The sequence below is a fragment of the Winogradskya humida genome (genome assembly GCF_016862215.1).
GTDB classification, from domain to species: domain Bacteria; phylum Actinomycetota; class Actinomycetes; order Mycobacteriales; family Micromonosporaceae; genus Actinoplanes; species Actinoplanes humidus.
The window spans coordinates 111338-167621 of record NZ_BOMN01000023.1 but is presented as its reverse complement, the minus strand read 5'-3'; the positions used below and the strand labels follow the sequence as shown (position 1 = coordinate 167621).

The following is a 56284-nucleotide window of genomic DNA, read 5'->3' as shown; positions in this document are numbered from 1 at the left end:
CGACGTGCACGACAGCAGCCAGTGGACCGACCTGGGAGCATACGACGCCGCCGGCACCCGCCTGCCCGACGGCCACATCGAGCTCTCCACGTACTGAGAGACGACGATGCGCCGACTCCTACCCGTACCCTTGCTGCTCCTGCTGGCCGTCGCGGCCTGCGGCGCCACCCCTGCGGTGAGCCCCAGCGCGCAGGCGTCCCCGGCCGCATCGCCGACCCGGCTGCTGCCCACCTTCCCGGAGCTGACCGGCGACCTCACCACCACCGCCAAGCTGCTCTCCTTCGACCCGGCCAACAAGGCCGCCGTCGTCGAGCCGATCATCTTCCAGACCGGCCCCGACTACTGCAAGGCGCTGCACATCTCCCCCGTCGAGGCCCGCTGCTCGCAGGAGGTCGTCATCGACGCCAGCAACACCCGCGTCACCCTCCCGATGGCCACCAAACTCGACATGCGCGACATCGGCGACGGCAGCTGCGCCGGCACCATGACCGGCGGCAGCACCTGCAAGTCCACCACCGGCTACATGGCCCGCCTCGCCGGCGACGACGCCGCGGTCAGCATCACCCTGCAGGCCGGCACCCTCGTCAGAATCGCCGAGCTCTACCAGCCCTGACACAGCCACAGCGTCGCCCTGCACCCCCGAACCATTAATCTGCGTCACAGGCCGTTATCCGGAAAGGCTCAGTGAGCTATCCCCACATCGGTGTGCGTGCGGTAAATCAGCGTCACATTCCTAGGAAAGCGCTGACCTGGTCTCACTGGATGTTTAGTTCTGGTTAGTGGGGATAACGCCGGTTTGCCACCATCAGAATTGGGCTCACTTAAAGATCGGATCATCCAGATAACCGGCTTTTCGCCCTGATCCTCCAAGATGAAATGAGGGCATCTGGTCCCTCGATCGGGTTTGATTCACCTTCGCGGTAAGAACGACACACTTTCCGTGCGCGGCACTGCTTCTTACCGACGGTAAATGCACCAAGATGAGCGAACGCGCCACCTATCCAAGTGACCTCTCCGACGCCCGCTGGGCGTTGATCGAGGACCGGTTGACTGCGTGGCGTCAAGCCCGCACCGAGGCCGGCGTCGGGGGCCGAGTCGCCGAGCATGATCTCCGGGAGATCTTCAATGCGATCCTCTACGTCAACCGCACCGGCATCGCCTGGCGCTACTTGCCGCACGACCTCCCGCCATGGCAGAGCGTCTACGGATACTTCAAACTATGGAGCGAAGACGGCATCTTCACCGACCTCAATTACAGCCTAAACGGCTTGGTACGTAACAAGACCGGCCGCCGCCTCGAACCCAAAGCATCCATCATGGACAGTCAGAGCGTGAAGACCTCCACCAATGTCCCGCTCGACACCCAGGGCATCGACGCCGGCAAGAAAAACATCGGCCGTAAACGCGGCATCATCACTGACACCATCGGCCTGCTGCTCGCCGTCATCGTCACCGCCGCCAGCGCCAGTGACAACCTGATCGGTATCGATCTACTCAACCAGGCCACCGCAATCCACCCCACCCTGACCAAAGCATGGGTCGATACCGGCTTCCGCCAGAAAGTGGTCGAGCACGGCGCCGCACTCGGCGTCGACGTCGAAATCGTCAGCAAGGATCCCCAGGTCAAAGGCTTCACGATCATCAAACGTAGATGGGTCGTCGAACGCACGCTCGGCTGGCTCATGCACCACCGCCGCCTGGTCCGCGACTATGAAACCCTGCCCACCACCTCAGAAAACATGATCCGCATAGCCATGATTGACAACCTCACCCGCCGAGCCGCCGACGAAACCACCCCAACCTGGCGAGACCCCCAAATCACATAACTCACAAAATACGTGAATCAGACGTCCCCTCATGGGGGCGTACCCCGATACGGAGTGTTCCTGTCGCGGGCCCTGACCCGGGGAGTCTCGCGGGGGCCATGGGGATCGTCTCATGAGCAGGTGACGCCGTATTTGATTCGCCATCGGCTGGTGAACCGGGCCCAGTCGAACAGGTCACCGGCGGCACGCCTGCGATCACGCTCATATGCGGCGTCGGCCTGCACCCGGCTGGCATTCGCGTCACGGAACAACGCACGTGCAGCCTCGATCCACAGGAGCCTGCCGTCCGGCGTCCGCGCCTCGGGAGAGTCACGCCGCAGCCGGGCGGTGTGGCCGAGGGCTTTCCCGAAAGCCCGCCGGACCCGATGCTCACGCCGGAATACTTCGGTCGCCGGAGAGTATTTCCGGCGCCGCGTCGGGTTACGCATCCACGCCAATTCAATAGTCGTAAAAATCTCCAGCTGAGCGAAGTGCATTCCTTGATTCTTCCCAGGGAAACCCATGATCGGAAGTGCTGGGCGTGCCATTACGGGGTTGAGAGGGATCACACGGATACGATTGACAAATAGCGACCATTTCGGCATTCGCCAGGCGGTGGAGGCAGCCGGAAGGCGACGATTGTCAGGGTGGCGGGCAGGCCGGGGCGGGTGATGTCGTGCACCCGGAAAGTAACTGAAAGAACGCGTGCCCTTACGCGGAGTGGCTCAAAACCGTGGCCGGACCGCCTGAGGGAAACCCGCCCTCAATGCCTCAGGCTCGGCCTTCGACGGCCGGCTCACTGCAGGCTGTGACCAACCCTCAACCCATCGAGTTGCACCTTTTCTCGACTCAGTTCCCCAGCGCAACCCCGTCACGGCCGTGTTGTGAGGTGGGTCACGTCAGCCTCGTGTCAGGTTGGTGTCTGGGGGGTGTCAGGGCGGGGTGTTTGCATGGGTTCATCGGGTTTGCCGATCCTGGTGGAGGAGACCTATGAGCGACAGCGTGGTGCCGGAGTATCCGATGCAGCGGGAGGCGAAGTGTCCCTTCGCGCCGGCGGCGGGCGTGCGGACGATGACGCGGGAAGATCCGGTCGGGAAGGTGCGGATCTGGGACGGCAGTGAGCCGTGGTTCATCACCCGGCATGCCGATCAGCGGGCGCTGCTGAACGATCCGCGGCTGAGCATCGAGGAGACGCGGCCCGGGTTTCCGCACATGACCCGGGGGCGGGCGGAGGCGGCGAAGCACACGCCGCCGCTGATCACGAACACCGATGCCCCGGAGCACACGCGGTTGCGGCGTACGGTCAACGCGCCGTTCATGGTGAAGCGGGTGGAGGCGCTGCGGCCGCGGATCCAGGAGGTTTTCGACGGGCTGATCGATGACATGCTGGCCGGGCCGAAGCCCGCGGATCTGGTGCAGGCGATCGGGCTCGCGGTGCCGACGATCGTGATCACCGAGCTGCTCGGGGTGCCGTACGCGGATCATAAGTTCTTCCAGACCAACAGCAGCAGGACCATCAGTCATGAGTCGACGCCCGAGGAGGCCGCGGCGGCGGGTGGGGCGCTTGCCGCGTACCTCGGTGAGTTGTTGCAGCAGAAGATGGCCGAGCCGGCCGGGGATGTGCTCTCGGAGATGGGGGCACGGGTCAGGGCCGGGGAGATGACGGCCAGCGAGGCTGTCCACATGGGTGTGGCGATCCTCATCGCCGGGCATGAGACGAGTGCCAGCATGATTTCGCTGGGCACGCTGGCGCTGCTGCGGAACCCCGATCAGTTGGCCCTGCTGCGGGAGAGCGACGACCCGAAGCTGGTGGCGAACGCGGTGGAGGAGCTGCTGCGGTATCTGACCATTGTGCACACCGGGATCAGGCGGATCGCGAGTGAGGACATCGAGCTTCGTGGCAGGACGATCCGGGCCGGGGACGGGATCATCTTCGACCTGTCCGGCGCCGACTGGGACGCCGAGGAGTTCCCCGAGCCGGAGAAGCTCGATCTCACGAGGACCGCGCGGCAGCATCACGCGTTCGGATACGGCGTGCACCAGTGTCTCGGGCAGTCGCTGGCCCGGGTCGAACTGCAGATCGCGTACGGGACGCTCTACAAGCGGATCCCGACACTCGCCCTCGCCGTCCCGTTCGAGGACGTCGAGTTCGCCATGGAGGGCGTCGCGTACGGCCTCAAGTCTCTCCCCGTCACCTGGTAAGGAGCCCGCATGAGCATGCGAATCGAACTGGACGAGCCCAAGTGCGTCGCCGCTGGGCAGTGCGTGGTGGTCGCCCCCGACGTGTTCGACCAGCGCGATGAGGACGGCGTGGCGATCGTGCTCGACGCCGAGCCCGGACCGGAGCAGGAGGACGCGGCGCGGGAGGCGGCGGCGGTGTGCCCGGCGGCCGCCATCAAGCTGGTGGAGCGGTGAAGGAGGCGGTCGTCGTGGGTGCGTCGGCTGCGGGTCTCGCCGCCGCCGAAACCCTCAGGAGAGAGGGGTACGCCGGGAAGCTCACCCTGATCGGTGAGGAGCTCGCCGCACCGTACGACCGCCCGCCGCTCTCCAAGCAGATCCTCGCCTCACAGTGGGAGTCGGACCGGCTCCTTCTGCGTACGGAGATCGAGCTCGCGGCCCTTGATCTGGATCTGCGCCTGGGGGTTGCCGCGACCGGTCTGGACCTGGCCGGGCGCACGGTGGCGCTGGCGGACGGCACGCGGGTGCCCTACGACGGGCTGATCATCGCGACCGGGGTGCGCCCGCGGCGGCTTCCCGGGCAGGGAGCACATGTCATGCGTACGGTCGATGATGCTCTGGCCCTGCGGAAACGGCTCGGACCCGGCCGCCGGCTCGTGGTGGTCGGCGCCGGGTTCCTGGGGGCGGAGTCGGCGGCGGTCGCGCGCGGGCTGGGCTGCGACGTCGTCCTGCTTGAGCCCGCGCCCGTGCCGCTGGCGCACGCGGTCGGCACGCGGGTCGGCCAGGTGTTCGCGGAGGTGCATCGCGAGCACGGCGTCGATCTGCGGACCGGTGTCGCGGTCTCGGCGGTGACCGATTCCGGGGTACGCCTGGCCGACGGCACGCTCGTGGAAGCCGACGAGGTGCTGGTCGCGGTCGGCTCGATCCCCAACACCGAGTGGCTCGAGGACAGCGGCCTGACCGTGGCCGACGGGCTGGTCTGCGACGAGTTCAGCGCGGCGGCACCGGACGTCTACGCCGCCGGGGACGTCGCGCGCTGGCACAACCCCCGCTTCGGCGAGACCATGCGCGTCGAGCACCGCACCAACGCGGCGGAGCAGGGCATGGCGGCCGCCCGGAACCTGCTGCACCCCGGCGAGGGCAAGCCGTTCGACCCCCTCCCGTACTTCTGGTCCGACCAGTACGACATGAAGATCCAGGCGTACGGCTACCTGCGCGGCCACGACAGCGTGGAGATCGTCGACGGCGCGCTCGCGGACCGGCGTTTCGTGGCCGCGTACCGCAAGGCGGGCCGGCTCGTCGGCGTCCTGGCCGTAGGCATGCCCCCCAAGGCGATCCGCGCCTGGCGGGTCGCTCTGACCAAGGAGGAACGGTGACCGGAACCGACGTCGTGGTCGTCACGGGCGCGGGCGGCATGGGCCTGGCCGTGGCCCGGCGTCTCGGCAGCGGCCGCACGGTGATCCTGGCGGACGCCTCCGCGCCGGCCCTGGAGCAGGCCGTGGAATCGTTGCAGGGTGCGGGATACGCGGCGACCGGCCAGCTGACCGATGTCTCGGACGCCGCGGCGGTGGCCAAACTCGCCGCTGTGGCGGCTGACGCGGGACGGCTCACGGCGATCGTGCACACCGCCGGGGTGTCGGCCGCGACCGGCACCGCGAAGGCGATCATCGAGGTCGACCTGGTCGGCACCGCGCACGTCATCGACGCGTTCGGCGAGGTCGCCGTCCCGGGCACCGCCATGGTCTGCGTGTCCAGCATGGCCGGGCACTACGCGACGGTCGCCCCCGGCGACGAACGGGCGCTCGCGCTGGCGCCCGCCGCGGAGCTCCGGACCCTCGACGTGGTCCGGGCCGTCGGCGACGATCCGCTCGCCGCCTACCTGCTGGCCAAACGGGGCAATCACGTACGCGTGCAGGCCGCGGCCCTGGCGTGGAACCTGCGGGGCGCCCGGATCAACACGATCAGCCCCGGGGTGATCTCCACGGCGATGGCCGCTGCGGAGGCGAAGACGGCTTCGGGCGTACACATGATGGCCATGGTGGAAGCCTGCGGCGCGGGCCGCACCGGGACCCCGGCCGAGATCGCGGCCGCCGCGGCGTATCTCACCGGACCGGAGTCGCTCTACGTCACGGGCACCGACCTGCTCGTCGACGGCGGCCAGGCCGCCTGGATCCGCTGGCACCGCGAAGCCGCGTAACGGCACATCCCGGATGCCTCGCGCGTGGAGGGCGAGGCATCCGGGCTACAACGAATAGCCGAAACCGCGGCGGGTCTGGATCATCGCCGGGCCCCCGGCGTCGACCTTCTGGCGCAGGCGGGAGACGAGTCGTTCGATGGCGTTCGCGTCGCGGGACTCGCCCCAGACCTGCCAGGCGAGCTGCTCCTTGGTCAGCACCTGACCGGCGTTGATCAGCAGGTAGCGCAGGAGCCTGTACTCGGCGGCCGTCAGGTCGAGCGGCCGCTCCCCCCGCCACGCCCGGCAGACCGCGTCGTCCAGCAGCAGGTCGCCGTGACAGAGCGGCCCGACGCGCCGGCTGGGTGCGTGGTCACGCAGCAATACCTGGGTACGCGCGAGAAGCTCGGTGATCCGGCACGGCTTGGTCACGTAGTCCTCGACCCGCGAACCGAGCTCCGGCACCAGCCGGTCGAGCTGGTCGCACGTGGTCAGGCACAGGATCGGGGGGCGGTCCTCCGGCGTGAGCCGCAGCCGGGAGCCGAGATCCTCCACGTCGGGCACGGTGTCGTCGACGATGATCAGGTCGAAGCGCTGGGCGCGGTTCATCGCGAGCGCCTCGGCGCCGGTCCCGGTCGCCGCCACCCCGTAACCGGCCAGCCCCAGCGGCGTGACGAGGGACTCGAGCAGGTCGGGATCGGGCGCGACCACGAGCAGCCGGTGACGGTGCCGCTCGATGGGACTGTCATGCATACGTAGACCATCCGTCTCGTGGTGATTTCGGCCGGGGTGCTCGCGTTCAGCGTCGTCCCCGGCCTCCGCCAAGTCATCGTCCCCACGCAGTATCTCCTGTTTTAAGTCAGCCGATTGAAGTGGATCAACCTTTTACGTCGCCTTTGCGTGCTTCAAGGACAAAATGGGTTGCCTCAGAGGGTGTACGGCGGCAAGAGTTCCGCGGGTGACCACGGAACCGGACGTCGTCGGGCCTGTCCCCCAGCGCATCGAGGTCGGCGTCGCGCAGGTCCGCCGCCTGGTCACCACGCAGTTCCCGCAGTGGTCGGAGCTTGCCGTCCGGCCCGTACCGGCCGCGGGATGGGACAACCGCACGTTCCGCCTCGGGGAGTCCATGCTGGTCCGGCTGCCCAGCGCCGCCGAATACGCGCACGCCGTCGCCAAGGAACAACGGTGGCTGCCCGCCCTCGCCCCGCACCTGCCGCTCCCCGTGCCCGTCCCGCTCGGCCTCGGCGAGCCCGGCGAGGACTACCCGTGGCCGTGGTCGGTCTACCGCTGGATCGACGGCGAGCCGGCGAGCCGGGCCCCGATCGCCGACCTGGACGCCTTCGCCGACACGCTGGCCGGCTTCCTCCTGGCGTTGCAGCGGGCAGACCCGGCCGGAGGACCCGGACCGGGCCTGCACAACTGGTTCCGCGGCGGACCACTGCGAAACTACGACCCCCTGATGACCCGCGCCCTCGCGACGCTGGACGACACCGCTCTGCGCGACGACATCACCCGCGTATGGCGGGCGGCCCTGGCGGCAGGCTGGGCCGGGCGGCCGGTGTGGTTCCACGGCGACATCGCGCCCGGCAACCTGCTGACCACCGACGGCAGGCTCAGCGCGGTCATCGACTTCGGCACGTGCGGCGTCGGCGACCCCTCCTGCGACCTGGCGATCGCATGGACGCTGCTCACCGGGCCCAGCCGTGCCATCCTGCGCGACCGCTTGGCCGCGGACCCGGCGATGTGGCTGCGCGGCGCCGGCTGGGCGTTGTGGAAAGCCGTAGTCCTCCACACCGGCGGCGAGCCGGACGCGAAGCGCGTCATTGACCAGATCATCGAGGAGTTCGCCCACGCCCCTCTGCGGTAGATACAGCGAATCGCCGGTTAATGGACGGGGTCGCGGAGGTTGACAGCGAGCAATATGTTGTGGCCGTGAAAATACGGTACGTGCTCCACAACGCATACGGGACCGGGGGCACGATCCGCACGGTCGTGAATCAGGCGAACGCGATGTGCGAGAAGCACGAGGTCGAGGTGGTCAGCGTCTACCGGTCCCGGGAGGCGCCCGTTTTCGCGCTCGATCCCCGGGTGCGGCTGGTCACGCTGACCGAGTTGCGGGAGGACGGGTCGCGGTGGACCGATCCGGCCGGGACGAATTCGCGGTTCTGGCGTAAGACGCGGCGGTTCCGGACGCCGTTGGCGCACCGGCACGATTTCCGGTACAAGCGCTGGGATCCGCTGGTCGAGGCGGCCGTTATCCGGTACTTCCGGGCGCAGCGCGACGGGGTGCTCGTGACCACCCGGCCCGCGCTGAACATGTTGTCCGCGTGGTTCGCGCCGCGGCGGGTGGTGCGGGTCGGGCAGGACCATCTGAATCTGGGCAGCTACAAACCGGGGTTGCGGGCGGCGATCCTGAAGGCGTATCAGCGGCTCGACGTGGTGAGTGTGCTGACGCGGGCCGACCTCGGGGAGTGGGAGGCGGCGCTGCCGGGCGTACGGATCGTGCGGGTGGCGAACGGCGTTCCGCCACGTCTCGGCGTACCCGATGGATCTGATCGGTCACCCACAGTGCTGGCAGCGGGACGACTGAACGGGCAGAAGGGTTTTGACCTGCTGATCGAGGCGTTCGGGCGGGTGCACGCGGAGCATCCCGGGTGGCGGCTGGACATCTTCGGCGAGGGCAAACTGCGGGCCACACTGACCGCGCAGATCGAGGAGGCCGGTCTGGCCGGGACCGTACGCCTGCGTGGCCTGACCCGGAACCTCGACGCCGAGCTGGACAAGGCGTCGGTCTTCGCGCTGAGCTCGCGGCGGGAGGGGCTGCCGATGGTGCTGCTGGAGGCGATGGCGGCCGGGCTGCCGGCGGTCGCGTTCGACTGTCCGACCGGGCCGCGCGAGGTCGTCGAGGACGGGGTCAACGGTCTGCTCGTGCCCGCCGAGGACGTCGAAGCCCTGGCCACGGGGCTGTCCAAGCTGATCGGCGACGCCGCGCTGCGGGAGACGATGGGCCACGCCGCGGTGACGACCGGCGGCCGTTACGCCATGCCGGAGATCGCCGCGCAGTGGGAGTCGATCTTCGCCGAACTTGCGGGCACCCGGTACCCTCCGCCGCGACCGTCATAACGTTCGATCCCGGGGAACCGATGCGCCCACGCGAACACAATTTCTTTACCAATGCCGGAATGCTCACGATCTGTGGGCTGCTGTCGGGGGTCGTCGTGGCGGCGGCGGCCTTCCCGGCGGTGGCGATGTCCGGATTGGCGGCCAAGGCCGGCGGTGAGTCCTTCGCGGCCCTGCCCAGCGAGCTGAAGGAGACCGACGCCCCGCAGTTCAGCCGGATGGTGGCGGCCGACGGGAAGACCGAGATCGCCGTCTTCTACGACGAGTTCCGCAACGTGGTCCCGGTGAAGGACATCTCGCCGAACATGCTGAACGCGATCGTCTCGGCCGAGGACCACAAGTTCTACGACCACAACGGCGTCGACCTCAAGGGGGTCGCGCGGGCGTTCGTCAGCAACAACAGCGACTCCAGCGAGGGCCAGCAGGGTGCCTCCACGCTGACCATGCAGTACGTGCGCATGTCGCTGTCGTACTCCGCGCCGAACTGGCAGGCCGTCGTCGATGCCACGGCGGACACCCCGAAGCGCAAGATCAATGAGATCAAGTACGCGATGCAGGTCGAGAAGGAGATGTCGAAGGAGGAGATCCTGCAGGGCTACCTGAACAAGGCGCCCTTCGGCAACGGCGCGTACGGCGTCGCCGCCGCCGCGCAGGTCTACTTCCAGAAGAGCCCCAAGAACCTCACCGTCCCCGAGGCCGCGCTGCTCGCCGGGATGGTGAAGGCCACGGACGGCTTCGACCCGACCGACCCCACCAAGTACCCGAAGGCCGTGGGCCGGCGTGACTGGGTTCTCAAGAACATGCTCGACCTGCACTACATCACGCAGAAGCAGTACGACGACGGCATCAAGACCAAGGTCCCGCACACGACGAAGCGCACCGGCAACGGCTGTGCCGCGACGAAGAACAACAGCTGGGGCTTCTTCTGCGACTACTTCTACCGCTGGTGGATGAGCCGCGAGGAGTTCGGCAAGACGACGTACGACCGGGAGCGCAGGCTCAAGACCGGCGGCTACACGATCCGGGCGACGATGGACGTCAAGGCGACGGCCGCCGCGAAGGACAACATCAAGGACATGATCGGCAACAAGGACCGGGACGCGCTGCTGCTCGCCGCGGTCCAGCCCGGCACCGGCCAGGTCAAGGCGCTCGCCGCCAACCGCAACTTCAAGCTCGACGACGGCAAGAACCCGCTCTCGTCGGACCCGAAGAAGAAGGCCGCGAAGGTCAAGTCCACCTATCCGAACACCACCAACCCGCTGCTCAGCGGTGGCGGTGACATCAACGGATACCAGGCCGGCTCGGTGTTCAAGATGTTCACCATGGTCGCGGCGCTCGAGGCCGGCTACCCGCTGGCGTACCCGATCAACACCGAGTACCGCTACAAGTCACCCACCTACCTCGACTCCGGCGCACCCGCCGAATGCAACGGGCACTACTGCCCGGCGAACGCGTCGCAGAGCGAGAAGGGCCCGTACAACATGTGGACGGGCTTCGGCAGCTCGGTCAACACGTACTTCGTGCCCCTGGAGGAACGGGTCGGCGCGGAGAAGGTCGTGAAGATCGCCCAGAAGTTCGGCGTCAAGTTCCGCGAGCCCAACGACAACGACCTGGCCACCAAGTACGCACACGACTGGGGCTCGTTCACGCTGGGCGTCTCGGCGTCGACGCCGCTCGACATGGCCAACGCGTACGCCACGCTGGCCGCCGACGGCATGTACTGCGAGCCGACCCCGGTCCAGCAGATCACCGAGCACGACGGCACGAAGATCGACGTCGGCAAGAAACACTGCACCCGGGCCACCTCCGCCGACGTCGCCCGCGCGACCATCGACGCCGCCCGCTGCCCCGTCGGCGACCAGGCCCAGCTCGGCTCGTGCGGCGGTCACACCACCGCCGGTGACGCGCACGGCATCGTCAAGCACCCCATCTTCGGCAAGACCGGCACCACCGACGGCGACAAGACCGCGTCACTGATCATCGGCACCAACTCGATGGTCGTCGCCGGCTACCTGGTCAACCCGGACTACCAGAACCACCCCTACAAGATGCGCCACGACGTCGTGAACCCCGCGGTCGAGGACACGCTGCGCGACATCATGAAGGGCAAGGACAAGGTCGAGTTCAAGAAGCCCAAGGGCACGAAGATCTCCAAGGGCGAACAGGTCTCGATCCCCGGCGTGAAATGCTCCAGCGTCGACGCGGCCAAGAGCCGGGTCGAGGACGCCGGCTTCACCGCCACGGTCGGCACCGAGATCGCCTCCGACTGCCCCAAGGGCCAGGCCGCGGGCACGGAACCCTCGGGCCAGACCGTCAAGGGCGGCTTCGTCGCCATCCAGGTCAGCAGCGGCCCCGCCCCGAGCGGTGCCGGCCCCTCGGGCGCACCGACCGGCCCGGGCGGCACACCCGGCGGCGGCGGACCCGGTGGCGGACCGGGTCGGTAGCACCACTGCATTGACACCCCAGGCGGCCGGAGCGGAAACGCTCCGGCCGCCGCTCTATGTCAGGGGTAATGGTGCACAACTGAACGGCGTGACACGCGCCACTTGAACGCCGTTCAACTTGAACGTAGTTCAATTCTGGTGCGAAACTTCCCACATGCAACTCAGACGTGCGGATGTCGTAGCTGGGGCACTGATCCTGCTCGATGCCGAGGGCCTCGATGCGCTGACGATGCGCAAGCTGGCCGCCCAGCTCGGCGTGCAGGCGGGCGGGCTCTACTGGCACTTCAAGAACAAGTCGGCGCTGCTCGGGGCGATGGCTGACGAGATCGTGGCGCCGCTTGCCGCCGAGCCGGCCCCCGGGTCGTGGGACGCGCAGCTGACGGAGTTCGGCCACCGTTACCGGCAGGCGTTGCTCTCGCATCGCGATGGCGCCCGGGTGGTGGCCGGGACGTATGTCACCGAGCCCAACACCGTGCGCGGCGGCGAGATGATCATGCGGATCCTGATCGACGCCGGGTTCCCGGTCGAGCGGGCCGGTTGGGCGATCTTCGCGGCGGGCTATTACGTGCTCGGCCACTGCATCGAGGAGCAGGCCCAGCTCACCGAGGGCGACTGGGCCGAGCGCGGGGCCGGACTGCCCGACTCGGCGCTGAAAGAGGCCTTCGAGACGACGATCAGAGCCAGACCCGAGGAGCGCTTTGCGTACGGGATGGAGCTCCTGCTCGACGGCATGCGCGCCCGGCTCGGGGAGGCCCGGCCGTGATCCCCAAGGTCAGGCGGCCACAGCAGCGCCGGATGCTCGCCCTCGAGGTCCGCGACAACGTGCGGATCAGCCCCAGCTTCGCCCGGATCACGCTCGGCGGGCCGGCGCTCGACGGTTTCGAGCACACCGGGCGCGACCAGGCCGGGCGGCTGTTCTTCCCCCGCGAGGGCCAGGACGAGCTGCGAATGCCCACCCTGCAGAACGACGGCTGGATCGCCGAGCTGCTGATCATGCCGAAGTCGCGCCGGCCATGGGTGCGCACGTACACGATCCGTGATTACCGGGCCGCCGAGCAGGAGGTGGACATCGAGTTCGCGCTGCACGGCGACGCGGGGCCAGCCTCGGCGTGGGCGAGCCGCGCGAAGCCCGGTGATCCGGCCGGATTCTTCGACGAGGGCTACACGTATCTGCCGCCGGGGCCCGGGGGCCGGCAGGTGCTCGTGGGCGATGAGAGTGCGCTGCCCGCGATCCTTTCGATCCTCGAGGGCGCGCCGGAGAGTCTCGAAGCCGAGGTTTTCCTGGAGGTGCCCGACTCCGGGGACATCAGGGAGGTCGAGTGCGCTCCGGGCGTACACCTCCATTGGTTTGCCAGGAACGGAGCCGCGACGGTCCCCGGTGAGCTCGCCCTCGACGGGGTCCGGAAGGCCGAGCTGCCGCAGGGCGCGTTCTACACCTGGGCCGCGGGCGAGGCGAAGCTCGCCACCGGCGTGCGCCGCCACCTCGTCGCCGACCGCGGCATTCCCAAGTCAGACATCGCGTTCATGGGCTACTGGCGGCACGGCCGCTCGAGCCCCGGCTGACCCCTTTGTTTCTGGGCACGTCAGGGCGTTTGAAAGAAGCCGGCAGCCAGGAGGAGAGCATCGTGACCAGAGTGCTGAGCACCGAGGCGGAGCTGCGAGAGATCGTGAAGACGCCGCTGAAGATGATCGCCGAGAAGGGCATCGACCACATCGACGAGCAGTCCCGGCGGTTCATCGAGCTGAGCCCGTTCTTCCTGCTCGCGACGGCGGCGCTGGACGGCACGTGCGACGTCTCGCCGCGGGGCGACCCGGCCGGCAGCGTCCTCGTGCTCGACCGGCACACCCTGGCGTTCGCCGACCGCAAGGGCAACCGGCGCCTCGACAGCTTCCGCAACATCCTCCAGGTGCCCCATGCGGGACTGCTGTTCCTCGTGCCGGGCTCCGGTGACACGGTGCGGGTCAACGGCAGTGCGCGGCTCGTCACCGACGCGCCCTACCTGTCGCGCATGGCCGTGCAGGGTGCGGTTCCGGAGCTGGCGGTGGAGGTCCGCGTCGAGGAGCTGTTCCTGCACTGCAGCCGCGCCTTCTCCCGATCGTCACTGTGGGTGACCAATAGCTGGCCGAAGCGTGAGGACGTGCCGAGCGCCGGGAAGCTTGCCCGCAGCCAGAGCGGCATTCCCGTGCCCGCCCGGCTGATCGACGCCGCCCTGCGCCGCGCCCCCGAGAATCTTTACTGAGAGTAGCCGGGGTCTCAGCCCGGTTCCCTTGATTCGTCAAGCACCCTGCCGACAGTCCAGTCGGTAGCGGCGCGGTTGCGGATTCCGGGCCCGGTGACTGAGGGGCAAAACCATGGCAGGCAGCGGCAATGCGGTAACCCGGTGGTTCGACGACCGACCGGTCGCTGCCAAGGTGTTCACCGCTGTGGGCGTGGTCGGTGTCGCCGCCGTGACCGGGGGTGTCCTCGCCGTCGCCGGGCTCTCCTCGGTCTACCACCGCGGCGCCGGCCTCGAGAGCGGCAACATGCGGCCCTCACTGCTGCTGGCCGGGCTGCGCGCCGACGCGCTCACCGCCCGCATCGACATCCGCGAGGTCGCGCTCTCCGACGACAAGACCAGCGCCGAGGCCAAGCTCAAGACCGCCGACGAGGCCGTCGACAGCGCGATCGCGACGTACCGGCCCCAGGCCGCCGACCCCGCGGCGGTCGACACCTTCACGACGCTGTGGAAACAATACAAGTCTGTTCGCGACGGTACGCAGCTCACCGCCGCGCGCGCCGGGGACTACACCGAGTTCGAGAAGATCGCCACCGCGCAGGCCAACCCGATCATGACGCAGGCGATGGCCGCGCTGGACAAGGCCTCCGACGCCGAGGTCGCCGACGCCTCCGCGACCGTCGCGCAGGCCGAGAATGAGTACGCTGCGACGCGTACCCGGCTGATCCTGGTCCTGGGTCTCGGCGTGCTGGCCGGTCTGCTCGTCGGCCTCTACACGGTCCGCCGGATCACCACGTCGCTGCGCCGCGTCAGCACCGTCCTGGAAGGCCTGGCCGACGGCGACCTCACCCGCACGGCCGGCGTGGACAGCCGCGACGAGATCGGCCGGATGGCCGCGGCACTGGACAGGGCCACCGAGGGCGTACGCGAAACCGTCGCCGCCGTGGCCAGCACCGCCGCGACCGTGGCCGGCTCGGCGCAGGAACTCGCCGACACCAGCACGACCATCGCCGCGACCGCGGAGAGCACCTCCGCCCGCTCGCAGACCGTCGCGGACGCCGCCGGCGAGATCTCCGCCAACGTCCACAGCGTGGTCGCCGGCGCCGAGGAGATGTCCGCCTCGATCCGCGAGATCGCCCAGTCCGCCGCCCAGGCCGCCGAGGTCGCCTCCGCCGCCGTCGACGCCGCGCACGTCGCCTCCGGCACGGTCGGCCAGCTCGACACGTCCAGCACCGAGATCGGCAACGTGCTCAAACTGATCACGTCGATCGCCGCACAGACCAACCTGCTCGCCCTGAACGCCACCATCGAGGCCGCCCGCGCCGGCGACGCGGGCAAGGGCTTCGCCGTGGTCGCCAGCGAGGTCAAGGACCTGGCCCAGGAAACCGCCAAGGCCACCGAGGACATCGCCGCCCGCGTCGACGCCATCCAGGCCGACGCCCGCGCCGCCGCCGGCTCCATCGGCGAGATCACCGCCGTCATCGCGAAGATCAACGACTTCCAGACCACCATCGCCGCCGCCGTCGAGGAACAGACCGCGACCACCGGCGAGATCAGCCGCAACGTGGCCTACGCCGCCACCGGCACGGACCAGATCGCCGGCACCATCTCCGGCGTCGCCGAGGCCTCAGCCGCCACCAGCGCAGGCATGGAACGCGCCCGCGGCGCCACCGCCGACCTCGCCACGGCAGCCTCCGGCCTGCAGACGTTGGTGAGCCGCTTCCGGTACTGAGCCGCAACGCCTGCCATCGTCGGCTCCGGTACCGGGCGGTAACCGCTTGCCATCGCCGGTGGAGATCGATGGGAGTACAGTGCCTCCCGGCGTGCCGTCCAGTGGAGGGGGCCCACGATGACCATGCCATTGCGGACGGGTGATCTGACCCGGCTCGGTGAATACGAACTGGTGGGCCGGCTGGGGGCGGGCGGCATGGGGACGGTCTACCTGGGCCGGGCCCGCGACGGGCGTCCCGTCGCCATCAAGGTCATCCGGGCGGATCTCGCCTGGGACGACGAGCTGCGCGGCCGTTTCCGCAGCGAGGTCAACCGGGTCCGCCAGGTGCCCGCGTTCTCCACCGCGGCCGTCCTCGACGCCGACCCCGACCACGACCCGCCCTACCTCGTCGTCGAGTACGTCGACGGCCCCAGCCTCGCGGAGGTCCTCCGCAAGGACGGCCCCCTGAGCCAGGACGCGACCCAGAGCATGGCGATCGGCATCACCGCCGCCCTCATCGCCATCCACGGCGCCGGCGTCATCCACCGCGACCTCAAACCGGGCAACGTCCTGTTCGCCATGGGCGGCGTCAAGGTCATCGACTTCGGCATCGCCCGCCCGCTCGAGGTCACCAGCCAGCACACCCGCACGGACCAGATGGTCGGCACGGTCGCCTACATGGCCCCCGAGCGCTTCGACTCCGACAACGGCCGAGCGGTCGGCACCGCCTCGGACATCTTCGCGTGGGGCGTCGTCGTCGCGTTCGCCGCCACCGGCCGCACCCCGTTCTCCGGCGAATCCGCACCGGCCACCGCGATGCGCATCCTCACCCAGGAGCCGGACCTGACCGGCTTGCGGGAACCATTGCGGGGACTGGTCGCCTGGTCCCTCTCCAAACGCCCCGAGGACCGCCCCACCGCCCGGGAACTATTGGACGCCCTCCTCGGCTCCACCCCCACCCCCTCACCGCCCTCCCACGCACCCTTACCCGGTGCGCAGTCACTCGGTGCGCCCCCGGCCTCGCCGGCTGCAGCGACTGACTCCTGGCCGCAGCACCGGCCGCTCAACACGCCACCGCCTCATCCGACATATCCGAATTACGCGGCTTATCCGGCACCGCACCAGCGGACGGGCCACCAGCTCCCACCGCCGCAACCAGCCAGCAGGCCCGCACCGCAGCAGGGCTTACCCCAGCAGGGCGGCAGGCCCGCGCCACATAACGCCGCGCCACAGCAGGGCGTGCCACAGCAGCGGGGATGGCCAGGGCCGCAGGCGTTGGCGACACCGCCGCACGGGCAGCCCCGCCCGAGCGGTTATCCCGCACCACCCGCCCGCCCCCAGCGTCACCGCTCGCGCGCGTTCGTGGCGCTGATGGTGGCGACCGGCCTGCTCGGCACCGCCCTCACCGCGATCGTGCTGGACGAGGTCGACTCGCAGGTGAACGATGTGGACTTCTCCGCCGGGGAGGACTCCGCCACCGATTCCTACTACGACGAGTACGGCGGGACCACGTCCGCCGCTCCGGCCGCCGCGAAGCTCAAGACGACCACGCCGGCGGCGATGTTCGAGCTGGTGTCGCGGCTGTTGCCGGACCGGGAGATGACCCATCTGCGTACGGATGGCAGCAAGGGCCGGATGTTCGTGCAGTTCTATCTGGACGGCGGGGACGGGCCGGGCATGATGTCGCTGTCCATCGCGGCGAAGGATGCGGGTACGAAGCCGGTCCGGGACGGCAGGCCCACCGTGACGGTGGAGCGGCTGAAGGGCAACTGCGTGCAGGACATGCTGGTCGGGGCGGCCTGGGCGGATGACACGCTGGTGCAGGTGGGCAATGCGACCTGCCTGGCGTCGGGCGAGAAGGCGCCGGCCCCGCTGACCCTCGCCGAGGCGAAGTCGCTGGCCGCCGATCCGCGGTGGGGCGCGAGGATGGACGCGGACCTGGTGGACGCCGGTGCCGAGAACTACCCGTCCTTCACCCAGTAGACCTGGACGCTCGCTGAAGAAGTACGGACCCTGAACCGTAGATGGTCCAGCCCCACGCTTCTAACGTCGAGGTATGACAACGGCAATTCCCTTTACCGCCCGCAGCACCGCCGCCGAGGTTCTCGCCGGGATCGACCTGACCGGGCGCCGGATGATCGTCACCGGTGGCGCATCGGGCATCGGCGAGCAGACCGTCCGGGCCCTGGCCGGTGCGGGCGCCGAGATCGTCGTGGCGACCCGTAACCCGGGCAGCGCGGCGGAGCTGACAGCCGAGTTCACAAACGTGAGCGCCGCCACGCTCGACCTGGCCGATCTGCGCTCGGTCCGCGCGTTCGTGGCGGGCTGGCACGGGCATCTCGACGCGCTGATCGCCAACGCCGGGATCATGGCCGTGCGGGAGCGCACACTCAGCGTCCAGGGCTGGGAGCTGCAGCTGGCCACCAACTATCTCGGGCACTTCGCGCTGATCGACGGCCTGCACGCGGCACTCACGCCGGGCGGGCGGGTCGTGGTGGTCAGCTCCGGGGCGCACAAGTTCGCCGGGTTCGACTTCGACGATCCACAGTTCGAGCACCGGGCGTACGATCCGTTCCTCGCGTACGGGCAGGCGAAACGGGCCGAGGTGCTGCTCGCCGTGGGCGTGGCCCGGCGCTGGGCGGCCGACGGCATCACCGCCAACGCGGTCGCGCCCGGGTTCGTCCACACCAACCTGCAGCGGCACCTGGACGCCGACACGATGCGCTCGTTCGGGGCGATGGACGACGCCGGCGAGCTGGTCACGCCCGACTACTACAAGACCGCCGCGCAGGGCGCCTCGACCTCGGTGCTGCTCGCCGCGTCGCCGTTGATCGAGGGCCTGACCGGGCGCTACTTCGAGGACAACCAGGAAGCGCCGGTCGTAGCGGACGAGGACCAGCAGCCGGGCAGCGTCGCCGCCTCCGCGCTGGACCCGGAGATCGCGGACCGGCTGTGGGAGCTGGCCCTGCCGATGCTCAGCACGAAAGACGTCACCAGTTGATCTTTCCGGGCCAGGTGACGTCGGCGAGCCGCTTCTGCCCGTCGAAGTTGGGGTGGAAGTAGTCGAACTTGCTGACCAGGTTCAGGGAGAAGTCGACCCGGTTGGCGCTGCCGCCGTCCCAGCGGCAGCGTTTGCCGTACGCGGCGCAGGCCTTCTCGAGCTGGGTGTTGTAGGCGGCGACCCGGTCCTTGACCTTGTGCCGGCGGTCGTCGTCGGCGTCGGCGGTGGACGTCGGGCGGGCCAGCATCGACGGGCAGATGCCCCGGCCCCAGACCCGGACGGCGTTCGCGTCCTTGTGGCCGAGCTCCCAGAGCCGGTAGATGTCCGGGATGCTGACCACGAGGACGCGGGACTTCGGCAGCCCCTTCTTGAGCCGGTCGAGCCCGTCGTCCACCTGGGAGCGGAACGTCTTCACCGAGGTCATGCCGGACACGTCGCCGGCGCAGGCATCGTTGGCGCCGATCAGGATGGTCACGTATTCCGAGCCGGCGTCGACGGCGGACGCGGCCTGCGCCTTGAGGTCGGCCGCATCGGCGCCGGGGACGGCGAAGTCGCGCGCCTTCCCCTTCATCTTGGAGTTCTTGGCGAGGATCCGCCCGTAGTGACTGTCGACCCCGTCCGCTCCCCCGGTCGACCAGGAGTTGCGGCTGCACGCCACGTAGACGGCGCAGCTGCCGTACCCGGCGGTGATCGAGTCGCCGAGCGCGGCCATCGAGGACGGATAACCGGGCTTGGGCTTCGCCGTACCCGTCGAGGTGGGCCTGGGGGTGGCCCCGGCCCCTTCCTCGCAGGCGAGCGCGAAGACGCAGAGAACAGCCAGGACTGCGACGTGCCAGCGACGAAGCACCGGACCTCCATGATCACAAAATGTCATGACACAAGCACCCTATGACATCCGATGCCTCAAGAGTCAGGAAGGTGACGGGAACGCCGTCGGCCCGGCGCTCTGCACGAACCGGCTCCCGTTCCAGCGATACGTCCGTTCCTGCTTCACGTCGTAGTACTTCTGGGTCACGGTGACGACGACCCTGCCCCCACTGATGGTCACGTCGTTGATGACCTGGCCGACCGGCCCCACCCAGCCCATCCCGGCCACCTTGCCGGTACGGCCGTTGAGTACCAGCAACTGACCGGACGCGTCGTCACCCGGGCCGGATGTGCAGCTGCCCCAGACGACCGCCTCCACCCGGCCGTCCCCGTCGACGTCCCCGTAGGCCGGGGAGCCGCCGCCGTACGAAGGGTGCACGAAGGTGTCCGACCCGGCGGCGCCGTCCACGACCTCGAGTTCACCGGACGGGCAATCGTCGTCGTCATGGCGCGCGGGGAACCGGATGGTGGTGTTCTCGACGTCCACCTTGCGCATGGACAGCGGCGCCGGGGCCGGTGACGTCGACGACGACCTCGGCACGTCGGGCGGCCCGGAACCACCCGGCTGCCCGCTGCCGGACGAGGACCCCGACGGCGTACCCGTGGCGGACGGTGAGCCGGGATTCGGGGACGCGGAGGGTGACGGCGTGACGGGCGCCAGGGTGACGGACGGCGACGGCATGACCGGCGGGTTCGGCGCGGGACCGAGCCCGTCGGAGCGCAGGCGCAACCCCACCCCGACACCCGCTACGGCGATCACGACGGCAGCCGCGGCGGCGACCACGACCACCCGGCGACGGGTCGCGGCGCGGGCCCGGGCCACGATCACCTCGGGCGGCAGGGGCTTGAACGACTCGTGCGCGGATTCCCGGTAAGAATCGAAGTTGCTCATGAGGGCACCTCCCAACGCGGCCCGAGATCCTCGGCCAGCCTCGCCCGGCCCCGGTGCAGCCAGGCAGCCACCGTGCCGGTCGGAACGCCGAGCTCGTGCGCGATGTCCGCCACGGGCACATCGGCGATGTGGTGCATGACGATGACCCGCCGCTGCCGCTCCGGCAGTTTACGCAGCGCCGCGACCAGCAGCACGTGGTCCGGGTTCATACCGGGGACAACTCCGGGCGGCGGCTGGCGTCGCATCACCTTGGCGGCGGTCGTCATCCGGCGCAGCCGGCTGGTAGCGAGGTTCCAGGCCACCCGGCGGACCCAGCTGACCGGATCCTCGTACGCACTGACGTCCCCCCACCGCTGCCACGCCCGCACGAACGCCTCCTGCGTCACGTCCTCGGCGTCGCCGCGATCGCCCAGGTACGCGTACACCTGTGCGGTGATCCTGCCGTACCAGGCAAGGTAGAAGGCGTCGAACTCGCCCCGCCCGCCGGCCACTGCCCGCAGGCGTACGGCAGGGCCCGGTTCCGGTCGCACCCGGCGCCACCCCCTCGTGAAATTTGCAGCTCCGGAAACCGACACGCGCCACTGCGGCGGGGGCATGCAGTTTGTGTCTCAGGTCACCTTCGAGGTACTTCATGCATGGGGGGTGCAATTTCACCCGAACGTCGGAGGCGCCGCGCCCATCGAGTGACCACTATGGATCGATGCCGGGACGCCACCGCACCACCTTCCGCCACTCCGGCACCATTGCCGGCGTGACCGCGCTGGCGCTGACCGTCGCGGGCGCCGGTGCCTGGCTCGGCTACCAGCGCATGTCCGATCAGGACTGTAGCGGCCAGGTCCCGCTCAGCGTCGCGGCGGCCCCCGAGGTCGCGCCCGCGGTGCGGGACGCCGCCCAGCGCTGGATGGATGCCGGTGCGGCGGTCGCCGGTCGCTGCGTGGCGGTCTCCGTCACCGCCGCCGAGCCCGCCGACGCCGCGACCACCGTGGCCCGCCAGCACCAGGTGAACCTCACCGGGCTCAGCGCCGGCCGCAGCGGGAGCCTGCCGGACGTCTGGATCCCCGACTCGTCGATGTGGTTGCTGCGGATCTCCTCGGAGGCTCCCGGGTTCCGGCCCACCGACGCCGCCCCGATCGCGACCAGCCCGGTGGTGCTGGCCGTGCCGCAGCCGGTCGCCGAGACGCTCGGGTGGCCGGCGGCGAAGCTCGGCTGGAAGGATCTGCTGGCCGCGCTCGGCCGCAAGGGTGCCGCGGAGCTGCGTCCCGGGATCATCGACCCCAACCGCGACGCGGCCTCGCTGGCCGGGCTGCTGGCCCTCGGCGGTGCCGCGGGCGACGGCGCGGCGGGCGTACAGGCCAAGGTCGGTGCCCTGCGCTCGCTGGCCGCCAACAGCTCCAAGATCCGCGACGACCTGCTGCAGAAGTTCCCGCGCACCGCCGCCGACGTGGGGACCGGGCTCAGCGCGGCACCGCTCGCCGAGGGCGAGGTCGTGCGGTACAACGCGGCCCGGCCCGCCGTCCCGCTGGCGGCGCTCTACCTCTCCCCCGCTCCGGCGCCGCTGAACTATCCGTTCGCCGTGATGCCCGGCGCCGCGCCCGAGACCACCTCGGCCGCCGCCGGGCTGCACGGGGCGCTGCGGGACCAGGCTTTCCTCTCCGCGCTCGGGGCGGCCGGGCTGCGCGAACCCGGTGGCCGGACGGCAACGGGGTTCACCGCTCCGGCCGGCGCGCCCGCCGCCCCGACGCCTGCCGTCACCGCCGCACCCGGAAACGACGCCGTGGCCAGGGCCGCCGGGCCGATCAATCAGCTGCTCGACAGCTGGTCCGCGATCACGCTGCCCGGCCGGGTGCTGGCGGTCTTCGACGTCTCCGGCTCGATGTCGGAGAAGGTCGCCACCGCGGGCGGCCTGACCCGCGCGGAGATCACCCGCCGTGCGGCGACCCAGGGCCTGGCACTGTTCGACGACCGCTGGGCCGTCGGCAACTGGATCTTCTCCACCGAGCTGCGGGGCAAGCAGCCCTGGCGCGAGCTGGTGCCGATCACCCCGCTGAGCTCGGGCCGGGACCGGCTGACCGCCGCGATCGACAAGATCAGACCCAAGGAGAACGGCGACACCGGGTTGTACGACACCGCGCTGGCTGCGTACCAGAATGTGCAGAAGTCCTGGGAGCCGGGCGTGGTCAATTCGGTCATCCTGTTCACCGACGGGGTCAACCGCAACCCCGGCGGCCTCACCCGCACCGCCCTGCTCGACCGGCTCACCCGGCTGCGCGACCCGAAACGACCGGTCCGCATGGTGATCATCGGGATCGGCACCGACGTCGACCGCGGCGAACTGACCGCCATCGCCAAGGCCACGAGCTCGGGCGGCGTCTACCTGGCGGAGGACCCCGCGAAGATAGGTCAGATCTTTTTGCAGGCCATCGGTACGCGCTCCGGGGCTTAACAACCCCAAGACTCTCATACACGGTAAGCACGCGCCGAAGTACTTAGCGTGATGACCCGGGTTTCAGCGCTGCGAGCGTGGCTACCGGCGGGCGGCGGTCTTCGAGACGAGGACTGGGCCCGCCGCCACCGCCTGCTCACGCTCCTGCTCGCCGCCTGCGTGGCGGCACTGACCGGCTTCGGTACCTTCCAGCACGGTCTCGACCGGGCCTGGTTGATCACCGTGATGCTGATCCTGCCGTGCGTGGTGCTCGCCGTGCTGCTGCCGGGGCGGCGGCTGCCGTCGGTGTTCATCGCGCTCGGGTACACCGTCGTCTGCGGCGGCTTCGTCTCCATGGCGCACGGCCTGACCGAAGCGCACTTCACGTTCTTCATCGCCGTCGCCGCGCTCGCGCTCTACCGCGACTGGGCGCCGTTCGGCATGTTCCTCATCGCGACGACGCTGCACCACGCGGTCTTCGGCGTGATCGTCAGCGACCGCACCTACGACCACCACAGCGCGATGGCCCACCCGTGGCTGTGGGCGTTCCTGCACGGCAGCGCGGTGCTGCTCGCCGCCACGTTCCAGGTCGTCCAGTGGAAGCTCACCGAGCGCGAGGAGCAGCGCGCCCAGGAGAACCTCGACGACAGCCAGGCCCAGCTCAGCATCGCGTTCGACGAGACACCCGTACCGAGCGCCATGATCGCCCCGGACGGCCGGCTCCTGCGCACCAACGCGGCGTACCGGCACTGGCTCGGGCTGCCCGACGAACTGCCGCCGGGCTTCACCGTGCAGGACCTGCCGATCACCGTGATCGGCGCCGGACCGGGCGACGTCTTCGCCCGGCTGACCAGCACCCGTGAGCCGATGACCGTGACCACGCGGTACCGGCGCGAGGACGACGGCTCACTGATGTGGGTCGAGGTGCACAGCACCACCCTCACCGACCGCAACGGCACCATCCGGGCGATCTTCGTGCACTGCATCGACGTCACCGTCACCCGCGAGCACGAGGCCGCGCTGCAGCACCAGGTGCAGCACGACCAGCTGACCGGGCTGCTGTCGCGCTCCGGTTTCGAGCAGGACATGGTCGCCATGCTGACCGGGCGCCCCATCCCGGCCAGCGTGCTCTACCTCGACGTGGACCGGTTCAAGTCGATCAACGACGGTTCCGGGCACGCGACCGGCGACGAGGTGCTGCGGGCACTGGCCGGGCGCATGATGCAGCTCGTCCCGCGGGGCTCGCTGGTCGCCCGGCTCGGCGGCGACGAGTTCGTGCTCGCGCTGCCCGTGGCGTCCGACGCTGCCCGCGAGGTGGGCCAGTCGCTGATCGCGGCGCTGGCCGAGCCCATGGACATCTCCGGCATCCGGATCCAGCTCACGGTCAGCATCGGCCTGGCACCGGCCCGGACGCCCGCCGACGCCTCGGACTCGGTCCTGGCCGCCGACACCGCCATGTACGCGGCCAAGCGCGCCGGCGGCAACCGACTCGAACTGTTCAGCGAGCAGATGCGCGTCACGGTGCAGGAACGCATCACCGCCGAGGCCCGGCTCCGCGCCGCCCTCGACGGCGACCGCGACCTCACCCTGCCGGTCTGGTTCCAGCCGATCGTCGACGGCGCCACCGGCAGCATCATCGGCGCCGAGGCCCTGGTGCGGATGTGCACACCGCAGGGCCAGATCCTCGCCCCGGGCCACTTCATCGGCGCGGCCGAGGAGACCGGCCTGATCGTGCCGCTCGGAGAGCACGTGCTCATCTCCGCGCTGCGCCACCTGCTCGCCTGGCAGAACGACCTCGGCTACATTTCGGTGAACGTCAGCCCCCGCCAGCTGTCCGAGCCGGGATTCGCCCCCATGCTCGCCGGCCTGCTGGCCCGGGTCCCGCATCTCGACCCGTCGCGGCTGGTCCTGGAGATCACCGAGACCGCAGTGCTGGCCACCTCGGGCGACCTCGAGACCCGGCTGCGCGCGATCAAGGCACTGGGCGTCCGGATCGCGCTCGACGACTTCGGCACCGGCTACAGCTCGCTCACCTGGCTGCAGTCGGTCCCGGCGGACGTCGTCAAACTGGACCGCTCGTTCGTGGCCGGCCTCGCCACGGACCCGCGCAAGTCGTCGATCATCTCCGCGGTGCTGTGGCTCGCCCAGTCGCTGGGCATGACCGCGGTGGCCGAGGGCGTCGAGGACGTGGACGACTGGCAGGCACTGCGCGCGGCCGGCTGCCCGGCGCTGCAGGGCTACTACTTCAGCCGCCCGCTGCCCGCGATGGAGTTCGACGCGATGCTGCGGCGCGGGGCGGACCTCGTGCCGGCGTAACAACAAGGCTCCCGCACCGGTTGTTGGGGCATGGCTGTTCTGCTCACCCCCCAGCAACGCAAACCCGGAGAAACCAGGCCGCGGTCCGCTCCCGGGCGGATCGCGATCCTCGACGGGCTCCGGCTGGTCGCGGCGCTCATAGTGGTCGCCTACCACTACATCGGGTACGACCGGGGCGCCGTCAAACCCTGGGGTGCCGCCGCCGACCGCGCATTCCCGGCACTGGCCACCCCGGCGTCGTACGGCTGGCTCGGGGTGGAACTGTTCTTCCTGATCAGCGGTTTCGTGATCTGCATGAGCGCCTGGGACCGCGACCCCGGCCACTTCCTGCGCTCACGGGTGGTGCGCCTGTTCCCGGCCTACTGGGCGGCGGCGCTGCTGACCTTCGCCGTGCTCACGCTGTGGCCACTGGTACGCGGACCGGTCGGCCCCAGCGACCTGATGGTCAACCTGACGATGCTGCAGGAACCGCTCGGGGTGCGCTCGGTCGATGCCGTCTACTGGACGCTGTGGGTCGAGGCCCGCTTCTACCTGCTCTTCGCGATCCTGGTCTGGCGAGGTCTGACCGTACGCCGTGCCGCGCTGTTCGGCGCCGGATGGCTCGCCGCCGCCGCACTGGCCACGCAGGCAGGCCTCCCGGCGCTGGACATGATCGTGATGCCGGACTACGCGCCGTACTTCGTGGCCGGGATCGCCCTGTTCCTGATCCACCGCTTCGGCTCCCACGCGGGCCTGTGGGGCCTGGTCGCGGTGGCATTCCTGCTCGCCCAGCACCACGTCCTGCGCCAGACCCACCACGTCGCCGCCGACGTCCTCGGCCGCCCGCTCTCCCCCTGGCCGGCCTTCGCCCTGCTCACCGCGATCTTCGCCGCGATGTCCCTGGTAGCGACAGGCCGCCTCGACCAGGTGCGCTGGCGCTGGCTCACCACCGCCGGAGCACTGACCTACCCGCTGTACCTGCTGCACGAGTACATCGGCTGGACCCTGATCGCCGCCCTGCACGCCCACCTGGGCCGCTACCCGACGCTCGCGCTGGTGGTGACGCTGATGCTGGGCGTGGCATGGCTGCTGCACCGATACGTGGAACGCCCCGCGAGCCGGCTGCTGCGAAAATGGCTGAGCGCTCCGCTGCCCGGGCCGCTAACTTTGGCGCATGGATTCGCTCGGGGCGCGGATGAAAGAATACGAGCGCATCAGCCGGACGGTGCTGCCACGCCGGGCGTACACGTTGATCCGGGCCGACGGCCGTAACTTCGGCACCTACCTGCGCGACAGCGAGAAGCCGTTCGACGCGGCCTTCGTGACCGACATGGATCACGTCACGCGCACACTGTGCGAGGAGGTCGCGGGCACAGTCTTCGCGTACACCCAATCCGACGAGATCAGCCTGCTCCTCACCGACTTCGCCGGGCACGGCACCCAGCCCTGGTTCGGCGGCCAGGTCCAGAAGATCGTCTCCACCGTCGCAGCCGTAGCAACCGCCACCCTCTGCTCGCGCCGCCCCGCCCGCCCGGCAACCTTCGACGCCCGAGTCTTCACCATCGCCGACCCCCGCGAGGTCGCCAACTACTTCCTGTGGCGCCAGCGCGACGCCGTCCGCAACTCGATCTCCATGGCCGCCCAGGCCCACTTCCCCCACAAACGCCTCCACGGCGTGAACTCCGGCCGCATGCAGGAGCTCCTCTGGCAGGAGAAAGGCATAAACTGGAACGACTACCCCGCCGGCATCAAACGCGGCCGGGTAGCGATCCGCGAATCCGGCGAGCAGCCCGTCACCTTCACCCACAAACGCACCGGCGAGACCACCTCCACAACCGCGACGCGAACCTGGTGGCAGGTCCGCGACGCCCCGCACTTCGACCTCGCCCCCACCGCCTTCCTCGCCCAGACCATCCCCCGCCTCCCCACCCTCACCGACCCCTGACCCCGCCCGCCCGCTCCCCGGCCGCTCCCCGCCCGCCCGCCGCTCGCGTGACCCAACCTCGGCCGGGAGCATGTCTCTCTTTGCCGGAAATGATTGCCCCGTGCTTGACAGGCCGCACCGCACAAAGTTGCGGTTTACCGAGCCTCGACGCAACATCGCACCACACAAGGCAAGGCATATGTCTTACGCTGAAAAATAACTTCCCGCATTTGACAGTCGATGCCGCATAAAGTGCCACCATTGCAAGCTCCAGCGCAATATCGAACCATCGCCCGGTCGTGATACACGCCCAGCCAATCCGGGCAGCGAACCCACATCCGCCCGCGACCACGCATCCCGAACCTGACCCAGGCAACGCGGCAACGCCCGAAGCTTTAGCAACTGCGCTTCGGCATCCGCACTCGGCATCAACGTGAGAAGCGCAACCACCTTTTCATGCCGCCCACTCCCTACTGCGCCGAGAAATGATTGCGCCATGCTTGACAGCCGACACCGCATAAAGTTGCGAGGTTCAGGTTTCCGGCGCAACATCGAGCCACCGGCCGAAACACATTATCTTCCGGCCAGAAATGATTACCCGCACTTGACAAATAATGCCGCATAAAGTTGCGGGATCTCCGGCTTCAACGCAATATCGAACCTCACGCCACAACGCAATCAGCACGGCCCTCGCGACGCTGGCCCCTTGACACTGGCCCCTTGCGGAAGCGGCCCTCGCCGCATCGGCCCTCGATGGAAGTGGGTCCCACTGGGAGCCGGCCACCCCAAAGAGCCGCCACCGCGCAGAATCGCCACCGCAGAGAGCCGCCATCGCACAGAGCGGCCACCCCGCGCAGCCGTCACCATAGGCAGCCGTCACCGCACGCAGCCGTCACCGCGGAGAGCGGGCTCCGGCTCGGGGTGGGGTCAGATTGCGGCGCGGTCGTGTTTGACGCGGTACATGGCGGCGTCGGCTTCTCGGAGGAGGCGGTCGGGGTTGTTGGCGGGGCCGGTGGCGATGCCGATGCTGGCGCCGATGCGGAGGCTGGGGGTGCCCTCGATCTCGACGGGGGCCAGGAGGGCCAGGGAGATGTCGGCGGCCAGGTTGCCGGCTTCCCGGGGACCGGCGCCGGGGAGGAGGAGGGCGAACTCGTCGCCGCCCAGGCGGACGGCGAGGCCGGTGGGGCCCAGGCCGGTCCGAAGGCGTTGGGCTACGGCGATGAGGAGTTCGTCGCCTACGTGGTGGCCGTGGGCGTCGTTGATCTGTTTGAAGCCGTCGAGGTCGGCGACCAGGACGCTGACCTGGGTGGTGCCCGCGGCGGCGAGGTGCTCGGCGAGGAGGGCGCGGTTGGCCAGGCCGGTGAGGCCGTCGTGGGTGGCCTCGTGGCGGAGTTGGTCCTGGAGTTCGCGGGCCTCGGTCACGTCGCGGGCGTTGAAGACCACGCCGCGGACGCTGGGGTTGCCGGTCAGGTCGGCGCCGACGAGGTCGAGCCAGCGGTAGGTGCCGTCGGCGTGCAGGAGGCGTACCTGGGCTGCCGCGTCCGTGCCGGGGGTCGCGGCGAGGACCGCGGTCAGTTCCTGGAACAGGACGAGGTCGTCCGGGTGCACGTACGTCGCCACCTGCAGGCCTATGGGCTCGTCGCTGCCGAAGATGCGGGCTGCTGCCGGGCTTGCGTACGAGATGATGTCGCCGGGACCGACGACCAGGGTGACGTCGGAGGCGTGCTGGACCAGGGAGCGGAACCATTCTTTCTGTTCGTGCAGGTCGGCGAGGCTGCGGTCGAGGCTGGTCAGGAGGCGGTCGTTGTCGGTGAAGGCGACGAGCTGGCGGCCCAGCACGAGGGCGGTGATGGCCACGACGCCGACCGTGACGCCCCAGATGCGCAGGTCGGTCCTGGGCAGCGCGACGACGAGCAGCACCTCGGTGGCGATGACCGCGATGTACGGCGTCCGGCTGTAACGCCCCCGCCGCTCACCGCCACGCGTCGCGGAGCGGCGGCGCAGCTGGAGCTCCTGGAGCCGCAGGCTGACCGGGATGAGGATGCAGGACAGCACCTGCACCACGAACGTGATCCGGCCGCCGGAGAAGACGAGGCTCAGCGACGTGCCCAGCGCGGTGGCCGTGATGCCGACGGCGGCGATGACGCCGGCGCTCAGCGTGAACGGGGCCGGGTCGCTGAACACGAGTTTGAGGACGCCGAAGACGACGACCAGCATGACGGCGGCGCTGGCGGCGGCGACGTAGCGGTCCGTCGCGTGGGCGCCGCTGAGCTGGGGCGCGAGCGAGAAGTACCAGAGGAAGATCGCAACGCCGGCCAGCACCGTGATCGCGTCCAGCCAGAGCCGCAGCCGCTGCCGGCCGGTGGCGCCCAGCGGGTGGCAGAGCATGGTCACCGCCATGATCGTCATCGCGACCACGACCATGACGGTCTGCAGCACCGAAATGTCCGCACGCCGGGGATCGAGCACGACCAGAACCGTCTGGTACGCGTCCCCGGCGGTGCAGCACACCATCGCCACCTGCAGGGCGCGCCAGAACCGGCGGGCGTGCCGCTGCCCCGTCGCGAGACGGGCCAGGCGCCCTCCGGACCAGACCAGCGCGACGTCGAGCGCGGTCTGCACGGCCCAGGACGAGGAGCGCGGGGCGAACCCGGCGAGCAGCCAGGGCACGCTGAGTACGGCGAGCGCGGCGTACGCGAGCAGCAAGGGGTCCCGCCTGAAGCCCGGCTTCCCCATGCTTCTCCCGTCCCGTGTGGTGATCGGCTCTTGCATCGGCCGTATGGGCGGAAACCTGAGCGATCTAGGATCGCCGGATGAGTGACCTCGAATTCGGTCTTGACACTTTCGGTGACGTCACCGTGGACACGGACGGCAACGTGCTGCCGTACGCCCAGGTGATCCGCAACGTGGTCGAGCAGGCAGTGCTCGCCGACGAGGTGGGCGTGGACGTGTTCGGTCTCGGCGAGCACCACCGTGACGACTACGCGGTGTCAGCGCCGGAGATCGTCCTCGCCGCGATCGCGAGCCGGACCCGGGCGATCCGGCTGACCACGGCGGTGACGGTGCTCAGCTCGGACGACCCGGTGCGCGTCTACGAGCGGTTCGCCACCCTGGCCGCGGTGTCCGGCGGGCGCGCCGAGATCACCCTGGGCCGGGGCTCGTTCACCGAGTCGTTCCCGCTGTTCGGCTATGACCTGGCCGACTACGAGCAGCTGTTCTCGGAGAAGGCCGACCTGATGGCCGAGCTGCTCACCGAGAAGCCCGTGACGTGGAGCGGCTCCGTGCGCCCGCCGCTGGAGAACCAGGAGGTCTACCCGAAGACCGAGGCGGGCCGCGTCCCGGCCTGGGTCGGTGTCGGTGGAAGCCCCGAGTCGGTGGTCCGCGCGGCGCAGTACGGCTTCCCGATGGTGCTGGCGATCATCGGCGGCGACCCGGCCCGCTTCGCGCCGTACGTGGATCTCTATCACCGCGCGCTGGACCAGTTCGACCGCGAGAAGCTGCCGGTGGCCGTGCACGCGCCGGGCTTCATCGCGGCGACCGATGAGGAGGCGGCCGAGACCCTGTGGCCGCACGCCCAGAAGTCGATCACCCGGATCGGCGCGGAGCGGGGCTGGCCGCCGCTGACCCGGGAGCGGTTCGAGGACGACATCGCCGAGGGCGCCTGGCACGTCGGTTCCCCGGAGACGGTGGCGGCCAAGATCGCCCGTACGGTCAGGGCGCTCGGCATCCAGCGCTTCGACCTGAAGTACTCGGCGGGCACCCTGCCGCACGAGGCGATGATGACGGCGATCCACCTCTACGGCACCGAGGTCATCCCCCGGGTCCGCGAGCTCCTCAGCGAGGACGACGACGAGGCCGAAGCCGAAGCCGCCAGCTAGATCTCGCCCACGGCGGCGACCACGGCCATGCCGTGCGGATCGCCGTCGCCGCCGTCCGGCCATTCGTGCACCCAGACCAGGCCGGGCGGCACGATCTCGGCGTCGCCGAAGAAGCTGAGGATCTGATCACGGGTACGCCCGTGCGCCGCGGACACGTCGGTGCGCCGGTAGAGCGCGGTGACCTCGGCCTCCTTCGCGTCGGCCGCGGTTTCCGAGACGCCGTGCGAGATCACGATGTAGGACCCGGCGGGCAGCGCCGACCGCAGGCTCTGCACCGCCCGGTAGGCGTCGTCCTCGGGCACGAAGTGCAGCATCGCCACGAACATCAGCCCGATGGGCTGGTCGAGGTCGATCAGCCGGCGGACCGTGGGGTGGTTGAGCACCGCGTCGGGGAAGCGCATGTCCGCCTGGATCGCCGCGGCCCACGGGTTGTCCTTGAGGATGTCGGTGCTGTGCGCCACCGCCACCGGGTCGATGTCGACGTAGACGACGCGGGCGTCGGGGACGCGTCGCTGGGCGATCTCGTGGACGTTGCCGACGGTCGGGATGCCGCTGCCGATGTCGAGGAACTGATGCACGCCGCGGTCGAGGAGGTAGTGCACGACCCGGCTGAGGAACGCGCGGTTGGCGCGGGCCATGTCGCCCGCGAGCGGGAAGATCGTCAGCAGTCCCTGGGCCGCCTCGCGGTCGGCGGCGAAATTATGGTTGCCACCGAGCAGCGCGTCGTAGATGCGCGCGCTGCTGGGCCGGCTGGAGAAATCTGAGTCGGCGTTCGCCATGCCCAGAAATCCTACTCCACTGTGGACGCCCGGCAGGGGTTCCGTCACGATGCCACCAATCCGTTCGCCCGCAGTGGCACGGCGCGGGCCCGCAGCAGTGCCGGCACCTGGTGCGGTGTCGCGGGCACGCCGTAGTGCAGCCCCTGGGCGCCGTCGCAGCCCGTGCCCCTCAGAGTCGCCGCGGCCGGCTGGTCATCGATGCCGTGCACGGTCAGGGTGAGACCCAGCGCGTGGGCGGTGCGGGCCATCCCGGCGAGCAGCTCCCGGTCCGAGTCGGCTCCGGAGGCGCCCGTCCGCAGCAGCGCCGCGGGGGTGCGCAGCCCGTGCACCGGGAGGTCCCGCAGGTACGCCAGGCTCGTGAACCCGGTGCCGAAGTCGTCCAGGACGATCCGCACACCCAGCTCGGCGAGCGCGGTCAGTACGGTGAGGCTGTGCTCGCCCGCCGGCACCGCGTCGAGCCCGGACAGGTGCAGGTGCAGCCGCCCGGGTGCCAGGCCACTGGTGGTCAGCGCGTCGTGCACCACCTCCACCACATCGGGGTAGCCGATCTGGTGCACCGGCACGTCCAGCCCGACGAACGGGCCCTTCGTGGCGCCGTCCCACTCCATCGCCTGCCGGCAGGCCTGCTGGAGCAGCCCGGCGGCGAGCCGGGTGGTGGTGTCGCGGTCACCGGTGAGCTGCCCGATCCGGGTGAGGTCGAGGGTGCCCAGGTGCGGGTGGCGCCAGGTCATTCTGGTGTGCAGCCCGGCGACCCGGCCGGTGCCGAGCCGGACGACCGGCTGGTAGGTGGGCGGCCCGGTGACCAGGCCGGCGACCCCGGCGGTGGCGCGCGGGCCGGTGCCGGCCGGGCGCGCGTCGTAGACGGCCCAGCCGCTGGTGCCGGAGCGGGCCTGGCGCAGGGCGATCTCGGCGTCGACCAGGACGCGGGCGGGCTCCAGGTCGCCGGTGGCCGCGTCGACGGCGCCGACGTGCGCCTGCAGCGGGGCGGTCAGGCCCGTGTCGGGCAGCGACGTGGGCTCGGCGAGCACACCGGCGATCCGCTCGGCGAGGTCGGCCAGGTGGACCAGGCCACCGCTGTCCTGCACGAACACCGTGAACGTGTGGCTGCCGTGCCGGGCCAGCAGATAGTCGGGGTGGGTGGCGGCCAGCCGGAGCCGCCGGGCGACCTCGCCGAGCACGTGGTCGCCGGCCTCCGCGCCGAACTGCTCGCAGATCGCCGGGTAGGCGCCGATCTCGATGAGGCAGAGCCCGGCGTGCCGCTGCGGGTCGTCGCCGTTGGCGGACTGGCGCAGCCGCTGCACGAGCCGGGTCTTGCTCGCCAGCCCGGTCACCGGGTCGAAGTACGCGAGCCTGCGGTAGCGGGCCTCGCTGTGCTGCAGGGCGACCTGGAAGTCGTGGGCGGCACGCTGGGTGGCCCGGTGCAGCGACTCCTGCTGGGCGAGCGTGCGGGCCTGCATGGCGGCGGCGAACCCGGCGGCGAACGCCCCGGCGACCTGGCGGGCCGGGACCCGCAGGACCTCCCCTTCGCTGAGGTGGTCGAGGACGACGCTCATCGTGGCGGGCAGCGCCTCGTGCCGGCCGATGCCCAGCGCGACGACCTCCACCCCGACGCGGTAGGCGGTGTCGTAGTCGGGCGGGATGGCGGTGGCGGCTTCGTGCAGGCAGCGGGCGTACACGTCGAGGGTCTGGGCCGCGACCGGCTCCGCGACCGGGAGGTAGACACCGGCCGCGGTGGCGGCCGCCAGCCAGGTCTCCCCCACCGTGCCGCGGGCACCGGTCGCGACCGGCATCGGGGCGAGGTCCACGGGGTACGGCGTGGACTGCGGGCCGGACAGCGCGCGCCGGGAGCTGAGCACCGTCCGGGCGGCCTGGTCCAGGGCGGCGTCGGTGTACTGCACGGCGGTGGAGAACGCGGCGGCCACTATCCCGTCGGCGCGGCGGCGGGCGTCCTCGATGACCCGGTCCGCGGCGCTGTCGTCGCGCGGAACGTCCTCGGGGACCGGCGGGTAGCCGCACTCGCCGAGAATCTGGTTCATGGCGGCGATCATCATCGCGTGGGTGAGCACCTCGGGGTCCTCGTGCGGGCCGCTCTGCGCCATCAGTTCTCCCCTGACTCCAGGTTCGCTGACTCCGGGTTCGCGCCCGTCCGCGGGGAGCGCTGCTCGGGTATCGCCCGCCAGAGTGCGACGGCCTGCTTGCGGCCGAGCTTGAGTGCGGTGCGTACCGCCTCCGGCGACTTGCCGACCTGGGCCGCGATCTCGGAGGGCGTCAGGCCCTGGGCGGAGAGCTCGAGGGCCTCGCGGCGCGCCGGCGGCAGCTGCGCCAGCACCCCGGAGAACCATTCCTCCAGTTCGTACGCCTGCAGCTCCGGATCGTCCGCCCGCCCCTCGTCCAGCTCGGCGACGTCGGGCACGAGCACCTCGAGGTCGCCGTGGGCGCTGGCGCGGCGTTGCTTGAGCCAGTGGGAACGGGCCGCGGTGCGTACCCAGGCGACCGGGTGGGTGAGGTCCCGCCAGCGCCGCAGCGCCTCACGGATGGCCTCGGAGACCGCGTCCTGCGCCTCCCACCGGTCGGCGCCCTCACGCATGAGGTTACGCACGAGACCTTCCCAGTAGCGCCGGAAGAACTCCTCGATCTCCGCGGCGGGCGGTGGATCGACTATGGGCGCCTTGTCCTCGCCCACCTTGTGCGCGTCGTGCGCGTCGACCACCGAATTGCCTCCGTTCGCCGTTGAACTCCCACCTAGTTAGGTCCCGGGGAGCCCTCCGGCGTGACAGCGGCGGTCAAGATTCTTTTCGGTCAGTGCGACATGCGCCTACGGTAGGTGACGATCAAGGATGCCACCTGCGGCCGCTCCCGCCTGGGAGAACTGTCTGTCCGAGATGGACTGTACGCCGGCAGGATCGGACACGGGGTGTGTTCGGCGCCACGACGGGCGACCCCGGCGCACCGGGCCGGGTACCCCGCGGGGAGGAGCCGGGGCGCCACCGGAGCCGGGGTCTGGCAAGATCGGCTATCGAAGGACGTCAACGGTGGCATCGAGGCGAGGAGGCGTAGTGGCGGGCACGCTCTACGCGGTCAGCGACCTGCACGTCGCGTACGAGGAGAACCGCAAGCTGCTCGACCGGCTGCAACCGACCTCCCCCGACGACTGGCTGATCGTCGCCGGTGACGTCGCCGAGGTGTTCGGCCAGGTCGAGATGACATTGCGGACCCTGCGGTCGCGGTTCGCCGAGGTGATCTGGGCGCCCGGCAACCACGAGCTGTGGACCCACGCGCGTGACCCGGTGCAGGTGCGCGGCGTCGAGCGCTACGAGCGCCTCGTCGCCATGTGCCGCCACCTGGGGGTGCTCACCCCCGAGGACGACTATCCGGTGTGGCGTGGCGACGGCGGGCCCGCGGTGGTGGCGCCGTTGTTCCTGCTCTACGACTACACGTGGCGGGCACCGGGGACGGTCACGAAGGAGGAGTCACTGGCGTACGCGTACAACACCGGCGTCGTCTGCACCGACGAGGGCCTGCTGCACCCGGACCCGTACCCGGACCGTGAGTCCTGGTGCCGGGACCGCGTCGCCATTACCGAGAAGCGGCTGGCCGCGATCGACCCGGAGCTGCCGACCGTCCTCGTGAGCCACTGGCCGCTGCACCGCCACCCCACCGAGGTCCTCTGGTACCCGGAGTTCGCCCAGTGGTGCGGCACGGAGCTGACCGACGACTGGCACAAGCGGTTCCGCGCCGCGACCGCCGTCTACGGTCACCTGCACATCCCCCGCACCACCTGGCAGGACGGCGTGCGCTTCCAGGAGGTGTCGCTGGGCTACCCGCGGGAGTGGAGCAAGCGCGACCGCCCGCCGACGCTGCTGCACAAGGTCTTCGGGTGACGACGGCCCCCACCTGGAACCCCGGGTCGGGCAGGGTCTTCGTGCTCACCCTGACCGGCCTGCTCACGGCCCTGGCGCTGGGCACCGGCCTCGCCGGGCGCGATGATCCGCACCTCGAGGCGACGGCCGGGGCGATGACCGATGCGGTCGTGGTCGCCCACGACAACAACGACGCCGTGCTGAAGGTCTCGGACCCGGTGAACGACGTGCGGTGCCGGGTGACGGGGACCGAGTTCGCCGGGGATCTGCCCGAGGTGGGCGCGGTCATCCCGGTGATCCCCGCCGGCGTCGGCTCCTGCGACCTGCCGGTGCTGGTCGGCGCGCTGCCGCGGACCAGCCTGGTGGTCACCGGTCTGGTCGGAGCCGCAGGTCTGCTGGTTTATGGGGGACGCCGGTGGTATGTCGCGCGCCGGCGGCGGGCTCAGGAGGCGACGCTGGTCGCGTACCTGTCGCGGAACGTCGCCCGATAGGCCTGCGGCGTCGTGCCGAGCCGCTGCCCGAAGTGGTGGCGCAGCGTCGCCGCACCGCCGAAGCCCGCCCGCACCGCGACGAGGTCGACGCCCAGGTCGGACTCCTCCAGCAGGCGCCGGGCGAGCAGCACCCGCTGACCGGTCAGCCAGTCGTGCGGGGTCGCGCCGGTCTCGGCCCGGAACTTGCGGGCGAACGTCCGCGGTGCCATGTGCACCCACGCGGCCATGGTTTCCACGGTGTGCGGCCGGTCCAGGCTCGCCATCACGTCGGTGAGCAGCGGCTGCAGCGTCTCGCACTCCACGGACTGCACCGGCGTCTCGATGTACTGCGCCTGACCGCCGTCGCGGTGCGGTGGCATCACCATCCGCCGGGCGATCCGGCGGGCCACCTCGGCGCCCTGCTCCTCGCGGATCAGGTGCAGCCCCGCGTCGACGGCGGCGGCGGTGCCCGCACTGGTCAGGATGTTGCCGTCGGCGACGTAGAGCACGTCGGGGTCGACCTCGGCCGCCGGGTGCAGCGCGGCGAGCCGGTCGGCGTGACGCCAATGGGTGGTGCAGCGGCGCCCGTCCAGCAACCCGGCCGCGCCGAGCGTGAACGCTCCGGTGCAGACACTCATCACCCACGCACCACGGGCGGCGGCCCGGCGCAGCACCTCGACGATCTCCGGCGGCGGGTTCTCCTCGTCGCAGCTGGGCACGAGCGCGACCAGATCGGCCTCGTCGACCGGCGTCAGGTCATGCTCGGGGGAGATCGAAAACCCGGCATGGGTACGCACGGGGCGCCCGCCGACGCTGCAGACCGAGAAATCGTACGCGGGGAGCCCCTCGTCGGTCCGGTCGAAGCCGAACAGCTCGCAGAGCACCCCGAGCTCGAACACGGCGACGTCGGGCTGCGCGATCACGGCGACTTTCGCAAGCATGCGGCCAGCGTAACCAGGGTTGGCAGGAATTTGAAGATGTATGGCATATCTGCCACTGTCCCCGCCGTCGCGCGCGCTCCAGACTGGAGAGGAACAACCCGGTGGCCACCGGCACCCGCACCACCCCGCCGGACAAAGGTTGTGACCGTCATGGGACTACTCGTCCTGCTCTTCTTCCTGCTCATCGCCGCCGCCTCCGCCGCCGGGCTGACCGCGGACTCCCGCGACAGCGCCGACTGGAAACCGACCGCGGAGGGCCTGCGCATCCCGATCCGCCGATGATCTCGGACAGCGAAGCGGCGCGCTCCCCCGCCAGGGACCGCGCCGCTCACCCACTACCCGTTACTTCTTGGCGGTAGCGCCTTCCTCGGCCTTGTCAGCACCGGCCTTGTCAGCACCGGCCTTGTCAGCACCGGCCTCATCCGCGGCGCCCGCCTCATCAGCAGCACCGGCCTCGTCGGCACCGGCCTCATCCGCGGCGCCGGCCTCGTCGGCAGCACCAGCGTCGTCAGCAGCTCCGGCGTCACCGGCCGCGGCAGCGGCGGCGGCCTTGGCGTCGGCCAGCGTGAGACACGCGGTCAGCAGGCCCTCACGACCGGCGGTCACCGCGGCGTCGAGATCCTCGGCAGCAGCGCCACCCTCCTCAGCGGCACCGGCGTCGCCAGCAGCACCGGCATCCGCAGCGCCCTCTTCCTCGGCGGCCGCTTCCATCTTCTTCGCGTACTTCTTCGCGATAGCCTTCTTGATCTTCTTGGAGAGCGGCTCGTGCTTCGCCTTCTCCGCGGGCGCCTCGGCCTTGCCGGCCGCGCCCGCCTCGTCAGCAGCACCGGCCTCATCCGCGGCACCGGCCTCGTCGGCCGCACCGGCCTCGTCAGCGGCGCCGGCGTCGTCCGCGGCACCCGCCTCGGCGTCGGCGGCGGCCTGGTCGATCGCGAACTGGTCACACGCCGTTTCCAGCGCGGCAGCCGACGCAGCGGCGGCCTCGGCGGCGCCCACCGCCTGTTCCGGCTGCAATTCCTCGCCGTCGCAGACAACCGCGCCCGCGTTGATTTCCAACTTCTCACAGCCGGCGATGTCAAAGTTCTGACCATCGACGACCACGATCTCCGCGGCCTTCGTCTCCTCGCTCGCGGAAGCCAGCTGCAAGCCGGTCACACCACCCGCTACCAGCACCGCGGCAAACAGACCCGCCCCGATAGCCTTGCGGTTGACGCCGATACCCCGTCGCTTGCGGTAGCTCATCACCACTCCTGTTCGCCGGACCTCAATGTCGGTGTACGGGGGCTGATACGAGACCCGGGGGTCGATGGGTTCACTTCCCGCGCACATTCGGAGGGTTCAATTCCTAAGGGATTAATTTGAATCTTTTCGGCGCGGGCGGCGTCGATGGCCGGGACGGGCGAGCCCGGTGGATCGCGACACAGGACCGGCCGGGCAGGATTAGAGCGGGCCTCCGCAGGTCACATCTGGGTCATGGCGACGAAAAAGACCGTGTTCGTGCTGTTCGGCGCGACCGGTGACCTGGCGAAGCGCATGGTGCTGCCCGCGTTCTACACGCTCGCGATCGAGGGCCTGCTCCCCGAGGACTGGGCGCTGGTCGGCAACGGCCGGGGCGACGTGGCCCACGAGGACTTCCGCAAGCACGTGCACGACGCGCTCAGCGAGTTCGGGCCGGCGCCGGGCAAGGGCCCGTGGAAGCAGTTCGAGAAGCGGCTCTACTTCGCCGGCGGCGGATTCGACACCGACTCCCCCGGCAGCCTGCTCGACGTCATCGGCGACACGCGCGAGAAGCTCGGCGAGGACGCCCAGCTCGTGCACTACTTCGCCGTCCCGCCGTCACACTTCGGCGAGCTGACGAAGGCGCTCAGCGAGCACGGGCTCGCCAAGGGCAGCCGGGTCGTCTTCGAGAAGCCGTTCGGCACCTCGCCCGCCGACTTCCGCGCCCTCGACCGCACCGTCCACTCGGTGCTCGACGAGTCGCAGGTCTACCGGATCGACCACTTCCTGGGCAAGGAGGCGACGCAGAACCTGCACGTGCTGCGGTTCGCCAACGAGCTCTTCGCGGCGATGTGGAACAACAAGCACATCGAGAGCGTCCAGATCGACGTGCCCGAGGACCTCGGCATCGACGACCGCGCCCTGTTCTACGACGCCACCGGCGCGACGCTCGACATGCTCGTCACGCACCTGTTCCAGGTCGCGGCCGAGGTCGCGATGGAACCCCCGGCCAGCCTGGACGCCGAGGGGCTGCAGAGCGCCCGGGAGAAGGTGATCAAGGCGTTCCGGCCGCTGGACCCCGCCGAGGTGGTGCTCGGGCAGTTCGAGGGCTACCAGGACGTCGAGGGCATCAAGTCCCGCTCGCGCACCGACACGTACGTCGCGGCCCGGCTCTGGATCGACAACGCGCGCTGGCGGGGCGTGCCTTTCCTGCTGCGCACCGGCAAGCGGATGGCGGCCAGCGAGCAGCGGGTCAGCATCGTCCTGCGCACGCCGGAAGGCCCGTTCGCCGACCTGCCCGCCCAGGCGAACGTGCTGACGTTCTCGCTCTCCGGCAACGGCGAGTTCGGATTGTCCCTGCTCGCCAAGAAGCCCGGCGTCGCGCTGACCGTCGACCCGGCCACGGTCACCCTGCCGCTGGCGCAGCTCCCCGACGCCGAGCCGCTGCCGCCGTACGCCCGATTGATCAATGACGTCCTGCTGGGTGACCGGTCCCTGTTCACCCGCCCGGACGGCCTCTCGGCCGCCTGGAAGGCGGTCACCCCCCTGCTGGAGAACCGCCCGCGCCTGCAGAAGTACGCCCAGAGCAGCTGGGGCCCGTCCGCCGCCGCCAAGCTGGCGTCCCCGCACGGGTGGTTGTTGGGGCAGTAGGCGGAGATTGACACGTGACTTCCTGACCGCCGGGCGCGCCGCCGGTCGCCGGCTGATCTATGTGGCCGACCGCGCGCCCCGCGGCTGGGACTTCGAGCCCGAGCTGGCGATGCCCGCCGAGCAGTACCCGCCGGAGGGCATCACCGACCCGGCCGACGCTACGAGGCCGCACTCACCCCCGGTACGCCCGGCCGGCGGCCACAGCGCGGACAGTCCCACGTTCGCCGAGCCCAGGGCGTACCTCTCGGAAGCACACCCGTTGCTGCCGGACCCGCTGCAGACCGGCCCGCCCGCCGCGCAGCTCGCGGACCATCCCCCGCGCAGGCCCGGCGGATGGTCCGCGAGCTCGACCCAGGCCTGCAGGGCGAGGACCTGACCGACCTGCTGGTCGCGGTGAGCGAGACCGTCACCAACGCGATGAAGCACGGCCGTCCGCCGGTCCGGGTACGAGCCTGGACAGCACCCGGCCGCATGGTGGTGACCGTCACCGATGCCAGGGACGGCCCCGCGGACCCGCTGATCGGTCTGATGCCCGCCGGCTCCGACGAGGTCGGCGGTCGCGGCCTGTGGATCGCCCACCAGGCGTGCGCGCACGTCAGCACCGCCCGCGACGCCGAGGGCTGGACCATCCGCATGATCGCCGGCTCCCCCGCGGGATGATCGGCGCGGGGGTCGCCTCGCTATCATGAATACATGGTTACGCTCGATGCCCCGGTGAGTTTCGGGCACGGCTGTGTGGCCTTCGACGACCCGGCGGAGTTCGAGGTCGCGGCACGTGACTTCCTGGCCGCGGGGCGGGCCGCCGGGCACCGGGTGCGTTACGTCGCCGACCGGGCGCCGCGGGGCTGGGATTTCGAGCCGGAGCTGGCACACCCCGCCACTCAATATCCACCGGACGGCATCACCGACCCGGCCGCCACGGTCGCCACCTGGGCCGCCGAGGTGGAGCGGGCCCTGGCCGGCGGCCACACCGGGCTCAGCATCGCCGCCGACACCACCTGGCTGGTGCGCGACCCGCTGCTGCGTGCGGGATACGCGCGCTACGAGCACCTCATCGACCGCTACATGCGCGGACACCCGCTCAGCGGCCTGTGCGGCTTCGACCGGCGCATCCTCGGCGACGCCGTCATCGCCGGCCTGACCTGCGTGCACCCCGACTCCGACGCCCCGTTCCGGCTGTACGCCGACTCGACCGGATCGTCGAGCGCCGGCCTCGACGGGGAGCTCGACGACTCGACCCGCGAAGAGCTCAAGCAGGCCCTCGCCCATGCCGATCTGATCCCGGTGAACGGCGAGGTCGTCCTGCAGGCGGCCGGGCTCGCGTTCGTCGATCACCGTTCGCTCATGCAGCTCGACTCGTGGGCGCGCCGCCGTGGTGCCACCGCGGTCCTGCGCACCCGCCGTGGCACCGCTGCCCGCCTGGCGGCACTGCTCGACCTGACCGCACTACGGGTGGAGACCATTCGATGAGGACAGGGGCGGCAGCCGGGCACCGCGGCTATTACCACGAGGCCTTTCAGTACGCCTCCGACGACGAGTTCCTCAGCGTCGCCGTGCCGTTCCTGCTCGACGGCGTCGCCGCCGGCGAGCCCTCCATCGTGGTCCTCGGCACACCGTCCGGCGACCTGCTCCGCGGCGCCCTCCCGAAGAGGTGCGGTGTCGGCTACCTCGCCGGCGGTGCGACCTACGACCGGCCGGTCACGGCGATCCGCGACTACCGGGCGATGCTCGCGGCCTGCGTCGCCGACGGCGCCGAGCAGATCCGGATCGTCGGGGAGGTCCCGTCCGGCGGCACCGGCGACACCTGGCGCGCCTGGGCACGGTACGAGTCAGCGATCAACGTCGCGTTCGACGACTACCCGCTCTGGAGCCTCTGCACGTACGACGAGCGCCGCACCTCCGCGCAGGTCCGCTCGGACGTCGCCCGCACCCACCCCCGCTTCGCCCGGCACGGCGGCGGCAGCACCACCAGCACCGCGTTCGCCGACCCCAGCGCGTACCTCTCCGAGCACCACCCGCTCGTGCCGGACCCGCTGCAGGCCGCCCCGCCGCACGCGGAGTTCCACGATCCCTCCCCGGCGCAGGCCCGCGCCGCGGTGCGCGATCTCGGCGCCGACCTGACACCCGACGACCTGGACGACCTGCTGGTCGGCGTGAGCGAGGCGGTCACGAACGCCATGCGCTACGGCCGTTCCCCCGTCCGGCTCCGGGCCTGGAGCACCCCCGGCCGCCTGGTGGTGACGGTCACCGACGCCGGCGACGGCCCCAAGGACCCGTTCGCCGGGCTCCTCCCCGCCGCCCCGGGCCAGCTCGGCGGCCGCGGCCTCTGGATCACCCATCAGGCGTGCGCCCAGGTCAGCACCGCCCGCGACGCCGAGGGCTGGACCATCCGCATGATTGCCGGCCGCACCGCGGAATAACAACGCCCGCCGGGCGTTTACCTCCACGGATCCTTCAGGAGGTCGGAAAATGAAGACTGGTATCCACCCCACGTACGGCTACGTCGTCTACCGCGACCGCAGCGCCGGCTACAGCTTCCTCACCCGCTCGACCGCGACGAGCGAGAAGACCATCGAGTGGCAGGACGGCAACACCTACCCGGTCCTCGACGTCGACATCTCCTCGGGCAGCCACCCGTTCTGGACAGGCAAGCAGCGCCTCCTCGACACGGCCGGCCGCGTCGAGAAGTTCCGCCAGAAGTACGCCCGCGCCCAGCAGCGCTGACCGTCACCCCCGACGCCCCGGCCTTCCTCGGCCGGGGCGTCTCGTCATTCCCGATTCTCTCCGGCCCGGGCGTCTCGTCATTCCCGCGTGATCTCGACCTTCACCGGCCCGAGCCGCAACGTCCCGTCGTCGAGCGGCACACACCGGATCCCACCCTTGCCCCGCAACGCCTTGAACGCCCCCGGCCCGATCGTCTCCTCCATCCACGCACACGGATTGGCCCGCCGCCGCACCGACAACCGCACCGCCCCGTCCCCGGAATCCAGACTGAGCACGGCCCCCACCAACTCGTCGACCTCGATCCCGGCGACCAGAATGTTGCGCCGCGTCTGCCGCAGGTCAGCCCCGGCCGGCAGCCCCTCCCGCGCGATCACCGTCACACTCGCGTCCTTGTGCGCCTGCTTCCCGAAATACCGGTCCCCCACCACCCCGAGCCCGGCCCGCAGCACGATCGCCTCAACAAGCTCACCCTCCGGAGCCGGCGCGGGCCCATCCTTGGGCCGCCCCTCATACCGGTGTACGCCCGAAGCCAGCAGCTGCACAATCTCCGCCATCCCCCCAGCCTACGGACCCCGCCGCACCGCCCGGCCCACGCCGCTGAGGCACGGTCCGCCGCCCGGGAAGTCACGCCCAGAGCCATCGTTACGGTCCGTCACCCATGGCAGAATGCATATGTCACGGGCTGAGGCATGATTGCCCCACGCTTGACCGCCGGCCCGACCAAAAGTTGCGCTATCCGAGCCCTGGCCGCAATATCTGGCGCCTTTTCGCCCTCCGCAGACCGCCCGCGGCTGACGCCAGGGATGACGACCACGTGGCGTCACCGAACGGACCCGACCGAACTCCGCGAACAGATCCGTTCGGCCCTGAGCCAGGACCCACAGGCCTCGGCCGTCATCACCGCCCCGGCAACAGAGCACCGGACGCAGAGCCCGTACCCCGCGGATCACGGTCCGGCGGCCGGCCACCGCAGGCCGACCGCCGCAGGCCGACCGCCGCAGGCCGATGCGACGCAGGCCGATGCGACGCTGGGCCGGGGCCGGAGGTCCGTCGCTGGTCAGCCGCGGCGAGGCCAGCGGCGTGAGCCCAGGTGGTCTCGTCTTTCTCAGCCTGGTCAGTAAAAGGGTGCGCGGGGCCTGGTTGAGCCGGTAACGCACGGTCTTGCGAGAAGGCGGCTCGCGGTGATCAGCATGAACCGGGCGCCCCAGACAGCGCGTTCTTTTCCGGCTCTGAGAGACGGACCCAGCCCCAGCCCCAGCCGATCACAAACGAGCCGGCACCGCTGGTCTCACCGTCGGTGCGGGGTGGTGAAGGGGGTGGAGGCGTCGGCGGAGGTGGTGCCGGGGCGGGCGATGTGCGGGAGGATCGCGGTGACGGCGTCGATCAGGCGGGCGGTGGTGGCCGGGCCGGCGTCGAGCGTGGGTGGTACGGCTTCCTTCGGAGCGGACAGGTCGAGGGTGCCGAGGCGGCGGGTGGCGTCGCGAAGGGTAGTTGGCCCGCGACGCCGTTGTCCGTTGCCAGCCGCACGACGAGCGCCAGCGCTTCCTGCTCGTCCAGGTCCGCCATGGGCTCAGACTACGTGGACGGTTACAGCCCTGAGCGTACGGTGAATGCGGTTGGCTGGGTGCTGAGCTGCAGGCGGGAGCGGCGTACGGAGAGGTAGCGGTCGGGGTAGTTGCTGGAGTGCAGCAGGACCGTGCCCGCCTGACGGCCGCTGGTCGCGCAGAAGGTCGCGTCGGCGGTGTAGAGCGACGTGCCCTGGCGGCGGTCGAGCCAGATCTCGCCGTTGCGGTGGCGCAGGTAGTAGCCGGGGTAGTTGGTCGATTCGAACGACACGCAAGCGCTGTCGGCGAGACCGGCGCGCACGGTGAACGTCGAGTCGGCGCGCTCGAGCGATGAGCTGGTGCTGCCGATCCGGTCGACGCGGGCGCGGTAGTCGCGGTGGCGGACGCGGTAGCCCGACATTCCGGACGGTTCGAGGCCGATGCGCGTACCGATGGAGAATGGTCCTGCGGGCGGCGCGACCGTAGGGGCTTTTGTCGGCTTTGTAGACGGAGCGGACGCCGACGGGGCGAGTGAGGACGGCGACGCCGAGGGTGATGCCGACTTCGACGCGGAAGGCGAGGGGGACGCCGACGCCGACGGCGAAGGTGACGCTGAGTGGGAGGCCGAGGGGGAGGCCGACGGGACCGTGAGCGGCAGGGCCGGGACGGTCGGCACCGTGGGCAGCGTGACGAACCGCGGCCCGCTCGCCGTACCGGGCCGCGACGATTGCCACGCGACCGTGCCCGTGACGAGCAGGACGGCGAGCGCCGAGCAGGCGACCACGGTGCCGCGGCGGCTGCGGGAGAGACCGGGGCGAACCGGGAGATCCGTGACCTGCTGCGGGATCGTGGCGCTCGCCGAGGCGAGGAACGACTCCATCATCGGCGGGTAGCCGGGCGGGGTCTGGGGCGCGGGCGGCACCCAGCCACCCACTCGCAGCTCGGTGGTCTGCGAGGGATCCTCTTTGGACATGCACATCCGTTCCGTGGCGGCGGAAACGCACCGCGTCCCGACCCCTCGCGAGGAGGGGACGGGACGGGAGCGACGCCAGGAAATGATCGTGGCATATGCCCGGAAAGGCAAGCCCGGGTTTGGAAGGGGCCCGAGACGCGGGGATGGAAGCCGCGCCCCGGGCCCTGCTCATCAACCGTTCGGGAACAACCGGCCGTACTCCGCGTAACCGGTGGCTACGTCGACCTGTGCCCAGAAGCGGTGGTAGTTGAAGGTCGGGGCGGCGCCACCGGCCAGGTACGACTGGACCTTGGGCCAGTCCGGGTCGTTCTTGTAGAAGGAACGGATGTCGAGGAACGAGACCCCGGGCTTGATCGCGTCGCCGTTGGGCATCGTGCCGGTCCAGCCCGGCGGGATGTAGATGCCCTGACCGGTGGAGGCGTTGTAGACGTCGTCCATCCGGTTGTAGTCGGCGCGGGTCTCGGTGACCGAGACGCCCTTGCTGTCCTTGTACGACCAGATCGCGTCGAGCAGTCCCTTCGCGGCCGTCTTCGCCCGGGTGTCACCGGACTTCGCGGCGTAGTAGGTGAGCAGCTTCGCGTACGACCCGGCCACACCGAGGTCCTGGCCCTTGCTGGTCACCGTGACGCGCAGGCTGCTGTTCGCCGACGGGCTCGACGGGTTCCACGTGTCCGGCTTGCCCGACCACGCCAGGTCCGATGGGATCGCGAAGCTCGTGGCGGAGATGGTGGAGTTGTCCAGCGCCCACGGCACCCACTTGTCGAGCACCGCCTTCGCCTTGGCGTCGCCGGAGAGGTAGTAGTACTCGGCGAGGCGTTCGAGCGACCACGTCTGCATGCCGAACCAGCGGTTCGACGGCGGGTCCTCGTAGACCGGGGCCTCGACGTACGACAGCCCGTAGAACGTCGGGGTGCCCGCGGGGGGTGCCTCGTACGCGCCGTTCCAGCTGTTGGTCGCGCCGCCGGCGATGCCACCGTCGGCCGACTGCAGCCACTGGTAGAACTCGACCTGGCGGGAAAGGCTGGCAGCCCAGTCCGCCTTGGCGGTGGACGACTTCGGCGTCAGCGCGCTCGAGGTCGACAGCACGTACGCCGCCATCGGGTTCTGGTAGCCGAAGTGGCTCGTGCTGGAGCCGATCCGCCACGCCCAGCCGGCCGCCGTGTCGGTGGCGCCGCCCCACGCGTAGTACCAGGACATCAGGTTGTTGGAGCTGCTCTTGCCGGTGCCGGGAGCACAGCCGGTCGAGGTGCAGCCCGGGTTCTTGAAGTACTTGTCGTAGAACGAGTAGCGCAGGTAGTCACCCATCTTCGCGGCGTTGGCCACGGCGGCGGAGATCTGCGAGCCCTTGCCCTGCTCGGTGGCCCAGGTGTACGCCCAGTACGCCGCCTGCACCGCGCGCGAGTCCGCGTCCGGGGCGTTGGTGTACTTCCACTGCTTGGCGTACGACGTGTCCTTGGTGAACAGGTCGAGGTAACCGTTGGGGCCACCGGCCGCGAACGTGTCGCACGACGGCTGCGGCACGGTCTCGAACGTCGACTCCTGCGGGCCCCGCTGGAACGTGTTGATGTACGCGACCCGGGTCGTCTTGTCACCGCAGTGCCCGAAGCCGTAGACGTTGTCGACGTCGAGCAGCCAGTGCATGCCGTACACGTCGGGGGTGCCGTACGTGGTCTTCAGCTCGTTGGCGAGCGGGTCCGTCCCGACGCTGACGCTGGGCTCCAGCTGCGACGGGTACTGCGACGGCAGCGGGTGCTCGGCGGCGTACGTTGCGGGCTTCGACGGGTCGTACTTGTCGTTGGTGGGCTGGTCGGCGTGCGACGGGATGATGTACTTCTCCATCGTCTGCCACGCCGAGCTGAACGGCGCCCACTCCTGCGTCACGCGGCCGTGCTCGGCCTCGAGCCACAGCCAGTAGCTGAACGCCTCGGACGTCGTCTCGTGTCCCTGGTCGGGCGCCTCGTCGATCAGCGTCTCGATCGAGTGGTACGGCACGCCCTCGGGGCTGAAGTAGCCGTTCGCCGGGTTCTTGATGTCGTTGTAGAGCTGGGTGAACCGGGCGTCGGCGCTACCCTCCGCGACCACGCTGGCGAGCACTGTCGCGGCGGTCAGGCCGGTGCCGGTCGCGGAGAACGTGGCGTTCGTGTTCACCGCGGCGGCGGCCGTCGCGGTGACGGTCACGGTCTGCGGAGTGTTCCAGTTCGCCGTGGTGAAGGTCAGCGACGCGGGTGCGGCGGAGACGGTGGTGACCCCGGCGGTACGCGCGACGGCGACGGTCGTGCTCGCCGTCGGCGCCTTGGACAGCGACACCTTGAACGTCGCCGTTTTACCTGGCGAAACGGTGACGCTTGTGGAGTCCGTGACGACGGCCGGGTTCGCGGAGGCGTCGACGAAGACCGGGACGTCGGCCGTTGTGCTGCGCACTCCCGCGGAGTCGAAGGCCACCGCCTGGACGTGGTACGCGGCGGCCTGGGCGGGGACGCTGGCCCACGTGTACGCGTACGGCGCGGACGTGTCGGACCCGAGCAGCAGCCCGTCGTGGTAGAACTCGACCTTGCTCACCGTACGCCCGGTGCCGGCCGTCGCGGTGGCGGTGATCGGGATCGAGGCCGGCGCGGTGTAGCGGGTGTTCGCGGCGGGGCTGCTGATCGCCACGGTCGGCGCGGCCACAGCCCCGTTACACGCGGTGCCGTTGAGCGTGAACGCGGTCGGTAACGGGTTCGCGGACGTGAACGTGGCGTTGAAGCCGGTGCTCACGCTCGCGCCGGTGCCGAGCCCGCCGTTCCACGCGACGTTGTTCACCGTGACGTGGGTGCCGGTCTGCGCGTACGTGCCGCTCCAGCCCTGGGTGACCTTCTGCCCGGCGTCGGGGAAGTCGTACTCGAGTTTCCAGCTGGTGACCGGGTCACCGGTGTTGGTGATGGCGATGTCGCCGGTGAAGCCGCCGGTCCACTGGCTCTGGACCTTGTAGACCACGCTGCAGGCGGCGGCGGCCTGCGCGGGCGGCGGGGCGGCGACGAGGACCAGCCCGGCGCCGAGCAACGCGGCGCCGAGGGCCCTGCCTGTTCTGTGTCGCATAGGGGCTTCTCTCTCTGCAGGGACGGGCTGCGGGATCGAAAGCTGTGACCGTGGAAGCGCTCCCATGAATGTCGGCGTCGTTCATCTGCTTGTCAAGAGAACGAAACAAACAAATCGATTGGCGCCTATGTTGACAGCGGCGGCAGAGGTGAGTACCCATAGAGACAGCCACCGTCGTGGGAGCGCTTCTTCGCGATGGAGGAGTCCCCCATGCCCTTTCTAGCCACGGTCCTCGCGGCCGTCCTCAGCCTGTCGCCTTTACAGGCCCCGACGCTCGCCTCCCTCGCCACGGCCAGGGGCATCGACATCGGCGTCGCGCTCGCCCCCGCCCGGCTCAGCGAGACCGCCTACAAGACCATCGTGGACAACGAGTTCAATCTCGTCGTCCCCGAGAACGCCATGAAATGGGACGCCACCGAGCCCACGCAGAACCAGTTCCGCTGGACCGACGGCGACGCCGTGGCCACGTACGCGCAGAGCACCGGCAAGGAGCTCTACGGTCACACCCTCGTATGGCACAACCAGCTCCCGTCCTGGGTCTCCGCCCTCGACGCGACCGCACTGCGCGCCGCCATGCTCAACCACATCACCACCGTCGCCACCCACTTCAAGGGTCAGGTGTCGTCGTGGGACGTGGTCAACGAGGCGTTCTCCGACAGCGGCGGGGTCAGAAGGTCGACGCCGTTCCAGGACAAGCTCGGCGACGGCTACATCGCCGAGGCGTTCCAGGCCGCCCGCGCGGCGGACCCCGGCGCGAAACTGTGCATCAACGACTACAACATCGAGAACATCGGCGCGAAAAGTACCGCTGTCTACAACCTGGTACGCGATTTCAAAGCTCAGGGCGTACCCATCGATTGTGTAGGTTTTCAGGCCCATCTGATCCTCGGCCAGGTCCCCGGCGACCTGAAGGCCAACCTCCAGCGCTTCGCCGACCTCGGCGTCGACGTGCGCATCACCGAACTCGACATCCGCATGGCCACCCCGTCGGACGCGGCCAAACTCGCCCAGCAGGCAGCCGACTACCGCTCGGTGGTGACGGCCTGCCTGGCCGTGACCCGCTGCCAGGGCGTGACCACCTGGGGCGTCACGGACAAGTATTCCTGGATCCCCGACGTCTTCCCCGGCCAGGGCGCGGCCCTGCTCTGGGACGAGAACTACCAGCCCAAACCGGCCTACCAGGCGGTCGCCGAAGCCCTGGGCGGCGTGGCCCCGGCCGCGCCCTGCAAGGCTGCCTACTCGGTGTCCAGCCAATGGAACACCGGCTTCACGGGCACCGTCACCCTCACCAACACCGGCACCACCGCCTGGTCCGGCTGGCAACTCGCCTTCGCCTACACCGCCGGCCAGACGATCACCCAGTCCTGGAACTCCGTCCTGGTCCAGCCCGGCCCCCAGGCCACACTGACCAACGCCTCCTGGAACGGCGCGGTCGCCCCGGGCGGCACGGTCTCCCTCGGCTTCAACGCCTCCTGGTCGGGCACCAACCCCGCCCCCACGGCCTTCACCGTCAACGCGACGGCCTGCACTACGGTCTGACCGTGCTCGCCTACACCTACGTGGGACCCGCGGACCTCCCGCGGGTTCCCCCGGCCACTTCACCACCGAGTTCATCTTCCGTCACTGCGCCACCTGTGGCGAGCTCACCGTGGTGAAGGACGACGACTACTACTGCTACAACTGCGAAACCCCACTGCCCGCCTGAACCACGTATTACCGTCGGGGAATGAGCCTGACGCAGCTGATCTACTGCAGCAGGAAGAACACGGACCTGCGCCCCGAAGCGATCTTCGGCATCCGCGACCAGGCCCGGGCCAACAACGCACGCCAGGACCTCACCGGCGTCCTGCTCTTCAACCGCGACTGCTTCATGCAATGCCTGGAAGGCGACCGCGAACAGGTCACCGAAACCTTCGCCGCCATCTCCCAGGACGCCCGTCACGACCACGTGGCACTGGTCGCCGTCCAGGACATCCCCCAGCGAAGCTTCCCCGACTGGACCATGGGCCTGCTCGACGCCAACTCCCCCAGCCTCCGGGCAGCCCTCGACGACATCCTCCCCAGCACCGAATTCACGCCGGAGACCCTCCCCGCCGACACAGCGGTCACGGTGATGAACCGCATGCGCACCCTGCACTTCGCCTACTGAGACGCCCGCCGGCAGAGATCGGCGGCGCCGACCAGCACGATGCCCGGACATCCGGCTCGTTCGACGTCTTGTTGCTCGCGTCGTTGACCGTGCCGCTGCCGACGCGGTTCGGGTAGTCGCCGAGCAGTTCCGGTGGTGCCATGTGCCGGGTCCAGCGGCGGCACAGATGCTCGAAGTGCGGGCCGAGCACGTTGCCGACGAAACGCCGGCGGCTGCGCTGCCACAGCCGGGTCGCGTCCCGGGTGTGTTCGAGGTCGGACCAGATGGCCGCATGACCGCGTGGTAGAACGTCACCAGCGGTTCCGCGATCCGGAAGCTGGTCCGGTTGTCCTTGAACACGTCGGGTTCGCGGGCGATGAGACCGCAGCCCTCGAGGACGGTCAGCGGGTGGGCCAGGTCGCCGGATTTACGGCCCAGGTAGGACGCGATGCCGCCACGGTTCGCGTTCCCGGCGGCGATCGCGTTGATCTTCAACGCGGTGGCCGGGTCGTCCACACCCCAGAACTCCGCGGCGAGCTGACGGTCGAGGGTGGGCACGACCAGCTCCAGCCCGGCCCGGCCACGCAGCGGCGCATTGCCGCTGAGCAGCCGCCCCATGAACGACATGGCCGAACCACAGAGCAGCAGACAGGCACGGCTGGAGTCACGCTCGGCGCGCAACGGTGCGAACGCGTTCTGGATGATCGACGGAAGCTGCGCGTTGGCAGCCACCAGGTAGGGGAACTCATCGATCACCACCGGGATCCGCCGCTCCCGCCCGAGAGCGAGCAGCGCGTCGATCGCGCCGTGCAGTTATGCAAGCCGGCAGAAGTCGGTCAGGGCGGCGGCGACCACGGCGGGTTGCTCGTCGGGGATGAAGTGGCCGGCGTCGGCGATGGTGATGCCGGTGACGGTGGGGGCCCAGGGTTTGAGGGAGGCGGCCATGTCGGGGATGGAGCCGTGGCTGCTGGAGATGCCCAGGACCGGGAGCGTGAGCAGCTTGCGGGCGAGGGCCTCGTGGTTCTTGCGCGCGGACTCGGCGGCGTCGCGGTAGTAGGCCAGGGCGGCGTGGAGGCCGCCCTCGGCGGCGAGGGATGCGGCGTACAGGTCGATTTCCTGGTCACTGAAGGCGTCTGCGGCGAGGGACTTGGTCTTCAGGAACCACGCGACGTATTCGCGTTCGCGGCCGGTGAGCAGGACCTCCGGCAGGTCGGGCACGAGGTGGAACGCGAAATGCCAGGTCTTCCACGCGCGGGCCGGGTCCGTCGGGATCGAGTCGGGCAAGGTGATGCCTGGGATGCCGGCGTCGAGCAGGGCGACGCCGCGGATCTGATCCTCGAACTGCAGGGCTTGGGAGAACGCGACCCACGCGCCGATGTCGTGGCCGGCCAGCCAGTAGGACGAGACACCGAGCGACTGCACGGCGGCATGGACCGAAGCGGCGGCCGTGTGCGTGTCGTAGCTGCCCGGGGGCCGCCCGGAGTCGCCTTGGCCGGGCAGGTCGACGGCGATGACGTGGAACCGCCCGGCCAGGGTGGGCATCACCTTGCGCCAGGCCTGCCAGGTCTGGGGGAGCCCGCGAGCAGCACGATCGCCGGACTGCCCGGGGCGCCGCTTTCGACGGCGTGGAGGGTGGACCGGTGGTGGGTGAGAGCAGTCATGGGAGGCAGCGTAAGCCATCTTGAACCAAACAGTTCAAGATAATATGATCAGGGTCATGGCAGGCAGGAAGCAGTTCGACGTCGACACGGCACTCGAGGCCGCCATGATCCAGTTCTGGCGGGCGGGGTATGCCGACACGTCGGTGGACGATCTGTCGCGGGTGACCGGGCTCAACCGGAGCTCGCTCTACTCGTCGTTCGGCGGGAAGGATGCGCTGTTCCTGCGGTGCCTCGATCGCTACGTCACCCGTTACGGCGAGCGCTTCGATGCCGCGCTGTCCGGTGGCGGTGATCAGCCTGTCGCGGCCGCGCGGGCGTTCTTCGAGGTCACCCTGGCACGCATCGCCGACCCGGGGCTGCCCGACGGGTGCCTGGCGGCCCAGACCGCGATGGCGATCCCGTCACTCAGTCCGGCCGTGGCCGAGCGGGCCCGGGAGACCATCACACTCCAGCAGACGCGGCTGCGGGCCGCTTTCAAGACAATGCCCGATCAGACAGCCGATGTGTACGCAGTCCACGTCGCGGCCGTCAACCAGTCCCTCGCCGTCATGAGCCGCACCGGGGCGAGCGCCGCCCAGCTGCGCGCCATCGTCGGCGTGACCCTGGACGCGCTGGCGAAGGCTATTTGAACCCGCCCGTGACCTTGGCTTCCGTCTTCGAGGCCCGGGCCGTGACGACGTACTTGTCCCCGGTCAGCGTGTGCTTCGCCGCGGGGTGGTTGTACTGGGCGGCGAACGTGTACGACCCCGGCGCGATCTCGCCGCCGGGGAGCAGGACGAAGCGGTAGGTGTCCTTGTCGGCCTGCTGGGTCACCGTGATGGTCATCATGTTCTCGGGGATCGACGTCCAGCGGCCCGTGTGCTCCACCTTGTCGGTCTTCGCCACCGTGATGGTCACGTCGAGCTCGGTGATCGTCCTGGTGGTCGTCAGGACGACGTTGTTCTGGGTCCAGTTGGGGTTCGAGCCCGGGTCGAGCAGCGACTGCGACGACAGGTAGCCGTCCTTGGTCGTGGCGCGGTGGGACACGCCGCTCGACGTCGAGACCTGCGGCTTGTGGGAGGACGTCGAGGGTGAACCGGACGGCGACGCCGACGGGGAGGGCGACGGCCGGGCCGGGGCCGACGGGGTGAAGACCGACGCGGTGGGCGCGGCGACCTGGTCCGTGCCGTTGTCGTCGCTCGACGCGAGGCGGACGCCGGCGACGCCACCGACCAGGACGGCCACGACACCGAACGCCGACGCGAGGGGGCGCAGCCGGATCAGGGCCGGGCGGCGGGCAGGCTCGGCGCGGTTCTGGATGATCCGGTCGAACATGGCGTCGCGGTCCGGGCGGTGCCGCTCCGCTTCCTGGTGCAGCAGGGACCGGAGAGCTCGTTCGTCGTGGTCACGCATTGAGGCCTCCTCCGATGCTCATCGGGATCTCCTGCAGGAACGTGCTCAGCTGGGCGGCGCCCCGCGACGTCTGGCTCTTCACCGCGCCGATCGAGATGCCGAGGATCTCGGCGACCTCACGTTCGGGGACGTCGAACGCGTACCGCAGGATCACGCATTCGCGGCGGCGGACCGGGAGGCGGGCCAGCGCCGCGCGTACATCCATGATCGCCGGGGTGTCCGGCTCGGCGCGATCGCGGCGCAGCAGGCCGAGCCGCAGCATGCCGTGGCGTTCCCGGGTCTGGCGTTTGATCCACTGCCGGGCCAGGTTGGTGACGATGCCCCGGGCGTACGCGAGGGGGCTGTCCGCCGCCTGCACGCGCGCCCAGTGCCGCCACACCTCGGTGAACGCGTCGGCGGCGAGGTCGTCGGCGATCCCGGAGTCACCGGTCACGAGGTACGCGAGCCGGGACAGGTCCGCGTGGTGCTGGTCGAAGAAGCGGCGGAAGGCACGCTCGGCGTCGAGATCGGTCACGTGGTCCTTCCTCGGGAGGTTCAGCGGGGGGCCGGCTGCCCCGGCAGGGGCAGATCTTGGGGACCGGGGCAGCCGGAGTATGTCAGCCGATCCGCACTGAGTAGGAATCGGTGTCCAGCGTTCCCGAGCCGGTGAAGATCTCCGTGCCGGCCTGCACGCTGGAAAGATACTTCGTCGCGGGCAGCCACGCCCTGGCAGTCAGGTCGTCGGTGAAGTCGCGCAGGTCCAGGTCCGAGCCTTCGGCATTGTCGGTACGCACGAACGAGTACACGTTCCACCCGATGTTCCCGCGGTAGAGGTCCCAGCTGGTCCCGCCGATCGTCACGGTCGCCTGCCTGGTGCCGACCGGGCCCGCGCCGCCGGAGTGGTAGAGCCACACCATGATCTCGTCGGTGGGCTGGTCCTGCCAGTCCGGCTCGGCGACGTCGTGCAGCCACAGGTCGTACGCGACGTTCATGGTGTTCGGGGTGTCCTGCTTCACTGTGAAGTCCCAGTCGGCGTTAACCGGTTCGCGGTCGGAGAGACGGACGGGCAGGCCCGTGTTGCCGGCTTTCCAGCCCCAGTGCCAGCCGAGGACCGCGCTGGCGTAGGACTTGACCGAATTCTGCTGACCCGTCCAGTCCCAGGTGGTGCTCCACGCGAGGGTGTCACCGTCGAGCGAGGACCTGGTCACGCACTGCGTACCCGTGCCGGTGTCCTTGCCCCACTGGTTGTTGTTCAGCCAGTACTTCCCGGCCGTGATCTCCCCGCCCGCCGCGCAGTTCTCGACGCCCTTCACCGGGGCGGAGGTCGCGGACGGCGACGGTGACGATGACGCGGCGACGGACCGTGAAGACGAGGTGCTGACAGCGGCGTCGGCCTGCATGACGCCCACGGCGACAGCGACGCCGGCCGCGGCACCGACGGCGATCGGGATGACGTATCGCTTGCGCACCATGTGGAGCCTTCTCGACGGGGACAAGGGCACAACGCTCGCGCGCGGAGGGGCGGTGAGGTCCGGAGCCGCCCCTCCGCGGGCGAACAACCACTCAGTGGTCCACGGCACCGGAAAGGTTGCTCGCGTCGCAAAAGTTTTTTTGGTGTCGCCCATTAGGGTGACGTCGAACGATCCACGGGGAGGACCACCGATCATGACCATGCCGCTGCGGCCGGGCGAACAGACCCGGCTCGGGCGCTACGAGCTGCTGGGCCGTCTCGGGCAGGGCGGCATGGGCACCGTCTATCTGGGCAGCGACGACGCGGGCCGGCGGGTGGCCATCAAGATGGTCCGGCCGGAGTTCGCCGACGAGCAGGAGTTCCGGGGGCGGTTCCGCAGCGAGGTCAGCCGGGCCAAACAGGTGCCGCCGTTCTCCACCGCCGAGGTGCTCGACGCCGACCCCGACCACGACCCGCCCTATCTCGTGGTGGAGTACGTCGAGGGGCCGAGCCTGCAGGCCGTGATCGCCGACAAGGGACCGCTGACCGGCTCCGCGCTGCACGGTGCGGCGGTCGGCATAGCGACGGCGCTGACCGCGATCCACGGCGCGGGCGTGATCCATCGTGATCTCAAGCCCGGCAACGTGCTCATCGCGATGGGTGGCATCAAGGTCATCGACTTCGGGATCGCGCGCGCTTTCGAGGCGACGAGCGCTCACACGCGTACCGATCAGATGGTTGGCACTGTCGCTTATATGGCACCGGAACGGTTCGACGACGCCGGTGGGCGTCAGGTCGGTCCGGCGGCGGACATCTTCGCGTGGGGTGCCGTGGTGGCCTACGCGGCGACCGGCCGCACCCCGTTCGCGGCGGACTCGGCGGCGGCGACCGCGATGCGCATCCTGACCCAGCCGCCCGAGCTGAGCGGCCTGCCCGAGCCGCTGCGGGCCCTGGTGGCCCGCGCGCTGGCCAAGGAGCCCAAGGACCGGCCCACCGCACGTCAGCTGCTCGATCTGCTGCTGGCCGGTGGCACCGGGGAGGCGGGCGTCGCGGCCCTGGCGCAGGAGGCCACGACGGTCACGCCGCAGCCGAGGAAACGACAGCGGTTCCTGCTCCCCGTCGCGGTGATCGTGGCGGTGCTGGCCGGGATGTTCGGCGCCCGCATCGGCATGGACCGCTCGAATGCCGGGTCCGAGCGGACGGCTGACGCTCCGGTCGTGCGGCCCACGCCGTCGGTGGACCCGCACGCCGAGATCCTCGCCGGGCGCAACCTCACGCTGCTGCACGTCGACGAGATCGACCGTGACCTTGCCCTCGACGTGCAGGACCCGAGGGTGCGGGCCGCCGACGGCACCGGGAACAAGTCGTTGTTCCTGCTGGAGCCGGTCGGCGTCGATTATCTGGTCCGCACCCTGCGCGAGGGCGTCGCCGGGCCGGAGACGTGCCTCGGGGTGCGCAACGATCCGGAGGGCTCTGCGTTCCTCGTCCCGGCGGAGTGCAAGCCGACCAAAGCG

Annotated in this window: 52 protein-coding genes (2 of these 52 cut by a window edge); 34 read left to right on the top strand and 18 right to left on the bottom strand. The window is 70.1% G+C overall.

Annotated elements, in window-relative coordinates; translation table 11 throughout:
* The 3 genes from Ahu01nite_RS09960 to Ahu01nite_RS09950 all read left to right on the top strand — a co-directional run.
* Positions 1-97 carry the final stretch of a hypothetical protein gene (locus Ahu01nite_RS09960; protein ID WP_203836160.1) on the top strand. It extends 563 nt beyond the left edge of the window, so 97 of the gene's 660 nt are visible here — the last part of the coding sequence; its start codon lies off the left edge, out of view; it ends in the stop codon at positions 95-97.
* 9 nt (positions 98-106) lie between these two features.
* Positions 107-613, top strand: coding sequence for a hypothetical protein (locus Ahu01nite_RS09955; RefSeq protein WP_203836159.1), 507 nt, complete (start codon positions 107-109; stop codon positions 611-613).
* A 367-nt stretch (positions 614-980) separates the two neighbouring features.
* Complete coding sequence (locus tag Ahu01nite_RS09950) at positions 981-1826, top strand: IS5 family transposase (protein ID WP_203836158.1); 846 nt, start codon at positions 981-983, stop codon at positions 1824-1826.
* Positions 1827-1936: 110 nt separating this feature from the next.
* On the opposite strand, the gene Ahu01nite_RS09945 is transcribed toward Ahu01nite_RS09950, so the two are convergent.
* Positions 1937-2374 (bottom strand): hypothetical protein, encoded by a 438-nt coding sequence (locus Ahu01nite_RS09945; RefSeq protein ID WP_203836157.1) that lies wholly within the window; start codon positions 2372-2374, stop codon positions 1937-1939.
* 421 nt (positions 2375-2795) lie between these two features.
* Here Ahu01nite_RS09945 and Ahu01nite_RS09940 point away from each other — a divergent pair, with 421 nt between their 5' ends.
* Genes Ahu01nite_RS09940 through Ahu01nite_RS09925 form a run of 4 tightly spaced genes read left to right on the top strand, consistent with a single transcriptional unit; the run spans position 2796 to position 6180 of the window.
* A complete protein-coding gene (locus Ahu01nite_RS09940) occupies positions 2796-4007 on the top strand; it encodes a cytochrome P450 (RefSeq protein ID WP_239158751.1) in 1212 nt (403 codons plus the stop codon).
* Positions 4008-4016: 9 nt separating this feature from the next.
* On the top strand, positions 4017-4220 hold the full coding sequence (locus tag Ahu01nite_RS09935) for a ferredoxin (protein WP_438874764.1): 204 nt from the start codon (positions 4017-4019) through the stop codon (positions 4218-4220).
* Positions 4217-5359: an NAD(P)/FAD-dependent oxidoreductase gene (locus Ahu01nite_RS09930; RefSeq protein WP_203836156.1), complete on the top strand. Its 1143-nt coding sequence runs from the start codon at positions 4217-4219 to the stop codon at positions 5357-5359. The genes Ahu01nite_RS09935 and Ahu01nite_RS09930 overlap by 4 nt, the downstream gene beginning before the upstream one ends.
* Positions 5356-6180: an SDR family oxidoreductase gene (locus Ahu01nite_RS09925; protein ID WP_239158750.1), complete on the top strand. Its 825-nt coding sequence runs from the start codon at positions 5356-5358 to the stop codon at positions 6178-6180. Before Ahu01nite_RS09930 ends, Ahu01nite_RS09925 begins: the two co-directional genes overlap by 4 nt.
* Positions 6181-6225: 45 nt before the next feature.
* Here Ahu01nite_RS09925 and Ahu01nite_RS09920 read toward each other — a convergent pair whose 3' ends face one another.
* Entirely contained in the window at positions 6226-6909 is a 684-nt protein-coding gene (locus Ahu01nite_RS09920; protein WP_203836155.1) for a response regulator transcription factor, read from the bottom strand.
* Positions 6910-7114: 205 nt separating this feature from the next.
* Between Ahu01nite_RS09920 and Ahu01nite_RS09915 the strand changes: the two genes are divergently transcribed.
* From Ahu01nite_RS09915 to Ahu01nite_RS09875, 9 genes are all read left to right on the top strand, one after another.
* Positions 7115-8023 carry an aminoglycoside phosphotransferase family protein gene (locus tag Ahu01nite_RS09915; protein ID WP_239158749.1) on the top strand — a complete coding sequence of 303 codons (909 nt, stop codon included), beginning with the start codon at positions 7115-7117 and terminating at the stop codon, positions 8021-8023.
* 65 nt (positions 8024-8088) lie between these two features.
* On the top strand, positions 8089-9279 hold the full coding sequence (locus Ahu01nite_RS09910) for a glycosyltransferase family 4 protein (protein WP_239158748.1): 1191 nt from the start codon (positions 8089-8091) through the stop codon (positions 9277-9279).
* A gap of 59 nt (positions 9280-9338) precedes the next feature.
* Complete coding sequence (locus tag Ahu01nite_RS09905) at positions 9339-11720, top strand: transglycosylase domain-containing protein (protein WP_239158747.1); 2382 nt, start codon at positions 9339-9341, stop codon at positions 11718-11720.
* Positions 11721-11874: 154 nt separating this feature from the next.
* A complete protein-coding gene (locus Ahu01nite_RS09900) occupies positions 11875-12483 on the top strand; it encodes a TetR/AcrR family transcriptional regulator C-terminal domain-containing protein (protein WP_203836152.1) in 609 nt (202 codons plus the stop codon).
* Positions 12480-13283 (top strand): siderophore-interacting protein, encoded by an 804-nt coding sequence (locus tag Ahu01nite_RS09895; protein ID WP_203836151.1) that lies wholly within the window; start codon positions 12480-12482, stop codon positions 13281-13283. Before Ahu01nite_RS09900 ends, Ahu01nite_RS09895 begins: the two co-directional genes overlap by 4 nt.
* A gap of 62 nt (positions 13284-13345) precedes the next feature.
* Complete coding sequence (locus tag Ahu01nite_RS09890; RefSeq protein ID WP_203836150.1) at positions 13346-13960, top strand: MSMEG_1061 family FMN-dependent PPOX-type flavoprotein; 615 nt, start codon at positions 13346-13348, stop codon at positions 13958-13960.
* Positions 13961-14072: 112 nt separating this feature from the next.
* Positions 14073-15668, top strand: coding sequence for a methyl-accepting chemotaxis protein (locus Ahu01nite_RS09885; RefSeq protein WP_203836149.1), 1596 nt, complete (start codon positions 14073-14075; stop codon positions 15666-15668).
* Between the two features lie 117 nt (positions 15669-15785).
* On the top strand, positions 15786-17630 hold the full coding sequence (locus Ahu01nite_RS09880; protein WP_203836148.1) for a serine/threonine protein kinase: 1845 nt from the start codon (positions 15786-15788) through the stop codon (positions 17628-17630).
* A gap of 73 nt (positions 17631-17703) precedes the next feature.
* Positions 17704-18648: an SDR family NAD(P)-dependent oxidoreductase gene (locus Ahu01nite_RS09875; RefSeq protein WP_203836147.1), complete on the top strand. Its 945-nt coding sequence runs from the start codon at positions 17704-17706 to the stop codon at positions 18646-18648.
* On the opposite strand, the gene Ahu01nite_RS09870 is transcribed toward Ahu01nite_RS09875, so the two are convergent.
* From Ahu01nite_RS09870 to Ahu01nite_RS09860, 3 genes are all read right to left on the bottom strand, one after another.
* Positions 18638-19495 (bottom strand): GDSL-type esterase/lipase family protein, encoded by an 858-nt coding sequence (locus Ahu01nite_RS09870; protein ID WP_203836146.1) that lies wholly within the window; start codon positions 19493-19495, stop codon positions 18638-18640. The genes Ahu01nite_RS09875 and Ahu01nite_RS09870 overlap by 11 nt on opposite strands.
* A 63-nt stretch (positions 19496-19558) precedes the next feature.
* The gene (locus Ahu01nite_RS09865) at positions 19559-20407 is read right to left on the bottom strand and encodes a hypothetical protein (RefSeq protein WP_203836145.1); all 849 of its coding nucleotides are present in this window, start codon (positions 20405-20407) and stop codon (positions 19559-19561) included.
* On the bottom strand, positions 20404-20937 hold the full coding sequence (locus Ahu01nite_RS09860) for an RNA polymerase sigma factor (protein WP_239158746.1): 534 nt from the start codon (positions 20935-20937) through the stop codon (positions 20404-20406). The genes Ahu01nite_RS09865 and Ahu01nite_RS09860 overlap by 4 nt, the downstream gene beginning before the upstream one ends.
* A gap of 170 nt (positions 20938-21107) precedes the next feature.
* Here Ahu01nite_RS09860 and Ahu01nite_RS09855 point away from each other — a divergent pair, with 170 nt between their 5' ends.
* The 4 genes from Ahu01nite_RS09855 to Ahu01nite_RS09840 are packed head-to-tail and all read left to right on the top strand — an operon-like array spanning position 21108 to position 27069.
* Positions 21108-22850 (top strand): VWA domain-containing protein, encoded by a 1743-nt coding sequence (locus Ahu01nite_RS09855; protein ID WP_203836143.1) that lies wholly within the window; start codon positions 21108-21110, stop codon positions 22848-22850.
* Positions 22851-22901: 51 nt separating this feature from the next.
* Positions 22902-25145, top strand: a complete 2244-nt coding sequence (locus Ahu01nite_RS09850) for a putative bifunctional diguanylate cyclase/phosphodiesterase (protein ID WP_203836142.1) — start codon at positions 22902-22904, stop codon at positions 25143-25145.
* A gap of 30 nt (positions 25146-25175) precedes the next feature.
* Complete coding sequence (locus Ahu01nite_RS09845) at positions 25176-26396, top strand: acyltransferase family protein (RefSeq protein ID WP_203836141.1); 1221 nt, start codon at positions 25176-25178, stop codon at positions 26394-26396.
* Positions 26320-27069 (top strand): tRNA(His) guanylyltransferase Thg1 family protein, encoded by a 750-nt coding sequence (locus tag Ahu01nite_RS09840; RefSeq protein ID WP_203836140.1) that lies wholly within the window; start codon positions 26320-26322, stop codon positions 27067-27069. Before Ahu01nite_RS09845 ends, Ahu01nite_RS09840 begins: the two co-directional genes overlap by 77 nt.
* Before the next feature lie 906 nt (positions 27070-27975).
* Here Ahu01nite_RS09840 and Ahu01nite_RS09835 read toward each other — a convergent pair.
* Positions 27976-29784 (bottom strand): sensor domain-containing diguanylate cyclase, encoded by a 1809-nt coding sequence (locus tag Ahu01nite_RS09835; RefSeq protein WP_203836139.1) that lies wholly within the window; start codon positions 29782-29784, stop codon positions 27976-27978.
* A gap of 77 nt (positions 29785-29861) precedes the next feature.
* On the opposite strand from Ahu01nite_RS09835, the gene Ahu01nite_RS09830 reads away from it, so the two are divergent.
* Positions 29862-30926, top strand: a complete 1065-nt coding sequence (locus tag Ahu01nite_RS09830; protein ID WP_203836138.1) for an LLM class flavin-dependent oxidoreductase — start codon at positions 29862-29864, stop codon at positions 30924-30926.
* Here the strand turns inward: Ahu01nite_RS09830 and Ahu01nite_RS09825 are convergent.
* Genes Ahu01nite_RS09825 through Ahu01nite_RS09815 form a run of 3 tightly spaced genes read right to left on the bottom strand, consistent with a single transcriptional unit; the run spans position 30923 to position 34415 of the window.
* Complete coding sequence (locus Ahu01nite_RS09825) at positions 30923-31705, bottom strand: SAM-dependent methyltransferase (protein ID WP_203836137.1); 783 nt, start codon at positions 31703-31705, stop codon at positions 30923-30925. The genes Ahu01nite_RS09830 and Ahu01nite_RS09825 overlap by 4 nt on opposite strands.
* A 44-nt stretch (positions 31706-31749) precedes the next feature.
* Positions 31750-33804 carry a bifunctional diguanylate cyclase/phosphodiesterase gene (locus tag Ahu01nite_RS09820; RefSeq protein WP_203836136.1) on the bottom strand — a complete coding sequence of 685 codons (2055 nt, stop codon included), beginning with the start codon at positions 33802-33804 and terminating at the stop codon, positions 31750-31752.
* Positions 33804-34415 (bottom strand): sigma-70 family RNA polymerase sigma factor, encoded by a 612-nt coding sequence (locus tag Ahu01nite_RS09815; protein WP_203836135.1) that lies wholly within the window; start codon positions 34413-34415, stop codon positions 33804-33806. Before Ahu01nite_RS09815 ends, Ahu01nite_RS09820 begins: the two co-directional genes overlap by 1 nt.
* Before the next feature lie 346 nt (positions 34416-34761).
* Here Ahu01nite_RS09815 and Ahu01nite_RS09810 point away from each other — a divergent pair, with 346 nt between their 5' ends.
* Both Ahu01nite_RS09810 and Ahu01nite_RS09805 read left to right on the top strand, forming a co-directional pair.
* Positions 34762-35586 (top strand): metallophosphoesterase family protein, encoded by an 825-nt coding sequence (locus Ahu01nite_RS09810; RefSeq protein WP_239158745.1) that lies wholly within the window; start codon positions 34762-34764, stop codon positions 35584-35586.
* Positions 35583-36056: a hypothetical protein gene (locus Ahu01nite_RS09805; RefSeq protein ID WP_203836134.1), complete on the top strand. Its 474-nt coding sequence runs from the start codon at positions 35583-35585 to the stop codon at positions 36054-36056. The genes Ahu01nite_RS09810 and Ahu01nite_RS09805 overlap by 4 nt, the downstream gene beginning before the upstream one ends.
* On the opposite strand, the gene Ahu01nite_RS09800 is transcribed toward Ahu01nite_RS09805, so the two are convergent.
* Positions 36008-36976 (bottom strand): GlxA family transcriptional regulator, encoded by a 969-nt coding sequence (locus tag Ahu01nite_RS09800; protein WP_203836133.1) that lies wholly within the window; start codon positions 36974-36976, stop codon positions 36008-36010. The genes Ahu01nite_RS09805 and Ahu01nite_RS09800 overlap by 49 nt on opposite strands.
* 150 nt (positions 36977-37126) lie before the next feature.
* Between Ahu01nite_RS09800 and Ahu01nite_RS51335 the strand changes: the two genes are divergently transcribed.
* Positions 37127-37258: a hypothetical protein gene (locus Ahu01nite_RS51335; RefSeq protein WP_275411724.1), complete on the top strand. Its 132-nt coding sequence runs from the start codon at positions 37127-37129 to the stop codon at positions 37256-37258.
* Between the two features lie 60 nt (positions 37259-37318).
* On the opposite strand, the gene Ahu01nite_RS09795 is transcribed toward Ahu01nite_RS51335, so the two are convergent.
* Complete coding sequence (locus Ahu01nite_RS09795; protein ID WP_203836132.1) at positions 37319-38218, bottom strand: hypothetical protein; 900 nt, start codon at positions 38216-38218, stop codon at positions 37319-37321.
* Positions 38219-38449: 231 nt separating this feature from the next.
* Between Ahu01nite_RS09795 and zwf the strand changes: the two genes are divergently transcribed.
* Genes zwf through Ahu01nite_RS09765 form a run of 6 tightly spaced genes read left to right on the top strand, consistent with a single transcriptional unit; the run spans position 38450 to position 42568 of the window.
* Positions 38450-39844 (top strand): glucose-6-phosphate dehydrogenase, encoded by a 1395-nt coding sequence (gene zwf, locus Ahu01nite_RS09790; protein ID WP_203836131.1) that lies wholly within the window; start codon positions 38450-38452, stop codon positions 39842-39844.
* A 7-nt stretch (positions 39845-39851) separates the two neighbouring features.
* Positions 39852-40220, top strand: a complete 369-nt coding sequence (locus Ahu01nite_RS09785; protein WP_203836130.1) for a hypothetical protein — start codon at positions 39852-39854, stop codon at positions 40218-40220.
* A complete protein-coding gene (locus Ahu01nite_RS09780; RefSeq protein WP_203836129.1) occupies positions 40178-40504 on the top strand; it encodes an ATP-binding protein in 327 nt (108 codons plus the stop codon). The genes Ahu01nite_RS09785 and Ahu01nite_RS09780 overlap by 43 nt, the downstream gene beginning before the upstream one ends.
* Before the next feature lie 33 nt (positions 40505-40537).
* Positions 40538-41314 carry an MEDS domain-containing protein gene (locus tag Ahu01nite_RS09775; protein WP_203836128.1) on the top strand — a complete coding sequence of 259 codons (777 nt, stop codon included), beginning with the start codon at positions 40538-40540 and terminating at the stop codon, positions 41312-41314.
* Entirely contained in the window at positions 41311-42264 is a 954-nt protein-coding gene (locus Ahu01nite_RS09770; protein WP_203836127.1) for an anti-sigma factor RsbA family regulatory protein, read from the top strand. The genes Ahu01nite_RS09775 and Ahu01nite_RS09770 overlap by 4 nt, the downstream gene beginning before the upstream one ends.
* Before the next feature lie 49 nt (positions 42265-42313).
* Entirely contained in the window at positions 42314-42568 is a 255-nt protein-coding gene (locus tag Ahu01nite_RS09765; RefSeq protein WP_203836126.1) for a type B 50S ribosomal protein L31, read from the top strand.
* A gap of 77 nt (positions 42569-42645) precedes the next feature.
* Here Ahu01nite_RS09765 and Ahu01nite_RS09760 read toward each other — a convergent pair whose 3' ends face one another.
* From Ahu01nite_RS09760 to Ahu01nite_RS09750, 3 genes are all read right to left on the bottom strand, one after another.
* On the bottom strand, positions 42646-43122 hold the full coding sequence (locus Ahu01nite_RS09760) for a molybdenum cofactor biosysynthesis protein (protein WP_203836125.1): 477 nt from the start codon (positions 43120-43122) through the stop codon (positions 42646-42648).
* Between the two features lie 1033 nt (positions 43123-44155).
* The gene (locus tag Ahu01nite_RS09755) at positions 44156-45085 is read right to left on the bottom strand and encodes an AbfB domain-containing protein (RefSeq protein WP_203836124.1); all 930 of its coding nucleotides are present in this window, start codon (positions 45083-45085) and stop codon (positions 44156-44158) included.
* A 171-nt stretch (positions 45086-45256) separates the two neighbouring features.
* The gene (locus tag Ahu01nite_RS09750; protein ID WP_203836123.1) at positions 45257-48160 is read right to left on the bottom strand and encodes a glycoside hydrolase family 48 protein; all 2904 of its coding nucleotides are present in this window, start codon (positions 48158-48160) and stop codon (positions 45257-45259) included.
* Between the two features lie 210 nt (positions 48161-48370).
* Between Ahu01nite_RS09750 and Ahu01nite_RS09745 the strand changes: the two genes are divergently transcribed.
* Both Ahu01nite_RS09745 and Ahu01nite_RS09740 read left to right on the top strand, forming a co-directional pair.
* Positions 48371-49699 (top strand): glycoside hydrolase family 10 protein, encoded by a 1329-nt coding sequence (locus Ahu01nite_RS09745; protein WP_239158744.1) that lies wholly within the window; start codon positions 48371-48373, stop codon positions 49697-49699.
* A gap of 187 nt (positions 49700-49886) precedes the next feature.
* Positions 49887-50309: a BLUF domain-containing protein gene (locus Ahu01nite_RS09740; protein ID WP_203836121.1), complete on the top strand. Its 423-nt coding sequence runs from the start codon at positions 49887-49889 to the stop codon at positions 50307-50309.
* 792 nt (positions 50310-51101) lie between these two features.
* On the opposite strand, the gene Ahu01nite_RS09735 is transcribed toward Ahu01nite_RS09740, so the two are convergent.
* On the bottom strand, positions 51102-51968 hold the full coding sequence (locus Ahu01nite_RS09735; protein WP_275411723.1) for an alpha/beta fold hydrolase: 867 nt from the start codon (positions 51966-51968) through the stop codon (positions 51102-51104).
* 37 nt (positions 51969-52005) lie between these two features.
* Between Ahu01nite_RS09735 and Ahu01nite_RS09730 the strand changes: the two genes are divergently transcribed.
* Entirely contained in the window at positions 52006-52578 is a 573-nt protein-coding gene (locus Ahu01nite_RS09730; RefSeq protein WP_203836119.1) for a TetR/AcrR family transcriptional regulator, read from the top strand.
* Here the strand turns inward: Ahu01nite_RS09730 and Ahu01nite_RS09725 are convergent.
* The 3 genes from Ahu01nite_RS09725 to Ahu01nite_RS09715 form a co-directional block, all read right to left on the bottom strand.
* A complete protein-coding gene (locus Ahu01nite_RS09725; RefSeq protein WP_203836118.1) occupies positions 52571-53341 on the bottom strand; it encodes a hypothetical protein in 771 nt (256 codons plus the stop codon). The genes Ahu01nite_RS09730 and Ahu01nite_RS09725 overlap by 8 nt on opposite strands.
* Entirely contained in the window at positions 53334-53855 is a 522-nt protein-coding gene (locus Ahu01nite_RS09720) for a SigE family RNA polymerase sigma factor (RefSeq protein ID WP_203836117.1), read from the bottom strand. The genes Ahu01nite_RS09725 and Ahu01nite_RS09720 overlap by 8 nt, the downstream gene beginning before the upstream one ends.
* An 82-nt stretch (positions 53856-53937) precedes the next feature.
* Positions 53938-54792: a GH12 family glycosyl hydrolase domain-containing protein gene (locus Ahu01nite_RS09715; RefSeq protein ID WP_239158743.1), complete on the bottom strand. Its 855-nt coding sequence runs from the start codon at positions 54790-54792 to the stop codon at positions 53938-53940.
* 193 nt (positions 54793-54985) lie between these two features.
* On the opposite strand from Ahu01nite_RS09715, the gene Ahu01nite_RS09710 reads away from it, so the two are divergent.
* Positions 54986-56284, top strand: partial view of a serine/threonine-protein kinase gene (locus Ahu01nite_RS09710; RefSeq protein ID WP_203836115.1) — the 5' portion only. The gene runs 219 nt beyond the window's last position; only the first 1299 of its 1518 coding nucleotides appear in the window; its start codon is at positions 54986-54988; its stop codon lies off the right edge, out of view.

Excerpts from the sequence above, each read along its gene's own strand:
- Ahu01nite_RS09955 (WP_203836159.1), top strand. The coding sequence starts at position 107 with ATGCGCCGACTCCTACCCGTACCCTTGCTGCTCCTGCTGGCCGTCGCG.
- Ahu01nite_RS09950 (WP_203836158.1), top strand. The coding sequence starts at position 981 with ATGAGCGAACGCGCCACCTATCCAAGTGACCTCTCCGACGCCCGCTGG.
- Ahu01nite_RS09940 (WP_239158751.1), top strand. The coding sequence starts at position 2,796 with ATGAGCGACAGCGTGGTGCCGGAGTATCCGATGCAGCGGGAGGCGAAG.
- Ahu01nite_RS09935 (WP_438874764.1), top strand. The coding sequence starts at position 4,017 with ATGAGCATGCGAATCGAACTGGACGAGCCCAAGTGCGTCGCCGCTGGG.
- Ahu01nite_RS09920 (WP_203836155.1), bottom strand. The coding sequence starts at position 6,909 with ATGCATGACAGTCCCATCGAGCGGCACCGTCACCGGCTGCTCGTGGTC.
- Ahu01nite_RS09905 (WP_239158747.1), top strand. The coding sequence starts at position 9,339 with ATGCTCACGATCTGTGGGCTGCTGTCGGGGGTCGTCGTGGCGGCGGCG.
- Ahu01nite_RS09900 (WP_203836152.1), top strand. The coding sequence starts at position 11,875 with ATGCAACTCAGACGTGCGGATGTCGTAGCTGGGGCACTGATCCTGCTC.
- Ahu01nite_RS09885 (WP_203836149.1), top strand. The coding sequence starts at position 14,073 with ATGGCAGGCAGCGGCAATGCGGTAACCCGGTGGTTCGACGACCGACCG.
- Ahu01nite_RS09880 (WP_203836148.1), top strand. The coding sequence starts at position 15,786 with ATGACCATGCCATTGCGGACGGGTGATCTGACCCGGCTCGGTGAATAC.
- Ahu01nite_RS09875 (WP_203836147.1), top strand. The coding sequence starts at position 17,704 with ATGACAACGGCAATTCCCTTTACCGCCCGCAGCACCGCCGCCGAGGTT.
- Ahu01nite_RS09865 (WP_203836145.1), bottom strand. The coding sequence starts at position 20,407 with ATGAGCAACTTCGATTCTTACCGGGAATCCGCGCACGAGTCGTTCAAG.
- Ahu01nite_RS09855 (WP_203836143.1), top strand. The coding sequence starts at position 21,108 with ATGCCGGGACGCCACCGCACCACCTTCCGCCACTCCGGCACCATTGCC.
- Ahu01nite_RS09850 (WP_203836142.1), top strand. The coding sequence starts at position 22,902 with ATGACCCGGGTTTCAGCGCTGCGAGCGTGGCTACCGGCGGGCGGCGGT.
- Ahu01nite_RS09845 (WP_203836141.1), top strand. The coding sequence starts at position 25,176 with ATGGCTGTTCTGCTCACCCCCCAGCAACGCAAACCCGGAGAAACCAGG.
- Ahu01nite_RS09840 (WP_203836140.1), top strand. The coding sequence starts at position 26,320 with ATGAAAGAATACGAGCGCATCAGCCGGACGGTGCTGCCACGCCGGGCG.
- Ahu01nite_RS09835 (WP_203836139.1), bottom strand. The coding sequence starts at position 29,784 with ATGGGGAAGCCGGGCTTCAGGCGGGACCCCTTGCTGCTCGCGTACGCC.
- Ahu01nite_RS09830 (WP_203836138.1), top strand. The coding sequence starts at position 29,862 with ATGAGTGACCTCGAATTCGGTCTTGACACTTTCGGTGACGTCACCGTG.
- Ahu01nite_RS09825 (WP_203836137.1), bottom strand. The coding sequence starts at position 31,705 with ATGGCGAACGCCGACTCAGATTTCTCCAGCCGGCCCAGCAGCGCGCGC.
- Ahu01nite_RS09820 (WP_203836136.1), bottom strand. The coding sequence starts at position 33,804 with ATGGCGCAGAGCGGCCCGCACGAGGACCCCGAGGTGCTCACCCACGCG.
- Ahu01nite_RS09800 (WP_203836133.1), bottom strand. The coding sequence starts at position 36,976 with ATGCTTGCGAAAGTCGCCGTGATCGCGCAGCCCGACGTCGCCGTGTTC.
- Ahu01nite_RS51335 (WP_275411724.1), top strand. The coding sequence starts at position 37,127 with ATGGGACTACTCGTCCTGCTCTTCTTCCTGCTCATCGCCGCCGCCTCC.
- Ahu01nite_RS09795 (WP_203836132.1), bottom strand. The coding sequence starts at position 38,218 with ATGAGCTACCGCAAGCGACGGGGTATCGGCGTCAACCGCAAGGCTATC.
- zwf (WP_203836131.1), top strand. The coding sequence starts at position 38,450 with ATGGCGACGAAAAAGACCGTGTTCGTGCTGTTCGGCGCGACCGGTGAC.
- Ahu01nite_RS09780 (WP_203836129.1), top strand. The coding sequence starts at position 40,178 with ATGGTCCGCGAGCTCGACCCAGGCCTGCAGGGCGAGGACCTGACCGAC.
- Ahu01nite_RS09775 (WP_203836128.1), top strand. The coding sequence starts at position 40,538 with ATGGTTACGCTCGATGCCCCGGTGAGTTTCGGGCACGGCTGTGTGGCC.
- Ahu01nite_RS09770 (WP_203836127.1), top strand. The coding sequence starts at position 41,311 with ATGAGGACAGGGGCGGCAGCCGGGCACCGCGGCTATTACCACGAGGCC.
- Ahu01nite_RS09765 (WP_203836126.1), top strand. The coding sequence starts at position 42,314 with ATGAAGACTGGTATCCACCCCACGTACGGCTACGTCGTCTACCGCGAC.
- Ahu01nite_RS09760 (WP_203836125.1), bottom strand. The coding sequence starts at position 43,122 with ATGGCGGAGATTGTGCAGCTGCTGGCTTCGGGCGTACACCGGTATGAG.
- Ahu01nite_RS09755 (WP_203836124.1), bottom strand. The coding sequence starts at position 45,085 with ATGTCCAAAGAGGATCCCTCGCAGACCACCGAGCTGCGAGTGGGTGGC.
- Ahu01nite_RS09750 (WP_203836123.1), bottom strand. The coding sequence starts at position 48,160 with ATGCGACACAGAACAGGCAGGGCCCTCGGCGCCGCGTTGCTCGGCGCC.
- Ahu01nite_RS09745 (WP_239158744.1), top strand. The coding sequence starts at position 48,371 with ATGCCCTTTCTAGCCACGGTCCTCGCGGCCGTCCTCAGCCTGTCGCCT.
- Ahu01nite_RS09740 (WP_203836121.1), top strand. The coding sequence starts at position 49,887 with ATGAGCCTGACGCAGCTGATCTACTGCAGCAGGAAGAACACGGACCTG.
- Ahu01nite_RS09735 (WP_275411723.1), bottom strand. The coding sequence starts at position 51,968 with ATGGCTTACGCTGCCTCCCATGACTGCTCTCACCCACCACCGGTCCAC.
- Ahu01nite_RS09730 (WP_203836119.1), top strand. The coding sequence starts at position 52,006 with ATGGCAGGCAGGAAGCAGTTCGACGTCGACACGGCACTCGAGGCCGCC.
- Ahu01nite_RS09725 (WP_203836118.1), bottom strand. The coding sequence starts at position 53,341 with ATGCGTGACCACGACGAACGAGCTCTCCGGTCCCTGCTGCACCAGGAA.
- Ahu01nite_RS09715 (WP_239158743.1), bottom strand. The coding sequence starts at position 54,792 with ATGGTGCGCAAGCGATACGTCATCCCGATCGCCGTCGGTGCCGCGGCC.